We start from the raw sequence: 41,902 nt of genomic DNA, 5'->3' as shown, positions 1-41,902 counted from the left end.
AGACCCTGAAGAACAACGGCGTCGAAAACCGCATGCACCCAGACTGGTACATCCCCGGCGCTAAAGTCACAAACGTCGCAGAGTAGTAGAGCCTTACCGGTCAGCAGGAACAGCACCCTCATGTCTACGGACGAGGCCGATAACGGGAGAGTCTTCTTCTCCGCGACCAAGCGCGTGATGACCGAAGAGGACGAGCTTCGCCTCCTCAGCATCGGCGTGGACATCGGTTCGGCGACCTCGCACCTAGTGTTTTCGCGCATCGTGCTGGAGCGCTTCGACAGCCGCTATGTCGTGGTCTCGCGCGAGATCGTGCACCAGTCGCGCATCCTGCTGACCCCTTACACCGCCGAGGGCCTGATCGACGCCGACGCGCTGCGCGAATTCTTCGCCGACGAATTCGCCTGGGCGGGGCTGACGCCCAACGACGTGGACACCGGCGCCCTGGTCTTGACCGGGGTGGCGGTGCGCCGTCGCAACGCCCGCAATATCGGCGAGTTGTTCGCCGGCCAGGCGGGCAAGCTGGTGGCGGTGAGTGCAGGCGATAACCTCGAGACCATCATGGCCGCCCACGGTTCCGGCGCGGTCTCCCGCTCCATCCGCGATGCGACCACGGTGATCAATGTCGACATCGGCGGCGGCACCTCCAAGATCGCCGTGTGCGTCAAGGGCGAGGTGATCGACCTCACCGCCGTGGACATCGGCGCCCGGCTCGTGTGCCTGGACGGCGAGGGGCGCGTGGTCAGGCTGGAAGAGGCCGGCCGCAAGCTGGCCGTCGACCTGGGTGTCGAGCTCGCCATCGGCCAGGCCCCCGGACCGGGCGTGCTTGACCGGCTGGCCGACCACATGGCCGACCGGCTGATGGACGCCATCCAAGGGACGCATGTCGAGGGCGCGGCCACCGACCTGCACCGCCTGGCGCCCCTGTCGGGCCCACACTCGTTCAGCGTGATCAGCTTCTCCGGCGGGGTGTCGGAATATCTCTACGGCCGCCAGCAGGGCCAGTTCGGCGATCTCGGGCCCCGGCTCGGCGCGGCGATCCGCAAGCGCGTGGACACCCTTGGGCTGGAGCCCCAGGTCCCGGCGGAAACCATCCGGGCCACGGTGATCGGCGCCTCGCAGTACACCGTCCAGGTCAGCGGCAGCACCATCTACGTCTCCTCCGACGACGCCCTGCCCCAGCGCAACCTCCCGGTGGTGGCGGCGAACCTGCCGTTGGCCGAGGAGGTGCTTTCCCCCCGCGCCATCGCCACCGCGCTCAAGACCGAGTTCGACCGGCTGGACCTGTCCACGGTCGACGGGCCGGTAGCGGTCTTCATCCGCTGGCAGGGCTCGGCCACCTTCCACCGGCTCGACGCCCTATGCCGTGGACTGCTGGAGGGTTTGCAGGCCAACCTGTCTCAGGGCCATCCCCTGGTGCTGGTCGGCGACCAGGATCTCGGCGGCCTGATCGGGATGCACTTTCGCGAAGAGCTGAAGCTTTCCAACGCCATCCTGTCCATCGACGGGCTCGACCTGAAGGCCTTCGACTATGTCGACATCGGCTCCATCCTCGCCGGTTCGGGCGCGGTGCCGGTGGTCATCAAGTCCCTGATCTTCCCGGCCAGCGAAGGCGTGGGTCGGACCTGGACGCCCCAACGCGCCGATGCGGAGGCTCTCGTCTCCAGCGAATAACCGGCCGACGACAACAAGAAAACCAAGGGATGGAACATGGCGACCGATGTCGTAGACATCACCAAGCTCGTCAACGAACAGAAGCTGGGCTGGCTCTGCGTCCAGGTCATCGGTCTGACCTTCCTGGTCATGCTGTCCGACGGCTACGATCTTTCGGCCACGACCTACGCTGCCGACGGGGTCATGCACGCGCTGAAGATCAAGCATGCCGCCATGGGCGTCGTCTTCAGCATGGGCCTGTTCGGCATGTTGTTCGGCGCCCCCGCGTTTGGCTTCCTGGGCGACCGGTTCGGACGCAAGCGCGCCATCATCGCCGCCAGCCTGATCTATGGCGTCTTCAGCCTCGCCTGCTCCCACATCACCGCCTTATGGCAGTTGGAGGCGTTTCGCTTCATGGTCGGCGTGGGGCTGGGCGGCCTGCTGCCCAACGTGACGGCGCTGAACCAGGAATTCTCGCCCCGGCGGCTACGGGCCACCTTCACTGTCCTCACCTTTCTGGGTCTCACATTCGGCGGTCTGGCGCCGGCGCTGATCAGCACGGTCGTGCCCCCGCAGCAGTGGCGGATGTTGTTCGTCATCGGTGGCGCGGCGCCGATCCTGATCGCGCCGGCCCTGATCCTCTGGCTGCCGGAGTCGATCAAGTTCATGGCCCTGCGCGGCGGACACGAGGCGAAGATTCGCCGTCTGGTCACGCGGTTGAAGCCGGGGCTGGAGCCGCCGATCGGCGCCACCTTCATAGTCGAAGAAACAAATGCGCGACGCGGGTCCGCCGCCGACCTGTTCAAGGGCGGCCGCCAAGTCGTGACGCCGCTGCTATGGGTCGCCTTCGCCGCCGCCCTGATGGTCAACTTCTTCCTGAACAGCTGGATGCCGACCTTGATGCGCGAAGCCGGCCTGTCCGCCGGACGCGCGGCGCTGGTGGCGTCGATGTACTATTTCGGTGGGATCGCGGGCGGCCTATCGATCGGGCGCGTGCTGGACAGGTTCGGCCGCATTGGACTGGTGGCCTTCTTCGCCCTGGCCATCCCGGTGGTGGCGGCGATCGGCACGCCGCACCTGTCGCAACCTGTGCTGATGGCGCTGGTCTTCCTGTCCGGCTACGCGGTCCTGGGGTCCCAGCTTGGGCTGAGCGCGTCGGCCGGGATGATCTATCCGACCGCCATCCGATCCAACGGCGCGGGCTGGGCACATGGGGTAGGACGTCTAGGCGCCATCGCCGGCCCCATGGTCGCCGCCCAACTGCTGGCGGCCCATCTCTCACTGCGCGAGCTGCTGCTGGTTCCAGCCGCACCGTTGAGCGTGGGCGCCCTGGCGACCCTTGGCATCGCCCTGTTCCACCGCGATCCCAAGGAGGATGGCCAGCCAGCCGAGAAGCCGACGACGGAGGCGATCGGCCCCGTCATGCTGAGCGCAAGCTAGAGAAGGCCACGTTCCCCTGGATTCGCCATTTCATAAATGTTCGAGCCGCACAACAACGGCCGAAGCGTGGTGGGAATTCATCTCGAGAGGCCATCCCCAGCGGCAACTTCCACTCTAGCATGCGCAGGACCCTTGCACTTCTATCCTTCGTCGGCCTGATGAATGCACAAGCCGCCGCTCAAGCGCATTCGACCGATCAGGAATCTGGAAGCGCCAAGGAGAAAGGCGTCACAATCGGGAAGGTCGCGCCTGCAGTCGCTCAAAACAGGGTGTCCCAAGTCATCGTGACGGCGTCCCGATCCGATCTGCTCGGTATCGCGCTCACCGCCAGTCAAGGGAGCGTCACGCAAGAGGAGCTCAAGCTGCGGCCGGCCTATCGCGTGGGTCAGTTGTTGGAGACCGTCCCCGGCCTCGTCGTGACCATCCACTCCGGCGAAGGAAAGGCCAACCAGTATCTGGCGCGCGGCTTCAACCTGGATCACGGCACCGATATCGCCAACTTCTTTGACGACATGCCGATAAACCGGCCGACCAACGCGCATGGTCAGGGCTATTCCGACCTGAACTTCATCATCCCGGAACTTATCGATACCCTGGATTACACTAAGGGAACCTATTATCCGTCCGTAGGCGATTTCGGCGCGGTGGCGTCGGCCCATATGCATCTGGCCGACATTATTCCCAATCAAATCTCTCTTGCCGGGGGAACCCTCAACGACGACGAGATCTATCTAGGCGGAACAAAAATATTCAATCCCGACGACCGCTTGCTGGCCGCATTTGACCTCAGCCATGTAGACGGGCCGTTCACCCACTCCGATAATTTTCAGAAATACGCCGGCGCCCTGCGCTATAGCCACGGCGTTCCCTCGAATGGCTATGATCTGACCCTGCTCTACTATCATGGCGCCGGGAATTTCACGACCGACCAGCCCGCCCGCGCCGTACAGGAGGGCCTGATCGACCGGTTCGGGACGCTTGATCCCAGCGACGGAACCCACAACGAGCGCTTGAGCCTCTCAGGCCACTACGCAACCGAAGGCGACGATTGGCGCTTTACCAGCAACGCCTACTTCGTTCATAGTAAACAGACGCTCTGGAACGACTTCACCCATTTCCTGGACGACCCGATCAACGGCGACCAGGAACAACAGGACGAAAATCGCGACACCGCCGGCGGCGCGACCGCCCTGAGCTTCGATCACAGGTTCGGCTCGCTTTCGACACGAACCACGATCGGTATCCAGGCCCGCTACGACGACATCTACATCGACCGGCGCCACACCAAAGGGCGAATGGTCCTGGATTATTGCGAGGAAGAACAGCCGTCAGGGCCGGCCGTCGCCTATTCGATCGGCGACACGGCGTGCAGCGAGGACAGGGTGCAGCTCGCCGATATCGGTCTCTACCTGGAAAACAGCACCCGTTTCACCAACTGGCTTCGCGCCGATATCGGCGTGCGGGAGGAGTACTACCGCGGCTACGACCATAGCCTGCTTCCCGGTTTCGACGGCACATCCAACTTTGACGGCGCGCGCAGCCAAACCCTGCTGCAGCCGAAGGGAAACTTCGTCTTCGGGCCCTGGGCGAGCACGGAGTTCTACGTCAGCGCCGGACGAGGTTTCCATTCCGACGACGTGCGCGGCGTCACCCAGACCGTGCCGATCCAGGGCGTTCCGGCCGCGGCCGGGGCCACGCCCTTACTGGTGCGGGCGGACAGCGAGGAGGTCGGCCTCCGCAGCGATCTCGTTCCCAAGGTCAAGGTGCAGATCGCCCTGTTCAACGTCAACCTGCAGTCCGAGCTGATCTACGACCAAGACGAAGGGCAGGACCAGGCCAGCGCACCCAGCGAACGCGAGGGCGTGGAGCTATCGGCGCAGTACCACCCTTTCGCCTTCCTGGAATTGAACGCCGACCTCACCGCCAGCCACGCCCGGTTCGTCGGCGCAAACCTGCCCGCCTTCGGGCTCAACGGAAACCATATCCCCAACAGCCCCGGCTTCATCGGCTCGGTCGGGGCGATCCTCGACAATCTCGGCCCCTATTATGGTGGCCTGGAGATACGCGCGCTCGGCTCATATCCGCTGACCGCGGACAACACGGCGAAGGACGCCGGCTATACGGAGACCAATGTCACGTTGGGCTACAAGATAAACCAGGGCTTTAAGGCCGAAGTTCAGATTTTCAACCTATTCGACGTCCAGGCCAACTCGGCCGCCTACTATTATACATCGCGACTACCGGGCGAACCCGTCGAGGGGATGGCGGATTACCAGGATCATCCCCTGGAGCCGATCTCGGCCCGCTTCAAGATCACCGCTACATTCTAGGCCGACGCCCTGGAAGTCGCGGTGACGCGGCGCGGCGGCTCGGCGATGCGTCAGGAGAACAGCAGCGACTTGATCACCACCGGGGCCACGCCGGACGGCTGCAGCACCTCGCCGATGTCCACATAGTCGAGGTGCTGCAGGTTCACGCCGTCGATCGCGACGAGCTGACGATCGAAGCCTGGCTGGCGTGAAATCAGACGCCCCAGCGAACCGCCGACGTCGCCGTCGATAATCAGAAACAGCGGTGGATCGGACGCCTGAGCCGGCGCGGCGAAGATGGCCACCGCCCGGGCCACCGCCTCCAGCCTGAGATATTCGGGCGGCGCATGCCAGCTAAAGGCCAGGGCCAGCCGGGCGTGTGGGGTCTGGTCCATGCGCGCCGCACCCCGGACGAAGGCCTCGGCTATGCCCGCGACATCGATCTCGCCCGACAGGTCCAGTTCGGCGCGCACGACCGGCAGGTTGCGGGCCGGCAGGGCGGAGGGGTCGGGCAGATGGATGGTCTTGCCGCTGACTTGGACGGTGAATTGCGACGCCCCGATCACGGTGGCGCGGATGCGTTCGGACGGCTCGACCAGCGGGATCGACAGGCCCCGCATGCGCTCGACCACCGCCTGGGCCAGGTCGGCGGCGATGTCGCCATGGCCCTGGACCTCGTGGCCGAAGATGTACTCGGCCACCCCGCCCGAGACGGTGACGAAATCGGGCTCAAAGGTGCGGTCGAGCGGTTCAGTGAGTTGCAGCGCCTGGCCCAGCGCATCCATCGGCGCGCCCGTGATCCGGTCGATCACCACCTGGGCCAGGCGCTTCGCCAGGCTTCGGCGGACCTCGGCGGAGTCGAATCCGCCGGGCGTGGCGTCAATGCCTAGGTCGGCGGCGCCCAGCCGCGCGGCGTCGTCGATACGGGTCCAGGCTCCCGCTGCGTCCTGGGCCACCAGCCGTCCCCCGACCGCGAACGCCGACACGCTCAGCACCTCACCCTTGTCGATCAGGGCCAGCTTGGTGGTGCCGCCGCCGATGTCGACGTGCAGTCCTCGCCGTCCGCGGCGCCGCGAGAAGCCGACCGCGCCCGAGCCGTGGGCGGCCAGGATGCACTCCAGCCTGTGGCCGGCGGTGGCGCAGACGAACTTGCCGGCCTCCGCGGCGAACAGTTCGTCGATGGCGCGGGCATTGCTACGCTTGATCGCCTCGCCCGTCAGGATCACCGCGCCACCGTCGACGTCTTCCGGCCGCAAGCCGGCCTCGGCGTAGGCGCCTACCAGGAACGCTTGAAGTGCGCCGGCGTCGATGGTCCCGTCGGGCAGGAAGGGCGTCAGCAGGATCGGCGAGCGCCAAAGCACCGCCCGCTCGATCACCACGAAGCGACTGGACAGCGCCTCGGCCAGGCGCTGCAGCACGACGCGCGCGAACATCAGGTGCGAGGTCGAGCTGCCGATGTCGATGCCGACGGTGGTCAGCTCGACGGTGTCCTGCTCGCGGATGGCGCGGGCGATCTGGGCCCGGTCGTCGTCCGATATCTCCTCGTGTTCGTGATCGAACTCGGCGTCGTGCATGCAGTCTTACCCTTACGGCGCGCCGGTCATTAGACCGACGGGCCGGTGGTGGTGGGCTGCTGGATGACCCCGGTCAGCCGGTCCTGCGGCAGGGCCAGGATCGCGGGCTCGTCGAACACCTCGCCCATCTCGGAGGGGACGCCGGTCTCCTTGATCGCCTCCAGCCACTTGCGATGCACGCGGGGGTCCTGTTCCTCGTATTCGATCTGGCGACCGCCCTGGGAGACCGACTGGGCGAACAAGCCCTCGGCGCTCTTGCGCCTGAGCGAGATGAACGGATAGCGGCGACTGCCCAGGCTGCAGGCCAGGTAGCGCGCCGGCTGGGGCGAGGTGTTGAAGTGTTGGTGGAACATCCAGAACGGCGGCGTGTACATGAAACCGTGCTTCCACGGGATCTGCTTGAACTCGCTGTCGCCCTCGAACCAGAGCAGGGTGTAGCCCTCCCCGTCCACGGCGTGGACGTGGGTGCCGGCGGCGTGGCGGTGGGCCTTCTTGTAGCGGCCCTTGGGGATGGCCGAGACGTGGGCGTGCATGGTGCCGTCGGCCAGGACGAACATGACGTTGGACGAGCCCTTGCCCCGCGCCTCCAGCTCGTAGAGCTTGAAGCTGGTCAGGTCGTGGACGAAGTTGGTCTCCCACAAGTTCTGCACCACCGCCTTTTCGCTCGACGCGAACGAGATGTGCTCGCCCTCGCCCTCGAAATAGCCGGCCGCGCCAACCCGCTCGGGGAAGTCGAACGGGTTGTCGAACACGAAGTTCAGGTTGTGGTAGAGGTTGATGGTGATCGGCGCGTCGTTGGTGCACGACAGCCGCACCGGCTCAGCGCCCTGGGCGTTGAAGATCTGGTACTTGCAGTTCAGCGGGATGGCGAACAGCGCCTTGGGTCCCCACTCGAAGGTGCTGGTGGTCCCGTCGGCGTGCCAGACCATGGTCGAGCCATAGCCCGCCAGTACAAAGCAGAACACCTCGTACAGGTGACGGATCGGGCGGGTCTTGCCGCCGGGCGGGACCTCCAGCACGTAGTTGGCCATGAAGTCGCCCATGCCATGGGTGTGGGCGAAGCAGCCCCGCGCGCCGTAGCGCTCCCAGGGACCGGTCTCCAGGCTCAGCAGGTCGTGGCCGAAGTCCAGGTGGATGGGGATGCCCTCGCCTTCCGCCCAATCGCGATAGGGATCGAGCAGCACCCGGGCCTTGACGGGGTCTTGCACAGTCATATCGAGGACTCCTTGCCGTTCTGGACCTTGGCCAGGAGGGCCGCCGCCCCCCACAGCAGGGCGAACACGGCCACGATGGCGGCGCCCATGATTTCCGTATGATCGCTAAGTTGGCCGACAAGGCGCCAGAACCGGCCGCCCAGTTCGACGCGCGAGCGCAGCAAGTCCAGCAGCTCGATCAGGCCGACGCCGAACGCCAGCAGCACCGAGAGCGCTGTAACCGTGCGGTTGTAGTAGAGCTTGCGCTTCGGCTTCACGAGCGCCCAGGCGTAGGCCTTGAGCATCATCACCGAGTCGATGCTGTCGAGCAGCGACATGCCGGCCGCGAACAGGGCCGGAAACACCATGATCGAGCTGATCGGCGTCGATCCCGACGCATGGGCGGCTGACAGGCCCAGCAGACCCACCTCGCTGGCGGTGTCGAAGCCCAGGCCGAACAGCAGGCCCACCGGCGCCATCCGCCAGCTGCTCGACACGAAGCCGAGCACCGGCTGGATCAGCCGTCCGAGCAGACCTCGCGGCTGCAGGTCGTCGTGGTGGTGGCCCGATGTGCGCCGGCGGCCTCCGCCGAACAGGGCGCCCAGGTTGGCGGTGGCCACGGTGAACAGGAAGCTGGCCGAGACCAGCGCCCCGGCCACAGCCCCGAAGGTCTGCAGCGCGCCCAGGTGCGCCTGCACCGTGGTCGAGGCCAGGGCGATACAGATGCAGGCCGCGACGACCACGGTGGAATGCCCGATGGAGAAGAAGAAGCCCACGCCTACCGGCCGCCGTCCCTCCTGCACGAACTTGCGGGTGACGTTGTCGATGGCGGCGATGTGGTCGGCGTCCAGGGCGTGACGGAGTCCGAAGGTGTAGGCCAGCATGGCCAGGCCCAGCATGGCCGGGCGACCGTGGAAGGCGCTCCACGCCCAGCCCCAGGCCGCCAGGTTGGCCAGGGCCAGCGCCGCCAGCAGCCAGGTCGCGCGCCGGTTGGCGGCGGCGTCGCGACCCAGGTCGATGTCGATGTGCAGGCCCGTCATGCCAGCCGCCAGAAATGGCCGATGGCCAGGAAGGAAAGGGCCCCAGCCAGGATCATCAGCAGCGGGTTGATCTTGCTGAACACGAGAACGCCCGTCACCGCCAGCGCCACCGCCCAGGCGACCCAGCCGCCCTCCAGTGCGCGCATCAGGTTGTAGGAGGAGGCGAGCAGCATGCCCGCCGCGATCGGCGCCAGGCCGCGCTCCACGTGGACCTGCCAGGGCGCGCCGCGCTGGCGCTCCCAGATGTGCGCCACGCCATAGACCAGCAGCGAGGACGGCAGGAAGATCGCCACCGCCGCCGTCACCGCCCCTAGCCAGCCGTAGGCCTTCCAACCGACGAGGCTGACGATCAGGGTGGTGGGTCCCGGCGCCATGCGGGTCAGCACATAGTCGCTCAGGAACTCGGAATTGGAGACCCAGTGATGTACGTCGACGCTCTGGTGGCGCACATCGGTGAGCACCGCCTGGCCACCGCCGAACGCCAGCAGCGACAGCGGCGTGAACACCAGCATGAGCTGAACGAGGGGATGGTTACGCATCGCGGCGCCCCTGCCAGAACTGGTAGCCGACGCTGATGGGGCCGAGCACCAGCACCACAGGGATGATCGACACCCGCAACAGGCCCGCCGTCACGAAGGTGGCCGCCATCACCAGACACGGCGCCAGCTTGCGCAGGCTGCGCCGTCCGGCCCGTAACGCCATGGACAACGACAGCCCGATGGCCGCCGCCGCAGCGCCCGCAAAGCCCAGATGCGCCAGGTGTCCGTGGGCGAAGCTGTTGAAGAAGCCCGCCAGGCAGGCGATCATCGCCGCCGCCGGCAAGATGATGCCCAAGGCCGCGATCAACGCCCCCAGGCTCCCACCCAGCCGGTAGCCGACCCAGATGGCCAGGTTGACCACGTTCACACCCGGCAGGGCCTGGGACATGGCCATGCCCGTCAGGAAGTCGTCGGCGGTCATCCAGCCGCGCCTGTCCACGATCTCGCGCATCATCCAGCCGGCGATGCCGCCTCCGAACGCAGTCGTACCGATGCGCGTGAAGGCGGCGAACAGCTGCACCAGGCCGACCTTGGCCGTCGACTCCGGATCCGCCTGGGCAGTTGGAGAGGATACCGGGGGCGAACTCACGACGCCTTCGGCAGGTCCGCCAGTTCGGCCTGATAGGCCTCCGCCATGCGCGGCTCCAGCCCGTGCTTGGCTAGCGCCTCGGTGAACAGCTGGCGCACGATCGGCGCCTCGTCGGCATAGTCGATCTGGTCGCCGCCCAGTCGACGGCTGATCCAGGCCTTAGGCACGCCCTGGGCGTTACGGATCGAGACCACCTCGTGCTTGAACGCCAGGTAGCGGGCCGGGGTCACGCCGGTGTTGAAGTGCTGGTGGAACCAGAGGTTCGGCGGCACCACCATGGAGCCCACCTCCCAATCGTAGCGCTTGGGCTCCTCGCCCTCGGGCCACATCAGCGAATAGCCCTCGCCACTCATGATGATGACGTGGGCTCCGGGACCGTGGGCGTGGCCCTTCTTGTAGGTGCCGATCGGGAACTGCGAGATGTGGCTGTTCATCGATCCCTTGGCCATGTTGAAGCGGATATGGCCGCCGCCGGCCCCGCGCTCCTTGGCGCTGATCAGCGGCAGGTTGATGGCGTCGGCCACGAAGTTGGTCTCCAGCAACAGGCCCTTCTGCTCGCCCTTGTTGGCGAAGTATTCCGGGTCGCCGGAGAACCGCTCCTTGAAGTCGTAGGGGGTGTTGAAGACGAAATTCAAGTCCTCGTACAGGTTGATCACCGCCGGCCCATTGGTCACCGCCACGAAGCGCGCGACCTCCTTGCCCGATCCATTGAAGTGCTGATGGTTGGCGTTCAGCGGGATGGCGAACAGCGAGCCCTTGCCCCACTCGAAGCTGAGCTTCTGGCCGGCTTCGTTCCACACCGTGGTCGAGCCGCGCCCGTCGAGCACATAGATCATCTCCTCGAACAGCTGGCGGTGCGGGGCGAGCTGGCCGCCGGCCGGGATTTCGCAGACATAGCAGTCGTTGGAGGTGCGCGAAGCCTCGTGGTTGATGTAGATGCCGCGCCCGCCGCGGCGCGCCCAGGGCTTCAGCTCCACCCGGTTCAGGTTGCGCACATAGTGGGCGCTGATGATGTCCAGCCCCTCGTCGCGCACCCAGCGCAGGTAGGGCGTCTCCTTTTCGGTGGCGAACTTCTTCGCCATGTCCTCGGATACGATTGCTTCCTTAGCCATAACGCTCGCCTTCAACTGGGGTGGGGATGGGAGTGTGAATGGGGGTGGTGATGCCCGTGCGCATGGGCCTTGGCGTGCGCGGCTTCCGCCGAGGATTCCGGTCCGCCGTTGAACACCAGCGACTTCACCGTGACCGGCACCGTATTGGACGGCAGTCGCACCTTGCCGATGTCGATGTAGTCGAAGTCCCACAGCGCCACGCCGTCGATGACCAGGACCTCGTTGGCCAGGCCGATGTCCTCGCGCAGCACCGAGCCGAAGGTGCGACCCAGATCAGCGTCGAGCACGAGGTACAGCGGTCGCCCGCTGGCCAGGGTCTTCGGCAAAGCGCGCGCTACACCTGACAGAAAGGCGCGGATACGCCGGTAAACCGGGTCGCCCCGCCAATGGAAGGCTAGGGCCACGTCCTGTTCGCCCTCGATCAGGTCGAAGCTCTCGAAGCGCCTGGCGACGGCCTGCGCCACGATCTCGGAATCGATCTCGCCGTCCAGCACCACGTCCGGACGCAGCACCTGGAGGTTATGGCGCGGCAGCAAGGCGCCTCGATCCGAGACGAAGATGGTGTTGCCGCTGAGCTGGACGGAGTATTCCGAGGCGCCGATGGCGGTTGCGCGGATACCTTCCTGCGCCTCCAGCAACGGCCACGCCAGGGCGCCGGCGTCCAGCCGCCACCGGATCGCCTCGCCCAGCCGCCGCCCCATGTCGCCGAAGTCGCGCGTCTCGCGGCGGTAGACATATTCCGCCACCCCGCCCGAGAACATCAGCCCCTCGTAACGGCCGCCCTCGGGCAATAGTGCGGTGAGGAACAGGTCGGAGGCTGCATTCTCGGCCCAGGGCGCGCGCAGGGCGGCGACCAGGGTGTCGGCCATGCTGTCGGCCAGCCGGTCCATGTCGTCGGGCGAGATCACATCGCCGAGCGCCCAGGAAAAGCCGGAGCGACGGGCCAGCCGCGCGCCGCCGGGATCGAGCCGGACCAGACGCCCGGTCTCGTCGACCGCCAGCAGCCGGCCGCCGATGTGCAGGGCGGCGGTGGCCAGCACCTTGCCGCCTTCGGTCAAGGCCAGCTTGGTGGTGCCCCCGCCGATGTCGACATTCAGGATCGGCAGGCCCTGGTCCGCCGAGGCGCGCGCCGCCCCCGAGCCGTAAGCCGCAAGCGTCGCTTCCATGTGGTGGCCGGCGGTGGCGCAGACGAAGTCGCCGGCGTGGTCGGCCAGGATCTTGGAGATGGCCTCCGCATTCTCCCGCCGCAGCGCCTCGCCAGTGAGGATCACCGCCCCGGTGTCCACCTGTTCCGGGGTCAGCCCAGCCCCGGCGAAGGCATCGTCGATGATCGCGCCCAGCGCCGCCTCATTGATCCGCAGATCGCTCTCGAACGGCGTCAGCGTCACCGGCGACATGTAGACCGCTTCGCGCGAGACCACGACGTAGCGGCTGGACAGATCTTCGCCGGGCCGGCGCATATGGATGCGCGAGAAGATCACCTGGGCGCCGGACGAGCCGATATCCACACCGACGCTGAGCAGTGTCACATGGTCGGCGATCCAGATCGGATTGTCCTCCAGCGCCTGGTCGGGGAACTGGTCGTGATCGTGGTCCGCCTCGCCGCCCAGGTGGCTGTGATCCAGCTCCAGGCCGTAGGCGTGGTCGGTGATCTGGTGGACGGAGGGGCGTGGCGGGGCGTCATCCATCAGAAACACCGTCCCTCGGCCGCTCGTCCGCGGCCGGACTCCCATCGCCGGGACATGGACGCGCGCATCCTAGAGCCGATCCCCCATGACCTTCTTCCAGTGGCCGATGAAGGCCATCTGCTCCTTCAGCGCCTGCACCGTCTGCTCGGGCGACTCCGAGGTCAGGTTGGCGCCGTTGCGCTGCGCCCAATCGACCACGCCCGGGCTCTTGAGCGCCTTGTCGAGTGCGGTGGAGAGCACGTTCTTGATGTGGGTCGGCAGACCCGGGGGGGCGGCGACAGGGCGGAGCTGGCTGATCTGGACCAGGTCGGGCTGGCCGAGCGCGGTAGCGTCCGCGACGCCCGGGATGGAGCTCTTGGTCTCGAACGAGGCGATGATGCGGATCACCTTGGCCTTGGCCAGGCTGTTCATGGCGGTGAGTGAACAGACCGCCGCGTCTCCGTCGCCGCGGGCGGCCGCCACCAGGTACTCGCTGGTGCCCTTATAGCCGGCGATGATTTCCGAGCGGATACCCAGCATCTCCGTGGATATCAGGGTGCCGGCCCGGCCCGTGGAACCCGGCCCGGTGGAGGTGAACTTGACCGGCCGCTTTTTCGACAGGGCGACGAGGTCGGCCACTGATTTGATCGGGGAATCCGCGCCGACGGCGATGCCGTAGGGGTCGCGGCCCATGTTGCCGAGCCAGGTCATCTTGTTCAGGTCGTAGCCGGCCGTCCCCTGCAGCATCTGCAGCACGATGGCGCCGGGGATGCTGACCACGCTGATGTTGTAGCCGTCCGGGCGGGCGTGGAAGAGCTGGCTGGTGGCCTTGCCGCCGCCAGCGCCGTCTATGTTGAGCGGGATGATGTTGCTCTTGTGCGGCAGAAACTGCTGCATCGGCTCCAACAGGATGCGGACATAGGAGTCGAAACCGCCACCGGGCGCGAAAGGAATGATGAAGTTGATGTCGCGCTGGGGGAACAACGTGGCCCCTCCGGCCGAACACCCCAACAGCATGGCCGTCCCGCCGTATCCGGCCGCGGTCAGTAGGTCTCTGCGTGTAGGTGCGTTCATGTCCAATTCCTCCACCGGCGCCTGAAGGCGCGCTTCTGATTCGTTCGGGCGGCGCGGATACCCGTGGCTAGAGCGCGCCCCCGAAAATCAAACCGGGATAAAGTTGCAGTCTCAACAGCACAGCGAACAACAACCAGATGACCAGGGTGGCTCCGGCGGCGATGGCGGCGCTCAGCAGCGGCTCACGCCGATTGGCCAGCATCAGGGCGATGAAGATCATCAGCGGCGCGGCCAGCAGGATGCCGATGGACAGAAAGCCGACCACCAGCAGCACGACCATGCCGATCCCCGACTTCAGACCGAAACGCGGTTCCAGTGTGTCCGCATCGCCCTGGAGTTTGAGGCCTGAAGGGTTGAGCGCCCGCATTAGACCCTGACCGAAGGCGCCGCCGGTGCGCGAGATCAGGTCCAGCGAGGCCAGCCCCAGGGTCGCCCACCCCACCAGCACCGGCATGGCGCGCGCAATTGGGGGAAGTCTATAGGTCAGCACCAGGAAGCCGACCGCGAACAGCCAAGCGAACAGGGCGGGCAGGTAGTGGACCCAGCGGGTGGCGAACAGGGTTTTCATGACGGCCGGCGCTCCGGATAGGCGACCGTCCGCGGGAACAGCCGTTTGAGGGTCGAGCGCAGCGGGGTGAGCAGCAGGGCGCCGGCGATGCAGGCGACCAGGATCAGGCAGATGTAGCGGGTGAAGAACACGGCCAGCGACCCATCGGACATCGACATGGTCTGATGAAAGTTCCGCTCCAGCCCCGCGCCCAGCACCAGCGAGATGACGATGGGCAGACGCGGATAGTCGAGCCGCGACATGGCGTAGCCCAGAATGGCGAACACGCCCGACAGGATCACGTTCTCGATCGTCTGGTCGACCGCCCAGGACCCGATGAAGGCCACCGTCATCACCACCGGGGCCAGCTTCTTGGCCGGCAGCAGGGTGACCATGGACAAGGGCCGCACGAACAGCAGGCCGAGACCGCCGGCCAGCACGCAGGACGCCGTGAGCGCCCAGACCAGGCCATAGATTTCCTTCTGGTTGTTGATCAGCATCAGCGGTCCCGGCTGCATGCCGTGCAGGACCAGGATGCCGAGGAACACCGCCATCTCCGCGCCGCCGGGGATGCCGAAGGCGATGGTGGGGATCAGAGCGCTGCTGTCCTTGGCGTTGATGGCCGCTTCGGGCGCGATCACGCCCTGGATGTTGCCCTTGCCGAAGCTGTCGGGGTCCTTGGAGACCTGGACGGTCAGCGAATAGGACAGGAAGGAAGCGACCACGCCGCCGACTCCAGGGACCGCGCCCACCACCGTGCCGATCAGCGACCCGCGCAGGACGGTGGGCCAGTGCTTGAAGGTCTCCAGCAGGCCGTCGGTCAGGCGGGTGATGCGCACGCCAGACGCCGAGCCGGAGATCACCCCGCCCTTCATCCACAGCTTGATCATCTCGGCGCCGGCGAACAGGCCGATCAGGGCGGGCACGAGGTGGACGCCGTCCCACAGGTACTGAACGCCGAAGGTGTAGCGCACGGTCCCGGTCACCTGGTCGAAGCCGACGAAGGCGATCATCAAGCCGACGCCGCCAGCCACCAGGCCGCGCAGCATCTTGCCCCGCGAGGCGGTGGCGACCATCACCAAGCCAAGAATTGACAAAAGAAAGAATTCTGGCGGCCCGAAGCTCAGCACCAGCCGCTTGGACAGGGGCAGGACCGCCAGCAGCGACACCGTCCCGATCAGGCCGCCGATAGCGTTGGAGCTGGCGGCGGCTCCAATGGCCAGACCGGCCTTGCCTTGTTGGGCCAGAGGATAGCCGTCCAGGCAGGTCGCCGCGTTCGGCGCGGAGCCTGGAGTATTCAGCAGGATGGCCGAGATCGACCCGCCCATCGGCACTGCGCCCATCACTCCACCCGACAGGGCCAGGGCGGTGATCGGATCCAGCCCGTAGGTGAGCGGCATAAGGAGGGCGAGCGCCGTGGTGCCCCCCAGCCCGGGCACGGCGCCAAACACCAGGCCCATGATCATGCCAAGGGACAGGAACAGCAGCTGCTTGAAGTGGAGAAGGCTTTGGAAACCGTCCAACCAGGCGTTCAGCACGGCGTGGCTTCCTCGCGTCGGCCATGTCCGGCCTTACGGGCCGTCCGATCCCCTGGGGACGCGTCGCCGCCAGCGTATTCCACAACGCGGCGGCCCAAAACGCGGCTTGCGATTGTCCCGGCCTGCTTAGTCGAGGGCATCGGACCTCACGATTGCGGTTCGCTTTTGGGCGATACGCGAACAAAAAAGCTCGTAAACGAACTTTATCATTGGGCGTGTATCCTCTGTCAAGGCGACGCAGCCGGGCCGACCGGAGGAAGGCGGCCGTAGGGACAGACGTGCGGTTGCGGTTTTCGGCGGATGGCCCTTTACATTGGCGACGCGATGCCCGCCCTTCCGCCTAAAGAGGTGAACGATGTCGAAGCTTAACCTTTCGGTGGCCATCGGGGACTACGACAGGATGCGGCCCCTCGTGGATGGGTCGGTGCAGATAGATGCCGTCAATGCCCAAATAATGCTGCTTGAACCGGAGGAAATATTCTTCCGTGCATTCAGGCATGGTGAATTTGACATTTGCGAATTGTCGATGAGCAGCTATTGCGTCAAGACCGCAGCAGATGCTTGTCCTTACATCGCCGTGCCGGTGTTTCCATCACGAGCCTTCAGGCACACCTCGATCTACGTCCGCACCGATCGTATCCGGCGCCCGGAGGACCTCCACGGCAAACGGATCGGACTACCGGAGTACCAGCTGACCGCGAATGTCTGGGCCCGCCTGATCCTTGAAGAGGATTATGGCCTCAAGGCCTCGGACGTGACCTGGGTGCGCGGCGGCTACGATCAGCCGGACAGGATCGAGAAGATCGCGCTCGACCTGCCTTCGGACGTCCGCCTGGAGAACGCTCCAGCGGGTGCGACGATCTCCGACATGCTGGCCGATGGCGAGATAGACGCCCTCATCGGCCCCCGGGCGCCGTCCTGCTTCTATAGAAAAGCCCCGCACGTGGGCTATCTCTTCCCCGATCCACAGAAAGCCGCGGCCGACTGGTACGCGCGCACGCGGATTTTCCCCATCATGCATGTGCTGGGCGTCCGAAAAGACGTGGCTGAAGCGCATCCATGGCTTCCGGCCGCCGTCGTCAAAGCCTTCGAGCTCTCGAAGACACAGGCGTTGGAGAAGCTCAGCGACACATCCGCGACTAAGGTGACGCTACCGTTTGTAGAAGAGCGGCTCGCTGAGGCAAGACAACTGATGGGCGAGGACTTCTGGCCCTATGGCTTAGAGCCGAACCGCCAGACCCTCGAACGCTTTTTAACGCGACACCATAGCGAAGGCTTATCCTCCAGGCTTTTAAGACCCGAGGAATTGTTCCACCCCTCCTCAACTGAAAGCCATAAGATTTAGATCAACACTGCGCGATTGCTGGTTGATCAGCATCGTCCATGCAATGCCATCAACACGCAAGCTGGCGCGTCCACGGAACGTAGATGGACTTCGCGCCTTCGCCTTATGGAGCAGAAGCTAAGGAGCCAGCATGAGCCCGCGGAAGCCCGACGAAAATGGCTCGCCTCCGGCGCCCGCCCAGGGTCCCGATCGAACCAAACCTGACGCGCCACGCCGGATTAAGAAGCCTGAAGATGAGACCGCCGTCGCCAATGCAAGCGGAGAAGCCGAGGGGGCCGAGCGCACATCCGACGGGCAAAGCGACTTTTGAAAGACCCCCTCCCCCGTTTGGTTCGCTGCTCGGCGGATCTGCGTCAGACCCTGGCCGTTGAGCGGACGCCTCTTTCGGAGCAAACAGAGCCACGCCCCCCGTGCGCTGAGACCCACGCTGTGATGTATGGGCCGTACGACCGGTATGAGGAGCGAGCGCATGACCACGGCGGAGAACGCGATCCGCGCCCGGCGGCGGTTGACCAACAAGATCATCGCCAGCCATCAGGCCGCGCGCTTGCGCCCCTTCCTCCATCCGGAGGTGAAGCTGATTGCAGGTGACGGCGCGCTGATCGCTGGCGCGGACCAGGTGATCGACGCCTTCGCCGCCCAGTTCCGCGAGCCCGGCTTCATCAGCTATGTGCGCACCTGCGACACCGTCGCCGTCGATCAGGAGGGTCGACGGGCTGCGGAAAACGGCCGATGGGTCGGGGCCTGGAAAGCGTCCCAATCGACGCTGTCGGGACTCTATCTGGCGGTGTGGCGCAAGTCCGTGGGCCAGTGGACCATCGAGTCCGAGCTTTACGTCACCCTCTCGAGCGTCGCGCCGCTTTCAGACCACCGGACGCCTCAGGGTGCGGAACGTGATCGAGAACCGTAACGCGTCGACCTCGGGCAGACTGTGCTCCCATTCCGTGCGGGACGGCCCGCGCAGCAGGTAGGCCGAGCGCGGCTCGACCGCAACCGAGACGCGCTCCCACCCGCTCCCCCTGCGCCGCCGAAAGCGCAGCACGCCCCGCGCACCGAGCGACAGCGCCACGACATCCTCGAACTGGGGCCGGTCGCGATGCCAGCCGATCCCTGCCCCCGCGGCGTACCGGTTGATCAGGACCTGCCCAAGCGCGTCCGGCGCCAGGCCCGCGAAGCTGGCGGCTATGCGCCGGGCCGGCTCCAGGAAGGCAGGGATCTGGTCGGCCTCCAGCAGCTTGCCGCGGTCGAAGTCGTAGCGCCAGCCAAACGACACCACCTCCCTTCGGCCGACAAACCCCCTGAACCTGAACGGCTCGAAGTTGAGATCGGCGAGCTTGTCGACCAGCTCATCAGCCTCTGCCTGGGACAGCACCTCGGGCTGGTGCACGAAGCCCAAGGGCAGGCGAGGATCGGCTTCGAACAGACTCGGCTGAGGCAACTGCATCCTTCGAATTTAGGGGCGCGGCTGTCCCGACGCCATGCAGCAACGCCGCCGGCTTCCGCGGTCGCGGCGAGGACGCTCACGCCCGACAGCAGGCGTCCATCGCAGGACATGTCCGCAATCCACAATCATTGGCCAGCGGCAACACGACGCCACCCCATTGCTGATATCACGTCATAAGTTTCCTGACATAACGACGTTTTCCTCATGGAGGATCTGGGCGCACATTCCGCTGGCGCCAAGGAGGAAGCCTTCATGAGACCCCAAACAAAAGCCGGCGTTCGCCAGGCCCTTTTCGGATCGGCGCTGGCCGCCCTTGTGCTCGCCGTAGCACCCGTCTGGGCTCAACCCCGTCAAACTCACGCCAACTCAGCAAAGGCGATCCATATGACCATGCAGCACGACCTTGCGACCCGCGCGAAGGAGATCCACTGGCCCGCGGGCTTCGACCCGGAAAAGGCCGACCTCTTCTCGCACAATTCCCTTTTGATCCATGCGACCTGCGAAAAGATCTGGGGACATATCGTCGATGCCCAAGCATGGCCGCAATGGTATCCGAACTCCAAGAACGTCAAGCTCCTGAATGGGGCCAAAGTCCTTGGCGACGGTACGACATGGCGCTGGGAGACTTTCGGGCTGCCGTTGGAGAGCAAGGTCCACGAATATGCTCCCGACACCCGCCTGGGCTGGTATGGCTATGCGCCGGGCGCTCAACCGAGCTTCTACCACACTTGGTATCTGACTCCGCAAGGCTCGGATTGCTTGGTGATCATGGACGAAGTCGGCATCGGCAAGGATGCAGCTAACCTGCGCCAGACCGATGAGAGTTTGATGCACCGCGGCCATGATCTTTGGCTGGCGACGCTGAAGTGGGTCGCCGAGGGACAGTGACCCGCTTAAGATGGCGGACGGCCTCCAACCCAAAAAACGGCGGTCCGCCCTCCAGCAGGGAGGCGTGCGCAGCGTCGCGGCACGCCGAAGTGTGGGCATGGCTTCGTGACGATCAAGGTGGACGCGATCACGTGACGCCGGCGCATCGTCTCCGCTGGAGGTGAGGTGACGACCTCGTCGAGCCGCCATACGACGTCAGCCCTGTACTTCTCCGAAGCGACCGTTACGTTTCGCCGACTATATACGTTTTGGGGGAATGAACCGGTGACGTCGAAGCGCTTGCTCGCCTTGGTCCTGTTTGCATCGGCCGGGGCCGTTTCCGTGGCGCATGCCGCCACGCTCGCCCAGAAGCCCTCACAAGCCCCCACCTCGCCGTTCACCGGCTTAAAGTATCGCCTGGTGGGACCGTTCCGGGGCGGTCGCGTCACCGGGGTCGCGGGCGTGCCGGGCGATCCGTCCACCTACTATTTCGGCGCGGCGTCGGGCGGACTGTGGAAGACCACCGACGGCGGCGTGGTCTGGAAGCCGCTGTGGGACGACTTCCCCGAGGCCTCGCCCGCGGTGGGCGCAATCGCTGTGGCGCGGTCGGACCCCAAGACGATCTACGTCGGCACCGGCGAGATCAACATCCGCGGCAACGTCCTCACCGGCAATGGGCTCTACAAGTCCACCGACGCGGGCAAGACCTGGCGCTTCTCGGGCCTGCGCGACAGCCAGGTGATCGGGCGGATCATCGTCGACCCGACCAACCCCAATATCGTCTTCGTGGCCGCCCTGGGCCACACCTTCGGCGAGAACGAGGAGCGCGGCGTCTTCAAGTCCGTCGACGGCGGCGCGACCTGGAAGAAGGTGCTCTATGTCGACCGCAAGACCGGCGCCTCGGACGTGGCTTTCGACCCATCCAATCCCAAGGTGCTCTACGCCGGCATGTGGCAGGCCTACCGCAAGCCCTGGATCATGGAGAGCGGCGGTCCCGGCAGCGGCCTGTACAAGTCCGTCGACGGTGGCGAGACCTGGACCCGGCTGAGCGGCGGCGGCCTGCCCGAAGGCATCCTCGGCCGCATCAACGTGGCCCCGACCCCGGACCCCAAGCGCGTCTACGCCATGATCGAGGCCAAGCACGGCGGCCTGTATCGCAGCGACGACGGCGGCAAGACCTGGGCCCTGATCAACGACAAGAACGACTATCGCCAGCGCGCCTGGTACTTCAACACCGTGTTCGCCGACCCGAAGAAGGCCGACACCCTGTATGTGCTCAACACGGGACTCTATCGTTCCACCGACGCAGGCAAGACCTTCAAGACCCTGCATCCGCGCCACGGCGACAACCACGAACTGTGGATCGACCCCACCGACACCCGCCACATGGTCGAGGGCAACGACGGCGGGGCCAACGTATCACTGGACAACGGCGAGACCTGGTCGTCCGAGCTGAACCAGCCGACCGCCCAGTTCTACCACATCGCCGCCGACGACCGGTTCCCCTTCCACATCATGGGCGCCCAGCAGGACAACACCACCGTGGAGACCGCCACGGCCGGCCGCTCCGGAGTGGGCCTGGAGGACTGGTACGAGGTGGGCGGCGGCGAGAGCGGCTATGTCGTGCCCGATCCGACCGATCCCGAGATCGTCTACGCCGGCGGCTACGACGCGGAGATCACCCGCTTCGACCATCGCACGGCGACCTCGCGCCAGATCACGCCCTGGCCGCGCAACACCATGGGCTGGGCGCCGCAGGATCTGAAATACCGCTTCCAGTGGACCGCCCCGATCATGGTGTCGCGCCACGCACCGCACGCCCTGTACTTCGGCGCCCAGGTGCTGTTCCGCTCACTGGACCAGGGGGACAGCTGGACGGTGATCTCACCGGACCTGACGCGCAACGACAAGACCAAGCAGCAGTCCTCCGGCGGCCCGCTGACCAAGGACAACACCAGCGTCGAGACCTACGGGACCATCTTCTCGGTGGCCGAATCGCCGGTGCAGAAGGACCTGATCTGGACCGGCAGCGACGACGGCCTGATCCACATCACCCAGACCGGCGGCGGCGTCTGGGCGGACGTCACGCCCAAGGCCATGCCCGAATGGGCGACGGTCGATATGGTCGAGGCCGATCCCCATGCGCCCAGCACGGCCTACGTCGCCGCCGACCGCCACCGCCTGGACGACTTCAAGCCCTACGCCTTCCGCACCGAGGACTTCGGCAAGACCTGGACGCCGATCGCCAACGGCATCCCCGAGGGCGCCTATGTCCACGTCGTGCGCGCCGATCCCGCGCGCAAAGGCCTGCTGTACGCCGGCACCGAGCAAGGGGTGTTCGTCTCGTTCGATGACGGCGCGCGTTGGCGCCCGCTGCGGCTGAACCTGCCGGTGGTCCCGGTGCACGACCTGGTGGTGCACGGCGACAGCCTGGCGGTGGCCACCCACGGCCGCTCGTTCTGGATCATCGACGACCTGTCGCCCGTCCGGCAATGGTCCGAGGCGGCGGCTGGCGAAAAGGCCCACCTGTTCCGACCGGCGGCGGCCAACCATACCAGCTTCGGCGGCCGTGGCGGCGGCGAGGGCGACCCCAGTGCGCCCAACCCGCCGACCGGCGCCCAGGTCTTCTACACCCTCGCCGCCTCCGTCGGCTCCCCGCGTCCTGCCCCCGGCGCCGAATCGGACAAGGACAAGAAGGACGGCGACGAGAAGGCCGAGAACAAGAAGGACGGCGGCCACAAGGACGCCAAGCCCGATCCCTGGGCCTCGCGCCTGAAGATCGAGATCCTCGACGCCGGCGGCCATGTGGTCCGTACCTTCCCCACGCCCAAGCCGCCGGTGGCCGACGACGCCGATGAGGATGAAGACGAAGGTCCTCGCAGCCCGAAGGCGGTGAAGCTGTCGCACTTCGCCGGGTTGAATTCGTTCGCCTGGGACCTGCGCTACGAGAGCGCCGTCGCGATCCCGCACTCACCGCTCTGGGCGGGCAGCGTCGCCGGCCCGAAGGCCATGCCGGGCCGCTACCAGGTGCGCCTGACCGTGGACGGCGCCAGCCAGACCCAGCCGCTGGAGATCGTTGCGGACCCGCGCGAGACCATCACCCCGGAGCAGTACCGCAAGCAGTTCGAACTGCACTCAGCCATCGACGCCGAACTGACCACGGTGCACGAGGCGGTGCTCGACATCCGGGCCGTACGTGACCGCATCCACGAAGCCGTCAAGGCGTCGGCGGCCAAGCCTGACGCCAGCCAAGTCGCCGCCGCCGCCGATGCGCTGGACCGCAAGATGACCGGGATCGAGGAGGTGCTGATCCAGCCGCGCGCCCACGCATCGGAGGACGCGCTGAACTATCCGGTCCAGCTCAACAACATGCTAGCCGCGCTCGGCAATCTGGTCGGGAGCGGAGATGCAGAACCGACCAGTCAGGACCAGCAGATGTTCGCCGAGTTGAAGGCCAAATCCGACCAGCAACTCATGGCGTGGCGGACATTAAAGACGAACGACGTTCCGGCCTTCGACAGGCTGACCGGAAAATAGTCGTCGGTCGCGCCCTTGCAACTACCGCCATGGGCTGGGTGGGATCTTTCGGCGGGGCAGCCCCCTTCCCTCAATCGACACCCCTTACCGTAGGGGGCATTTCGCCTGACAGAGCCGCCTCCCCTTAGGCTGCGACCTCCTGCTGGCATGTTTCAGACAGGGCGGCGTTGATCGCCTCAAACAGGGCGGAGGCGGTGAACGGTTTGGCCAGATGCAGGTCCGCTCCGGCGGCTATGGCGCTCACGACGTGCTCGGGAAGCGCGTTGGCGGTGAGCATGATGATCGGCGTGCGTTCGGCGCCCCGATCGTCCTCAAGCCGGCGAATCTCCTCAATGGCGGTCAGCCCGTCCATGACCGGCATCTGCATGTCCATCAAGATCAGGTCGAACCGGCGCTTGCGGACCATCTCCAGCGCCTGCGCGCCATCCTCCACGGAGGTCAGTTCAGCCAGCCCGCCATCGAGCATGAGTTCGACCACTTTGCGATTGGTAGGATGGTCGTCCGCGAGCAGGATGTGCAGCGCCTCGCCAGATGGCGCGTCGGTCACATCCTCCACAACGGGCCCAATCTCGTCGGACGCGGCTTCCATCGGCAGCTCCAGCCAGAAGCGCGAACCGCGCCCGGGCGTGCTGTCGCAATCCAGAACGCCGCCCATCAAAGCCGCTAGCTCGCAACAGATGGATAAGCCCAATCCTGTCCCGCCGAAGCGGCGCGTTATGGAATTGTCGGCCTGCTGGAAGCGGCCCAGCACCTTGGGCTTGTCGGCCATGTCGAAGCCGACGCCGGTGTCGGTGACGCAAAACCGCGTCCGGCCCAGGGCGGTCCGGTCGACGGCCAGGGTGATCTCGCCCCGCTCGGTGAACTTGGCGGCGTTGCTGAGCAGATTGGTCACCACCTGACGGACCCGCACGGCGTCGCCGATCACCACCTCGTCCACCTCCGGCGCGACTCTAACGGTCAAGCGCACACCCTTTTCGTCACATTTGAGCTGCGACAAGGCCGCCGCCGCGCGCACCATCTTACTGATGTGGAACGGCGCTGCCTCAACGGCGATCTTGCCGGATTCGATGCGGGCCACATCCAGGATATCGGACAACAGTCGCTGCAGCGTGTCGCCGGAGGATCGGATAATCTCGGCCATCTCCCGCGCTTTCAGCGGCAAGTCGGCGCGAGCCAGCATCTCCGCCACCGCCACAACCCCGTTTAGCGGCGTGCGGATCTCATGGCTCATGTTAGCCAGAAAGGTCGATTTGGCTTCCGCAGCAGCTTGGGCGGCCCTCTCCGCGGCGATCAGCGCAAGCTCCTGGCGCTTTCGCTCGTCGATGTCGAGGAGCAAGCTAATGGTGCGCCGCCAGCGGCCACCGACATCCTTCTCGATCTCGGTGCAGATCCTCATCCACCGCTCCGCCCCGTCGGGCCGCAGGATACGGACTTCGATCGGCTCGCACGGAGCGCCGATCAGCCACCCGTGGACGGCGGCTGTGACCTGGGACGCGTCCTCGCGATGCACGAAGGGCCAGACCGTCTGCCGGGCTTCCGGATAGGTGAGCGAACGTCCGACCAAGTCTACGAAATGCGGGGAAACCCAGACGTTTTGGTCATGGTAATCGACCTCTACAACGACGGCCTCCGCCGCCCGTAACGCGACCTTCAACCGCTGAGCCAACGCTTCCGCATCCCCCTGGGCCTGCTGGCTACGGACCTCGCTCTCGAGCGCCGCGTCCCGCGCCCTTACCAACTCAGTCGTGTTCTGGGAAATTCCATGAACAATGTGCAGACCACCCTCAATCGCCTCGGCGCGGACATGGACGCGCGCATGAATCCAACCCTCACTATCGCTGCGTAGCCTGTGGCTGAACCCGCCGGAGGCGCCGTCCATGATCGCAGCCCCCATGACCGCGCGCATTACGGGGAGATCCTCCGGATGGCAGAGCGACAGGACGCCCGCTCCCGTCTTCATGGTGGTTTCGTCGCTCACCAGCGCCTCTAACCATTCCGCGCTCCACCTGAGCGCATCGGTCCGTGGATCATAAGACCAGGTGCCGACGCCCGCGGTCTCCGACAGTAGCGCGCGTTCCTCCAGCGCCTGTCGTGCGAGCGCCTCGCTCGCCCTGAGCGCTTCCTCGGCTTGCCTGCGCTCGATGGCTATCGCGGCGAGCTGCGCTGCGGCCGTAATCGATTGGATGTCCTGTGCGCTCGGCGTGCTCGGCTGGCCTTGATACATGGCGAATGTACCAAGCGTGCGGCCGGTTGAGCCGATGATCGGTTCCGACCAGCAAGAGCGTAGGCCCGCTTGCACAGCGATCGCGGTGAATGTGACCCACCGGGGATCGGTCAGAATGTCTTCAGCGATAGCGCGACGGCCCGTGTAAGCCGCCGTGCCGCAGGACCCAATGTCAGGACCGATCGCCAAGCCATCGACGGCGGCGTTGTAGAAGGCAGGAAGGCTTGGGGCGACCGCGAGTTGCAGATGCGTACCCGCGTCATTGAGCAGGAGAACGCTGCAAAGAAGTTCGGGATGCTCGGCCTCTATGCCGCGAACAAGCGCTTCAAGCGTCTCCAGCAAGCTCACACCGGTGGCCAGGAGCGTCAGGGTGGAGGTTAGCGTCGCGTCACTAAGCCATCCACGTTGATCCATGGTACGGGCTTGAGCGGGCATGATTGATGCTTCCGAGATGGGTCGCCCGGATCAATCACAGATAGCGTTGCGGAATGGTGACTGCCGCCGACTTTCTTTCACACCAACGGCCGCCGGCCCGTAGGTGGTGGCAGTCCTACGCGGAATTGTCGCTTTGAGCCGAAGGGTGGCCGATGGGAGCGAAAATGGCCCAACCGCTGTCGTTTAAGCGCTACCTCTCCGGCGCTCCGGAAGCACCAGCCCCGCCATGCCCCCTAGCTGGCGACCGCCGCCAGCAGGCGCTCCAGCGAAGCCTGGTGCGTTTCCGACCGGCCAGCTTGCTCGGCGATCGCACTTTTCACAGCCTGGAGTTGGGCTAGGTCCGCGGCAGCGTCCCAGGCGTCCGCCAGGGGGTTGTAATCCCGGGGCCTGACGCCCTGGCCCATCAGCACCGAGAACCAGCTCGCTTCCTTGAACAGCTCGTCGGTGCCCAGCACTATCCGGCCGGTTTGAACGAAGCTGTCGAGCTTGAACTGCAGACTGTCGGGTGGGGCGGCATCGCGGCAGGCGCGCCAGAACGGTTCCTCGCGGCCCTTGGTGGCGCGGTAGTGCAGCACCAGCATGTCGCGGGCGCTCTCCATGTCGGCGCGGTAGGTGCGGTTGAACTGTTCCGCGGTAACCTCCGGGCAGTCGCGGGTCGGGAATAGGGACAGCAGTTTGGCGATCCCGCTCTGGATGAAGTGGATGCTTGTGGATTCCAAGGGCTCCAGGAAGCCGCTGGACAGCCCTATGGACACTACGTTCTTATTCCACGCTCGAGACCTTATGCCTGTCCTGAAACGGATCGGGCGCGGCTCCGCCAAGGGCTCGCCGTCCAGGTTGGCGAGCAGCAGATCGGCCGCCTCGGCGTCGCCAAGGTATTCGCTGCAATAGACCAGCCCGTTGCCGGTGCGGTGCTGCAGGGGGATACGCCACTGCCAGCCAGCGCTGCGGGCGGTGGCGCGGGTATAGGGCGTCGGCGCGCCGACGCTGGCGGTGGGGACGGCGAGCGCTCGGTCGCAGGGCAGCCAGCGCGACCAGTCCTCGTAGCCGGTCTTCAGCGTCTGTCCGATCAGCACACCGCGGAAACCCGAGCAGTCGATGAACAGGTCGCCCTCGATGCGCTCACCCCGCTCAGTGGTCAGGGCGCGGACGAATCCGCTCTCCGAGTCCTGCTCGACGTCGCTGACCTTGCCCTCGACGCGGCGGGCGCCGTTTCCCTCCGCCTGCTGGCGCAGGAAGCGGCCATAAAGGCTGGCGTCGAAGTGGTAGGCGTAGCCTAGGGTCGAGGCGAGCGACTTCGGGTCGGTGGAGGGCCGTGCGAAACGGCCCTGGCGGGCGAGTTGCGCGGCGAGGGAGAAGGGCTCGAACTCGGTGATCTGGCTGGCCAACCAGGCGCGAATCCAGCGGTGGTAGAACATCGACTGGTCTCGCGGCCCGCCATAGCGGCCGAAAGGATGCAGATAGGTGGTCCCGTCCCCCGTCCAGCCCGGGAACTCGATCCCCAGCTTGAAGGTGGCTTGGGTGGCGCGCACGAAGGCGGCTTCGTCCAGGCCCACCAGCTGGTTGAACCAGTGGATCGTGGGGATGGTGGCCTCGCCCACGCCCACCGTAGCGATCTCGTCGGACTCCACCACTGTCAGGTCGAACAAGGGCGGGCTGTTGACCTTGGCCAGGGCGGCCGCGGTCATCCAGCCGGCCGTGCCTCCGCCCAGGATGACGATCTTGCGGATACGCCGGTCGCTCATGCGGCCCCCTCAAACGCTTGCGGCGGCCGTACGCGCCGGCCGCCGCAGACTAGACCAAGCTGGAACCCGCCGTCCTAGAACTTGTAGGTCACGGCGAACTGGGCGTTGGTGCCGACGATCCCGCGGCCGTAGAAGTAGCCGGTCGTGATGTTCTGGGTGAAGCCCGCGCGCGGGTTGCCCTCGGTCAGGCCCAGCTCGTTGGTCAGGTTATCGACGCTGACATTCATCTGCAGCCTGGGCGTCAGGTTGTAGATGCCGCCGATCGACAGGATGCCGTAGCTGGGCAGCGCAAGGGCGTTGCCGTTGTCGGCGAAGATACTATCGATATACTTGTAGCGTACGTAGACCGCGCCTAGGTTGTTGGGCAGATCGTAGGTCGGCTGGATAGTGAACAGCCAATTCGGGGTGATCGCGGCCGTCTTGCCGTTGTAGAAGGCCGCCGCTTGCTGCGCTACGTTCTGGCCACCGCTGGTGATCACCCCCAGGTTCACGTTGCTGAAGGTCGAGGTCTGGTAGGTCGCCTGGGTCTGGATCGACAGGCCGTGCAGCGGCTCGTAGGTCGGACGGTAGGTCACGTCCAGATCCATGCCGTTGGCGATCAGGTCAGCGAAGAAGCCCAGGTTCAGGTTCGCGTTGGCCGGGTCAACCCCGCCGCCAAAGCTGGTGTTGTCGAACTCGGTGCGAAAGCCGCGCACGGTGCCGAAGAAGCCGAGCTCGGAGAAGGTGACGCCCCCCTCGTACAGCTTCAGCCCGGTCGCCTTCGTGTTGACGCCCTGGGTCTGGTAGGAGTCGGCGTAACGGGCATAGACCGACAGGCGCGACGTGATGGTGTAGTTGGCGCCCACGGTGAAGTTGACCGGGTTCTCCGACCCCGAGGTCTTCGTATAGGTGCCGTCGAAGGCGTTGGGGTTGTTCGGGATGATACCGGGGGTGCCGGCGGGCACCGCCGCCACCGTGCTGCCGCCGGTGCGGGCGATCTCGTGCTCGTGCTCGTAGCGCAGGCCGATGTCGATGTGCAGTTTTTGAGCGAAGGTGAACTCGTCGTTGAAGTAGAACGACTCGGAGTCCTGGTCCCAGTTGTTGATGCCCTGACCCCAATCACCGTAGCTGGTAATGCCGTTGTTGGTCAGCGTGCCGAGCACCCCACCCGCGGCGTTCAGCGCCACAATGTCGTAGATGTTGGAGTCGTTGCGGACGTCGTTGGTGACCGGGGACACCGCCGACTGATCGTTCTCGCCATGCTGCGAGTAGATCTGGCCGCCAAAGGTCAGGCTGTTCCTCCAGTTCCCGCCGCGGGCGTCCCACTTCAAGCCGAAGTCGCTGCCCCAGTCGCGCAGCTTGATGAACTGGCGGTTCAGCACGGTCTGCTGGAGCAGGCCATTGCCGTTCAGGGCGTTGAGGGCGGCGACGTTGCTGGCCGGAATCAGCTGGCCGGTGGTCAGGTTCTTGATGCCGAACTGACTCGTGCCCGGGAAGGCGGTCAGCCCCATCTGCAGCAGGCTCTGGATCGGAGAGACCGCGGCGCCGCCGCCGACCCCCGCGGCCGGGTTCAGGTAGTTGACCGCTGAGGTCAAACCGCTGTTGCCGGTGCCACTGCCGGCGAACACGCCGTTGAAGTCCCAGTTGGTCTGGGTGTAGCGCACCCGGGCGAAGGCGCGCAGGTCGTCGTTGATCGGCTTGTCGATGTCGATCCGGTACTGGTCGCCCTGGGCGTGGATGCCGTCCGTTTCACGGAAGTTGCGGGTACATTCGTTAGCGGCGCACGAGTCGGGGATGACAATGTTGCCGAAGCCCTTGCCGATGATGCTGCCGGACTGAGTGCTGAGGCCCGGCACGCCCGAGATTGTATTACCGTTGAAGGCGTAGGGCTGGTCTGCGTAGTAGGGATCGTGCTCGTCCCACCGCTTGTAGGTGAACTTGACGAACCCGCCGTCATTGAACTTTTTCTCGAACTGCGCCTTCAGGTGGTAGGTGTCGTAGCGGAACGGCGAGCTGCGCACGCCGGGCGTGGAGTCGTAGAAGCCGCTCAGCGCAAAAGCCACGCCGTCGCCCAGCTGCTTGATCGGGGCGGAGAACCAGACGTCGCTCCTGCCCTCGCCATAGGTCGAACCCGTCGCCTTGATCAGGCCGCCCGCCTCGTCGAAGTTCAACGCCCGTGAGATGAAGTTGATCGAGGCGCCCGCCGCGTTGGGCGTCAGGATGCCGGAGGTGCCGCCCTCCAGGCCTTCCACGCGGTCGATCGACAGGTCGTACTGGAACACCTCGTCGTCGTTCAGCCCACCGTAGATGGCCGGCATGCCGTCCTCGATCAGGCGGACGAACTGCTGGCTACCGCCGGGCAGGCCGCGTACCGAATAGTTGTTCGATACGGGACCGGCGGTGGCCTGAACATAGATGCCGGGGATGGTCTCCAGCACGTCGTCAGTGCCGCGCGGCGCCTTGAGCTGGAGCTGCTGCTGGTTGACCTGGGTGACGGCGACCGAGGTGTCCAGCAGGGTGCGCTTGGAGGTCGATCCAGTCACCACCACGGTGCTCACAGTGTTCTCGGGCGGAGCGTTGGCGGCGGCTGGCGCCTGGCTATTGGCAGACCCCACAGGCGGAACCGGGTTCTGGGTCGGGGCCTGGGTTTGTGTCTGCGCCTGCACGGAAGACGCGAGTAGCCCTGTGACGCAAAGGGCGAGAACTGGCGCGGACGCCGTCCCCAGCAGGTGAATTTTCACGATTAGATGTCCCTACGGTCCGGCCGCCCCGTTTGAGGACGACTCTTATCGTTGAGGCCCTGTTAGCGCTGTCGGACTCCGACGGCAATCCGAGTCGCCACGGCCATGGCGCACTGTTGCTGCGTTGTCACATTTTATAAAGCTTAACTTTTTCAAATTCTTATTGCTCAGCTTGGCGCGCATCGGCGGTGGCCCCTGGCTTCAGCGCCAGGAAGACGGTGCTCCAGAGCTGGGCGGCGTTGGACTCGTCGGCGTCGGCGGCCTCCGCGCCAAAAGCCTGGACCTGGTAGCGACCTGACCCATAGGTCCATGACCAGAGCTCAGACGTGCGCGTCTCGCCCACCGCATCGACGGCGCTCCAGATTTGCTCTCGGGCTTGGGAAAGTTGTTCGTGGAGCGGGGCGGACAGGTCGGCGCGTGCGAGCTGGCGGTCAAGGCCGGCGATCAGGACCGCCTCCTGCCACGCCCAGACCACCGCGCCGTGATAGGCCGCCTTTGAAAATTGCCGCCGGACCGGCTCGCCGGCGAAGGCGGCGTCGGCCACCACGGCGCCCACGCCGGTCATCAGTCCAGCGGGAAAGGGGCGCATGACATTGGCCATGAGGCGCGACAGCTCGTTCGCATTCGGCTGTCCGAACAGCAGTTCGAAACCCACGTCGGAATTGAGCACGGGGATGGGCTGGCCTTCGGCGTCCAGCGACAGGGCCTCGAAGCTCAGGCCGTCGGCGGGTAGACTGGCGAGCGCTAGCGCCGGATCGACGCCTGATTCAGCCGCGAACCGCCGCACCGCCGCCCGCGCCGCTTCGCCCGAGATATGGGTGCGAAATAGGGGCGGCGCCTTGATTCGCCACAGCTCCGCGAGGCGGCCGGCGTCCTGCAGTTCCGCGCCCTGGGCGTAGGGTCGGAGCGCGCCGCCATGCTCCAGGCCGGCGATGGCCGACAGTGCGGCCGGCGCGAACACAGCGTTCACATCATAGGGAATGCGTCCTCCTGCCAAGCCGGACTCGCTGTCACGCCACTGGCCCACCGGCACGTTCGGCTTCAAGTGCAACAGGCGGCCGGCTGAAGGCGCGGCGGCGAAGGACCGGGTGGTCTCCAATATATGGCGTAGGTTGCGGATCAACAGGTCGCCATAGCGCGCGCCGTCCGCGCTGCGGCCCGCCAGGAACGCCTCCAGCCGCGCCTCGCCGAACGCCTCCACATAGGCCGACAGCACCGGCGCCAGCATGTAGTCGGCGTCAATCATCTTGTAGTCGTAGACCGGCGTGGCCACGGGCCCACGCCCGGCCTTGAGATTGTCCAGGACGGCGAACTCGCCGATGTCTTCTTCGTGCGCCACTTCGCCTAAGGGCGACAGCCGTTCCAGCACAGCGCCAAGCCCCGCCTCCGCCGCCTCAGGCCTAAGCACGGGCAGCAGCAGGCGCACCGACATCAGGGTGTCACGGCCGAAATAGGTGTCGAATCGCCAGGAGCCCGCCAGCAGCTTCTCGCGATAGCTCAGGAAAGCCAGAGAGTGGCGCGCACGCAGATCGGCGCCGGCGGTGGGGGTCAGGATGGCGTCCTCGCCCAGCGGTGTGAGGGGGGCCTCACCGGTGAGGCACAGGACCCGCAACCGGATCGGCCGGCCGGCGACGGCGCGCACGGCCACGCCCGGCCCGGGCTCAAGTACGCCGTCCAGCACAGCCACCGACAGCAGATAGCCTGGCGCGCCGTCGATGCGATCGCGGGCCCAGGTAAAGGTCTGATCCTGGCGCGACAGCGGCGCGTCCAGCTCGGCGGGCGCCGTATGAAGCGACTCATAATCACGCAGCGTCCGTACGCTGCCCATGACCACGCGGGTGAGCTGCAGCTTCGGCCCGTCCGTCTCCACCTCCACGGAAATGCCGCGCAGGAGGCGTCCATGAGCGTCGTGCCGCGTCTCCGGTCGCTCTGGACCGGCGATGCGCCAGTGCATGGGCCTGTCCGTTCGCGCGAACCAGGCCCCGACCCCGCTGTCGCCCGCCGGGAAGGCCGCGAGCAGCCGCGGGTCGAGGCCGTCGCGCAGCACCAGATGGGCGGCGACCGCGCCATCCTGCCGGAACAGGTTGAGGTTGCGCCCCTCGTGCACATGAAAATTCAGGGGCTGAGCCGAAGCGGACGCCGCTCCAACAAGCATGGCCGTACAACAGCAGAGTATATGGACCGGCAAGGTCGAGACCATCGATTTTATCCGCCTTAGGATCGTTTCAGCGCCCCGACATCGAGTTCAGCTAGTTTGAGGCTCGTCGTCGCGCCTGCGCCGTGCTTCCGCTTGACCCATTGTGGGCATATCTCCGCCTTGATCAACGCCGGCCCACCGGGTGGCCGAACTTTTGAAGCAGAGGCGCCCACGTCCGGCTAGAGCGCCATCGCGACCCCGGTCGACGCCCGATCCGGCCGAGTGCTGCCGGCGCGGCGCCCACCGGCAGGCGCCGCGCTTCATGGCCTCAGGCCGGTGCTCTCTAGGGATACTCAACCAGGACGACGGCTCGATCACCCGCCTCGACATCCAGCGCCGAACCGCGATCGCGACCATCGGTGCATGCTAGGAAAGCCGCCCGAGTCCTTTCAGCGTCGTTCCGACCGCCTCCTCAAGCGTCGTCGTGGGAACGGCGCCCAAGAAACGACGCAGCTTGCCGTCGAGCAGGCGCAGAGGACGCCGCCAGAGATAAGTCATCTCTCCCATCTCACGGAACGTCTCGTTGAAGGGGGCGAGCGCGTGCACCACCGGCCACGGGAAGGGATAGATCGGAGCCTGCGGTCGACCCGCCGCCCCGCGGATCGCCTCGGCGAACTCGCGATTGTCGTCGAACCAGCAGCCGGCGAAGTGGAAAACGTCGAAGTCCGCCAGCGCGTCGCGACGCTCCAGCAGGCGCACCATTGTCTCGGCGAGATCGGGTACATAGGCCCAGGCATGGCCGACCCCGGCCCGCGCGGGGTTGAAAATCCTTTTCACCGGCCCCGGCGTGGGAACCATCCCTTGCGCTAGCCAGCTGTTGCCGGTGCGCGGGCCAAAGAAGTCGCCCGCCCGCACGATCAATGTCTTCACGCCCGCGCTCGCCGCCGCCTCCAGGCGACGCTCCATGGCGACCCGGATCGCGCCTTTGCGGGTGGTCGGGTTTTGCGCGGCGGCCTCGTCCACCGCCTCGCCCGCGTCGAAGCCGAAGTTGTAGACTGTACCAGGCAAGAGCACCCGCGCGCCGTTGACGGCGGCCGCGGCGATCGTGCTTTCCAGCATGGGCAGCGCCAGCCCCTTCCAGTTGCGGTAGCCGGGCGGGTTGGCGCCATGAACGATCACGCCCATTCCCTCGGCCGCGCGCGCTACCGAGGCCGCATCCATTGCGTCCCCCAACACCCAGTCCAGGGCAGGATTGCTCGCCCTCGCCCGCTCGGGATCGCGATGAAGCGCCCGCACGCGCCATCCACAGGCTTGCAGCGTACGGGCGACCTCGCCCCCGATACCGCCCGTGGCGCCGATCACCAGCGCCGTCCGATCCTGCTCCGCCATCTTCGGCTCCTCATCTTATAGGGCGAGGATGCGGCCGCCCGATCTAATCGGAAATTGCGTAGTGTCGTAGGTCTGCTATACAAAATTGCATGGGGTCGAGCGGACCGGATTGGGAACTCTGGCGCACCTTCGACGCGGTGATGCGCGAAGGCAGCCTGTCCGCCGCCGCCCGGGCGCTGGGCCTGAGCCAGCCGACCACGGGCCGCCACATCGCCGAGCTAGAGGCGGCGCTGGGCGCCGACGCCCTGTTCACGCGCTCAGCGCGCGGGCTCCAGCCGACCGTGACCGCGCAAGCCTTGGCGCCCCACGCGCAGGCCATGGCGGCCGCGGCGGCCGCCCTGACGCGCACGGCCTCCGCCCCCACGGATGCGGCCGCCGGCGTGGTCCGGATCAGCGCCAGCGAGGTGATCGGGGCCGAGGTGCTGCCATCGATTCTCGCCGCCCTACGCTGGAGCCAGCCGTCGCTGGTTTTCGAGCTGCTGCTCACCAACGCCTCATCAGACCTGCTCCGGCGGGACGCCGACCTGGCGGTGCGCATGACCCCGCCGCAACAGAAGGCGCTGCTGGCCAAGCCGGTCGGGCGCATCGGCCTGGGCCTCTACGCACACCGAAACTACCTGGCGCGATCTGGTCCGCTTGCGAAGCTCGAAGACCTTGCAAACCATGCGGTGATCGGCTTCGACAGGGACGCTGCGGCCCTACGTTCGTTCCATGCAGAGCTGGCTCTCCTTCCCGACTTCACGCTGCGAACCGACAATCAGCTCGCGCAACTCGCGGCGGTGCGAGCCGGTTTTGGCGTCGGCGTGGTGCAGGACCCGATCGCACAGCGCGACCCGACACTTGTACCTGTGCTGCGCGAGGCGTTCGTCGCTCACCTCGACGTCTGGATCGTCATGCACGAAGATCTGCGGACCACCCGGCGCATACGGATCGCTTTCGACGCCCTCGTGGAGGGCATGTCGGCACACGTGCGCGCAGGCGAAGCGTAAGCCGGCTCCACGCCTATTGCGGAAGTTAGTGTCGATCCGGAACGAGACGCTCAAAAGCTGGCCAACGTCGGCTTTAGGCGGCGAGCCAGTGGGGAAAATCGACCTGAGCCGACTTTTGAGTAATCAATCCGAGGCTGCGCACTGACCTGCGTCGGAGACTGCTCGCACCCTCCTGGCCTATTCCGCGCTCCGAATCTCGCCTTTGAATCCGGGCGCGAAACGGCTGGCGGGGCGGGCGCGATCCTGTAGCCTGGCTGGATGCTCGCTCCGATCCTCGCCGCCGCGATCCTTGTCCAGGCCTCGGCGCCCGCCGCGCCCGCGTCACCGCATGCGCCCGAGGTGTTCGATGTCACCGTCTCGACCACCAAGGGGCCGTTTGTAATCGAGATCCATCGCGCCTGGTCGCCCAACGGCGCAGACCGGTTCTACGAACTGGCCAACGCCCACTACTACGACGACTCCCGCTTCTTTCGCACCGTGGCGGGCAAGTGGGTCCAGTTCGGGATTGCCGGAGACCCGGCCATGGCCAAGACCTGGCGTGGCCGGACCATCCCTGACGATGCGCTCGTCCAGCACAACCTGCCAGGCTATATCGGCTTTTCCAACACGGGGCCCGGCACCCGCTCGACCCAAGTCTATATCAACCTTCGCGACAACTCCGCCCAGAACGACGGTGAGGCGGCCTTCGCTCCATTCGGCAAGGTGGTGCAGGGCATGGACGTGGTCGAAAGCCTCTATTCGGGTTATGGCGAGACCTCCGGCAGCGGTATGCGCGCCGGTCACCAGGACGCCATGTTCGAGGGTGGCGACGCCTATCTGGACGCCAAATTCCCCAAGCTCGACAAGCTGATCAGCCTGAAGGTGACCGCGCCGCGCCGTAGCGGCGCCGGCCGGCCCTAGTCCGGTCGGCGACGTTCAGATGGCATTGTCAGCGCAAATGCGAAACCGGCCAGCATTCCGGGGAGGAAGTTGGTCCGACGCCATGTTGGCGGCGTCTAACTCGACTTTGCTCCCGCATCCCCTCTGATCAACAGTTCGAGGGCGCACGCAAGGCTTAGCAGATCCTGGTCGCCACCTGATCGGCCCATCAAGGTGAGCCCGACGGGCAGTTGACCAGGCTCGTCGCAAGGAAGGGTGATGGCGCAACGGTCGAGCATATTGGCGATCGACGGGTTGCGGAGGACCTTCAGGTTCAGCCGGTCATAATCTAGATCTTGCTCGAGTTCGTCAAAACGCGGGGCGACGGTCGAAGTTGTGGGGCACAGCACAGCGTCGAAGCGATCGAGCGCCGGTGCGACCTTGGCCATCAGCTCGGCGCGCGCGGCGACGATGCGGCTGTGCTCGCTGGCGGGGCGGCCCGCCGCGAGCGCGATTCGGCGCGCCACGCGGGGATCGACTTCGTGCTCTCGTCCCCTCAGCCTCGGTCCGAGATGGCGGCTAAGCTCCAGCGAGGACAGGCCGCCCTGTGCGTTCAGCTCGGCGACCTGGGACAGGGCGGGAACCTCGACCTCTTCGATCTCCACGCCGGCGACCCGCAACCGGTCCAGCGCGGCACCGTAGGCCGTCGCGACGACCTCATCCAGGCTGTCCAGGACATAGCCTTGCAAGGCGGCCACGCGCGCGCGGCCAGGTACGATGGCGTGATCACGCCTCCAACCCTGGCCGGACATCAAGCCGTCCAGCGCCGCGCAGCAATCCGCCGTCCGGCCGAGTACGCCGACGCAGTCCAAGGTGCTGGACAGCGGGAAAACCCCCGCGCGTGGAACACGACCTGCCGTCGGCTTCCAACCGACCAGGCCGCAGAAGGCGGCGGGGATACGGCAGGAGCCGCCGGTGTCGGTGCCGACCGCCGCCGCCGCCATGCCGGTGGCGACCGAGATTGCGGCGCCGGCCGACGAACCTCCCGGAATGCGGCGCACCTCGGTGGAGCGTGGGTTGGCGGGCGTGCCGTAGTGCGGGTTTAGACCGAGCCCCGAGAAGGCCAGTTCGGTCATGCCGGTCCGCCCGATGACCACCAATCCTGCTACGCGCAGCCGCGCTGCGACCGGCGCATCGACGAGAGCTGCGGGTTCGGACGCAAGCAGGCGCGAGCCCGCCCGAGTTACCTGGCCCGCCTGGTCGATGTTGTCTTTCAAGGAGATCGGGATGCCGGCGTAGGGAGACGGGGGCCGCCCCGACCGGCGTAGTGCGTCCTGTCGGTCCGCTTCCGCAAGCGCAGCGACTGAGACCCCGTGCGGGAAGGCGAGCGCGCCCTCGCCCGCGGGATCGGTGATGGCGTCAAGACAGGCCTCTGTCAGCGCTCGGCTGGTCGTGCGCCCTTCGGCCAGATTCTGCACAAGTCGGCTGAGCGGGGCGGGTGGAAGCATGCCCGCTTGATAGCATGACCCTGGACAGAGAACGCCGCCTCCAAACCAGTCTGCCGACAATTCAGCGCCCATTAAGGACGCCGACTCAGCGCCCGAAACGATACGTTCGTTTGCCGGCGATTGGGACAATGCAGCCATCAAGCTGAATGGGCTCGGGTGAAGCCGTCGGCGCTCCAGTCCTCGCTTCCCACACCATGGTGGACGAAGAAGAAGCCGTCGGGGTCGCAGTGGTCCTTGATCGCTTTGAGCCGTCGATAGTTCTTGCCCCAGAACGCCTGACGCCAGTCCGCGCGGAAGAAGTCGGTCTCCGAGATGTAGGAGCCCCCCTCCGGCGCGACTCTCTTCAGCTCCGTGGAAGCTGCTGCGACGTTGCGGGCGTTGCGATGCGCCTCCGCCATATCCGGCTTCGGGCCCGGCAGGCTGGGGAATGGCGGCGGCCCGCCCGTGGCCACGATCGCCAGGCAAAAGGCGTCGGCCACCGCCGGATTCGTCGGGCAGCGCCGGGCTGCGGCCCTTATCTCCGCCGACGCGCCGGCTAGGCCCTTGTTGAAGTGCAGCCGCACGATCATCGACTGGCTCGCGGCCACCAGCGCGTCGACCAGACGCGGGCGCTCTCGAGGCTGGAGCAGCGAGGCTGGCAGCCACTGGGAATCGTAGCCGTGCAGGAACATCGAGACCTGCTCTTGATCGCCACGCCACCAACCATGACCGGGCGCAGCGTCCCTCCGTGAGTCCAGGATCATGGCCGGATTGCTCTTCAGGTCCCACCAGGCCTGCGCGCGCGAGACGCCGAAATAGGCGTCCTCAATGAAGGTGAAGTCCTGCGGCGAGGCGCGCAGCTCGTCGAAGAAGGGCGCCCAGATCGCCTTGGCCTGCCCGGCGTCTAGGCCTTGGCACACCATCGACACCTCCACCTCGTCTTTGTAGAGGTTGAAGGCTTCGCCCCAGTGCGGGTTGCACAGCGCCTCCGCATAATGGGCGACGAACCGGGCCACCAGCCGCCGGTAGGCCTGGGGCGTCGACGCCTTGATCTTGGCGCCGACGAAGCCGAAGTGCTCTGGCAACGCGTGGGTTTTGAGCGTGAGCCGCGTCACCACCCCGAAGCTGCCGCCCCCGCCGCCTTGCAGCGCCCAGAATAGGTCCGCGTCCTGGCTGGCGTTGACCGTGCGCAACCGGCCGTCGGCGGTGACGATCTCCGCCTGCAGCAGGCTCGCCGCCGCCAAACCGTAGCGTTTGGAGAAGCTGCCGAAACCGCCGCCCTGAATTAGCCCCGCTACGCCCACGCTGGTGCAGCCGCCTCCCTGGACGTAGCGCCCGGCCCGGGTCGTGACCTGCGTATAGGCGTCGATCCACATGCAGCCGGCGTCCAACGTCACCGCGGGCGCCGGCGGGACCGCGCAGCCGGCGGGCACGAACGCGTCGTGCAACTCGATCCGGTTCATCGCGCGCGTCCAGATCAGCAGCGATTCCGGCGCGTTGGAGCCGCCGAGATAGCTGTGCCCCCCGCCCTTGACGACCAAGCGAAGGTTGTTGCGCCGGGCGAAGTTGACAGCCTCGACCACGTCGCCGGAACTGCGGACGGCCACCGCGTAGGCGCTGGCCGTCGGCGTCCAAGCATCGAGCCAGCCTGACACCTGGGTCCCGCCGGGATCATCGCCGAGGGCGAGGGGATTATGCACAATCTTGAGGCTGGCGAGGCACTGCGGCGTGGCGGGCTCGGCCGCGCAGGTCGCCCAGACGGTCCTCGGCCGCACCAGACGCCCACCGACGGCCTGCCTCAGCACCGCCCAGCTCTCTTCGCTTGGCCATGCGGGGTCAGAGGGGCGGATGCGCCGCGCCAGGGCGGAGGCGGCGGTCGCCCGGGCGAGCGGATCGGTCAGCGCTGTGGCGAACGGTAGAGCGGCGACGCCCTTGAGCAGGTGTCGTCTGAGCATTCAAGTCTCCCCGTGGGTGCAAGTTGCGGGTACCGTGGCTGCGACGCTCAAGATCAGGACGGGCATGGCCATCAGGTTCGCTGAAGAGAGGCATGGCCTTACCGCGGCGCAATCGCGGCGGGACGAGCGGCCGGCCGCGAGGGGCGGCGGGATCGCCTCAGGGTCGGACGGCGCGCCAGCAGGGACGAGCAGCGCGCCGCTGCAAGTTCCCCGGCGTATTTATGGGGGCGTGGTCCTCTTCATCCTCACGCTGCTGACGGTGAACGTGTTCACAGCACTGCACGACGCCAGAGGTTCGCTGGAAACCTGGAAGCCCTTCGTCTCTGAATACACCGCCGCCGTGATCATCCTCGCCACCATGCCGGCCGTAGCCCTGGCGGCGGTGCGCACGCCGGTCGGGCGCGGCCGGTGGCTGCGGTTGGCTCTCGTCCACCTTCTGGGCTCGATCGTCTTCTGCGCGGTGGTGGTCTGCGGCTTCGTCGTGTTGCGGAAGCTCATCTTCGCTATGCTTGGCCGCCACTACGTGTTCGGCGGGTTCGGGGAACTCGTCTACGAGTATCGCAAGCTCGTCCTGGCCTATTGCGGCATGGTCGTCGTCTTCCGGCTGTCCGCCCGGACCTACGGCGGAGGTCCTGCCGCGCCGGCGGCGGTACAGACCGAGGCCTCAAAACCCGAGGCGGAGGCGACGTTCGATATTCGCGACGGCGCCAAGCTCATTCGTACGCCGTTGGGCGATATTCTGGCCACGCGCTCGGCCGGCAACTACGTGGAGTTCCATCTCGCCGACGGCCGCCGCCCGCTAATGCGCGTCACCCTGTCGAGCGTAGAGGCGGCGCTTCAACCCCACGGGTTCGTGCGCACGCACCGCTCCTGGCTGGTGAATCCGTCACGCTTGCGAGCTCTCGAGCCGGAAGGCTCTGGCGACTGGCGCATCCTCCTGGACGGCGGAGCAGACGCGCCTCTGTCGCGCCGCTATCCAGAAGCGTTGAAGCTACTACGCCGCGCTTAGGGTCGATCGGATCAGGAAGCGCTGCTCTCGACCGTTATCAAGCGAGAACATGCCGCCGCGCCCCGGAACCGCGTCGATGATGAGCTCGGCCCCGGCCCACGCCGCAGCTTGCGCGCCACCGATATAGACTGGCGCGCCATCTATATCGCCCAGCCTTACGTCGTGGTCGCCGAGCAGAAATTCACCGGCGGGGTAACACATGGGCGAGGAGCCGTCGCAGCAGCCGCCCGACTGGTGGAACATCACTGGCCCATGGTCAGCGACGATCTCAGCGAGCAGCTTCCGCGCAGCCGGTGTTGCGGACACCCCTTCGGGCCGATAGGTCATCATGGCCTCCAGATCTGGGCGACCCCTTTCGAGGCCGCCCCGTTCCGTAGAAGAACTTAGAAAAAACCCAACTTGTTCGGGCTGTAGCTGACCAGCAGGTTCTTTGTCTGCTGGTAATGATCGAGCATCATCTTGTGGTTTTCGCGGCCAATGCCCGACTGCTTGTAGCCACCGAAGGCGGCGTGGGCAGGATAGGCGTGATAGCAGTTGGTCCATACCCGCCCGGCCTTGATACCGCGTCCCATGCGATAGGCCCGATTGGAGTCGCGGGTCCAAACCCCGGCGCCTAGGCCATAGAGCGTGTCGTTGGCGATCTCCAGGGCTTCCTCGTCGGTCTTGAAGGTGGTGACCGACACCACAGGCCCGAAGATCTCCTCCTGGAAAACCCGCATCTTGTTGTGGCCGCGCAGGACGGTCGGCTCGACGTAATAGCCGCCGGCGAGATCGCCGCTCAGTTCCGCCCGCCTGCCCCCGGTCAGCACCTCGGCGCCCTCCTGGCGGCCGATATCGAGGTAGCTGAGGATCTTCTCCAGCTGTTCGGAGGACGCCTGCGCGCCGATCATGGTCGAAGGATCAAGCGGATCGCCCTGCTTGATGGCCTTCACCCGCGCCAGGGCCTTTTCGATGAAGGCGTCATAGATGTCTTCGTGCACCAGGGCGCGGCTGGGACAGGTGCAGACTTCGCCCTGGTTCAGCGCGAACATGGCGAAGCCTTCGAGCGCCTTGTCGAGGAAGGCGTCGTCTTCGCTCATCACGTCCTTGAAAAAGATGTTGGGCGACTTGCCCCCAAGCTCGAGCGTCACCGGGATCAGGTTTTGGCTGGCGTACTGCATGATCAGCCGGCCAGTGGTCGTCTCGCCGGTGAAGGCGATCTTGGCGATACGGCTGGAGGAGGCCAGGGGTTTGCCGGCTTCGAGGCCGAACCCGTTGACGATGTTCAGGACGCCTGCGGGCAGCAGATCGCCGATCAGGTCCGCCAGAACAAGGATCGAGGCTGGCGTCTGCTCGGCCGGCTTGAGCACCACGCAATTGCCCGCCGCCAACGCCGGAGCCAGCTTCCACGTCGCCATCAGGAGCGGGAAGTTCCAGGGAATGATCTGCCCGACCACCCCCAGCGGCTCATGGAAGTGATAGGCGACGGTGTCGTGGTCGATCTCCGAGA

Annotated in this window: 30 protein-coding genes; 10 read left to right on the top strand and 20 right to left on the bottom strand. The window is 66.1% G+C overall.

Annotated features, from left to right (window positions below):
• The first annotated feature begins 120 nt into the window (after window positions 1-120).
• From GSQ87_RS04355 to GSQ87_RS04345, 3 genes are all read left to right on the top strand, one after another.
• A complete protein-coding gene (locus tag GSQ87_RS04355; protein WP_158913566.1) occupies window positions 121-1,671 on the top strand; it encodes an ethanolamine ammonia-lyase reactivating factor EutA in 1,551 nt (516 codons plus the stop codon).
• A 36-nt stretch (window positions 1,672-1,707) separates the two neighbouring features.
• Window positions 1,708-3,090, top strand: a complete 1,383-nt coding sequence (locus tag GSQ87_RS04350; protein ID WP_158913563.1) for an MFS transporter — start codon at window positions 1,708-1,710, stop codon at window positions 3,088-3,090.
• Window positions 3,091-3,359: 269 nt separating this feature from the next.
• Entirely contained in the window at window positions 3,360-5,420 is a 2,061-nt protein-coding gene (locus GSQ87_RS04345) for a TonB-dependent receptor (protein ID WP_216838989.1), read from the top strand.
• A gap of 50 nt (window positions 5,421-5,470) precedes the next feature.
• Here GSQ87_RS04345 and GSQ87_RS04340 read toward each other — a convergent pair whose 3' ends face one another.
• From GSQ87_RS04340 to GSQ87_RS04295, 10 genes are all read right to left on the bottom strand, one after another.
• Complete coding sequence (locus GSQ87_RS04340) at window positions 5,471-6,973, bottom strand: ethanolamine ammonia-lyase reactivating factor EutA (RefSeq protein WP_216838987.1); 1,503 nt, start codon at window positions 6,971-6,973, stop codon at window positions 5,471-5,473.
• Window positions 6,974-7,002: 29 nt separating this feature from the next.
• On the bottom strand, window positions 7,003-8,187 hold the full coding sequence (locus tag GSQ87_RS04335) for a hypothetical protein (RefSeq protein WP_216838985.1): 1,185 nt from the start codon (window positions 8,185-8,187) through the stop codon (window positions 7,003-7,005).
• On the bottom strand, window positions 8,184-9,206 hold the full coding sequence (locus GSQ87_RS04330; protein ID WP_158913559.1) for a HoxN/HupN/NixA family nickel/cobalt transporter: 1,023 nt from the start codon (window positions 9,204-9,206) through the stop codon (window positions 8,184-8,186). The genes GSQ87_RS04335 and GSQ87_RS04330 overlap by 4 nt, the downstream gene beginning before the upstream one ends.
• A complete protein-coding gene (locus GSQ87_RS04325; RefSeq protein ID WP_158913557.1) occupies window positions 9,203-9,745 on the bottom strand; it encodes a chromate transporter in 543 nt (180 codons plus the stop codon). Before GSQ87_RS04325 ends, GSQ87_RS04330 begins: the two co-directional genes overlap by 4 nt.
• Entirely contained in the window at window positions 9,738-10,334 is a 597-nt protein-coding gene (locus GSQ87_RS04320) for a chromate transporter (RefSeq protein ID WP_216838983.1), read from the bottom strand. Before GSQ87_RS04320 ends, GSQ87_RS04325 begins: the two co-directional genes overlap by 8 nt.
• The gene (locus GSQ87_RS04315; RefSeq protein ID WP_158913555.1) at window positions 10,331-11,446 is read right to left on the bottom strand and encodes a cupin domain-containing protein; all 1,116 of its coding nucleotides are present in this window, start codon (window positions 11,444-11,446) and stop codon (window positions 10,331-10,333) included. Before GSQ87_RS04315 ends, GSQ87_RS04320 begins: the two co-directional genes overlap by 4 nt.
• An 11-nt stretch (window positions 11,447-11,457) precedes the next feature.
• On the bottom strand, window positions 11,458-13,134 hold the full coding sequence (locus GSQ87_RS04310) for an ethanolamine ammonia-lyase reactivating factor EutA (RefSeq protein WP_158913554.1): 1,677 nt from the start codon (window positions 13,132-13,134) through the stop codon (window positions 11,458-11,460).
• A gap of 69 nt (window positions 13,135-13,203) precedes the next feature.
• Window positions 13,204-14,187 carry a tripartite tricarboxylate transporter substrate binding protein gene (locus GSQ87_RS04305; RefSeq protein WP_158913552.1) on the bottom strand — a complete coding sequence of 328 codons (984 nt, stop codon included), beginning with the start codon at window positions 14,185-14,187 and terminating at the stop codon, window positions 13,204-13,206.
• A gap of 67 nt (window positions 14,188-14,254) precedes the next feature.
• Entirely contained in the window at window positions 14,255-14,755 is a 501-nt protein-coding gene (locus GSQ87_RS04300) for a tripartite tricarboxylate transporter TctB family protein (RefSeq protein ID WP_158913550.1), read from the bottom strand.
• On the bottom strand, window positions 14,752-16,272 hold the full coding sequence (locus GSQ87_RS04295; RefSeq protein ID WP_158913548.1) for a tripartite tricarboxylate transporter permease: 1,521 nt from the start codon (window positions 16,270-16,272) through the stop codon (window positions 14,752-14,754). The genes GSQ87_RS04300 and GSQ87_RS04295 overlap by 4 nt, the downstream gene beginning before the upstream one ends.
• A gap of 355 nt (window positions 16,273-16,627) precedes the next feature.
• Here GSQ87_RS04295 and GSQ87_RS04290 point away from each other — a divergent pair, with 355 nt between their 5' ends.
• Window positions 16,628-17,617: an ABC transporter substrate-binding protein gene (locus GSQ87_RS04290; RefSeq protein WP_158913546.1), complete on the top strand. Its 990-nt coding sequence runs from the start codon at window positions 16,628-16,630 to the stop codon at window positions 17,615-17,617.
• Window positions 17,618-18,086: 469 nt separating this feature from the next.
• Window positions 18,087-18,527 (top strand): nuclear transport factor 2 family protein, encoded by a 441-nt coding sequence (locus GSQ87_RS04285; RefSeq protein WP_158913544.1) that lies wholly within the window; start codon window positions 18,087-18,089, stop codon window positions 18,525-18,527.
• On the opposite strand, the gene GSQ87_RS04280 is transcribed toward GSQ87_RS04285, so the two are convergent.
• The gene (locus GSQ87_RS04280) at window positions 18,480-19,055 is read right to left on the bottom strand and encodes an alpha-ketoglutarate-dependent dioxygenase AlkB (protein WP_254062740.1); all 576 of its coding nucleotides are present in this window, start codon (window positions 19,053-19,055) and stop codon (window positions 18,480-18,482) included. The genes GSQ87_RS04285 and GSQ87_RS04280 overlap by 48 nt on opposite strands.
• 210 nt (window positions 19,056-19,265) lie before the next feature.
• Between GSQ87_RS04280 and GSQ87_RS04275 the strand changes: the two genes are divergently transcribed.
• Complete coding sequence (locus GSQ87_RS04275) at window positions 19,266-19,949, top strand: SRPBCC family protein (protein WP_158913538.1); 684 nt, start codon at window positions 19,266-19,268, stop codon at window positions 19,947-19,949.
• A gap of 264 nt (window positions 19,950-20,213) precedes the next feature.
• A complete protein-coding gene (locus GSQ87_RS04270) occupies window positions 20,214-23,465 on the top strand; it encodes a glycosyl hydrolase (protein ID WP_158913535.1) in 3,252 nt (1,083 codons plus the stop codon).
• Window positions 23,466-23,589: 124 nt separating this feature from the next.
• Here GSQ87_RS04270 and GSQ87_RS04265 read toward each other — a convergent pair whose 3' ends face one another.
• The 5 genes from GSQ87_RS04265 to GSQ87_RS04245 form a co-directional block, all read right to left on the bottom strand.
• Window positions 23,590-26,124 carry an ATP-binding protein gene (locus GSQ87_RS04265; protein ID WP_158913533.1) on the bottom strand — a complete coding sequence of 845 codons (2,535 nt, stop codon included), beginning with the start codon at window positions 26,122-26,124 and terminating at the stop codon, window positions 23,590-23,592.
• A 233-nt stretch (window positions 26,125-26,357) separates the two neighbouring features.
• Window positions 26,358-27,869, bottom strand: coding sequence for a tryptophan halogenase family protein (locus GSQ87_RS04260; RefSeq protein WP_158913531.1), 1,512 nt, complete (start codon window positions 27,867-27,869; stop codon window positions 26,358-26,360).
• Window positions 27,870-27,943: 74 nt separating this feature from the next.
• Window positions 27,944-30,406, bottom strand: coding sequence for a TonB-dependent receptor (locus GSQ87_RS04255; protein ID WP_216838981.1), 2,463 nt, complete (start codon window positions 30,404-30,406; stop codon window positions 27,944-27,946).
• 343 nt (window positions 30,407-30,749) lie between these two features.
• Complete coding sequence (locus tag GSQ87_RS04250) at window positions 30,750-32,789, bottom strand: hypothetical protein (RefSeq protein WP_158913527.1); 2,040 nt, start codon at window positions 32,787-32,789, stop codon at window positions 30,750-30,752.
• Between the two features lie 363 nt (window positions 32,790-33,152).
• Entirely contained in the window at window positions 33,153-34,115 is a 963-nt protein-coding gene (locus GSQ87_RS04245; protein WP_158913526.1) for an NAD-dependent epimerase/dehydratase family protein, read from the bottom strand.
• Window positions 34,116-34,204: 89 nt separating this feature from the next.
• On the opposite strand from GSQ87_RS04245, the gene GSQ87_RS04240 reads away from it, so the two are divergent.
• Window positions 34,205-35,104, top strand: a complete 900-nt coding sequence (locus tag GSQ87_RS04240) for a LysR family transcriptional regulator (RefSeq protein WP_158913525.1) — start codon at window positions 34,205-34,207, stop codon at window positions 35,102-35,104.
• A gap of 258 nt (window positions 35,105-35,362) precedes the next feature.
• Window positions 35,363-36,004 (top strand): peptidylprolyl isomerase, encoded by a 642-nt coding sequence (locus GSQ87_RS04235; protein ID WP_158913524.1) that lies wholly within the window; start codon window positions 35,363-35,365, stop codon window positions 36,002-36,004.
• A 95-nt stretch (window positions 36,005-36,099) separates the two neighbouring features.
• On the opposite strand, the gene GSQ87_RS04230 is transcribed toward GSQ87_RS04235, so the two are convergent.
• Together GSQ87_RS04230 and GSQ87_RS04225 are read right to left on the bottom strand one after the other, a co-directional pair.
• Entirely contained in the window at window positions 36,100-37,470 is a 1,371-nt protein-coding gene (locus GSQ87_RS04230) for an amidase (RefSeq protein WP_158913523.1), read from the bottom strand.
• Between the two features lie 137 nt (window positions 37,471-37,607).
• Complete coding sequence (locus tag GSQ87_RS04225; protein WP_158913521.1) at window positions 37,608-39,404, bottom strand: FAD-binding protein; 1,797 nt, start codon at window positions 39,402-39,404, stop codon at window positions 37,608-37,610.
• A 64-nt stretch (window positions 39,405-39,468) separates the two neighbouring features.
• Between GSQ87_RS04225 and GSQ87_RS04220 the strand changes: the two genes are divergently transcribed.
• Window positions 39,469-40,413: a LytTR family DNA-binding domain-containing protein gene (locus GSQ87_RS04220; protein ID WP_158913519.1), complete on the top strand. Its 945-nt coding sequence runs from the start codon at window positions 39,469-39,471 to the stop codon at window positions 40,411-40,413.
• On the opposite strand, the gene GSQ87_RS04215 is transcribed toward GSQ87_RS04220, so the two are convergent.
• Together GSQ87_RS04215 and adh are read right to left on the bottom strand one after the other, a co-directional pair.
• Window positions 40,399-40,740, bottom strand: a complete 342-nt coding sequence (locus GSQ87_RS04215) for a DUF779 domain-containing protein (protein WP_158913517.1) — start codon at window positions 40,738-40,740, stop codon at window positions 40,399-40,401. The genes GSQ87_RS04220 and GSQ87_RS04215 overlap by 15 nt on opposite strands.
• Window positions 40,741-40,796: 56 nt before the next feature.
• A partial coding sequence (gene adh, locus GSQ87_RS04210) for an aldehyde dehydrogenase (RefSeq protein WP_158913515.1) occupies window positions 40,797-41,902 on the bottom strand: 1,106 nt, incomplete at its 5' end.

The sequence above is a fragment of the Caulobacter sp. S45 genome, from assembly GCF_009765965.1.
GTDB lineage: Bacteria > Pseudomonadota > Alphaproteobacteria > Caulobacterales > Caulobacteraceae > CAHJWH01.
The sequence above is the reverse complement of the archived record's forward strand: the minus strand, read 5'-3'. Positions and strand labels throughout refer to the sequence as shown.

What these genes read in the sequence shown, in the direction of transcription:
- GSQ87_RS04330 (WP_158913559.1), bottom strand. Translation starts at nt 9,206, where the DNA reads ATGACGGGCCTGCACATCGACATCGACCTGGGTCGCGACGCCGCCGCC.
- GSQ87_RS04285 (WP_158913544.1), top strand. Translation starts at nt 18,087, where the DNA reads ATGACCACGGCGGAGAACGCGATCCGCGCCCGGCGGCGGTTGACCAAC.
- GSQ87_RS04325 (WP_158913557.1), bottom strand. Translation starts at nt 9,745, where the DNA reads ATGCGTAACCATCCCCTCGTTCAGCTCATGCTGGTGTTCACGCCGCTG.
- GSQ87_RS04290 (WP_158913546.1), top strand. Translation starts at nt 16,628, where the DNA reads ATGTCGAAGCTTAACCTTTCGGTGGCCATCGGGGACTACGACAGGATG.
- GSQ87_RS04355 (WP_158913566.1), top strand. Translation starts at nt 121, where the DNA reads ATGTCTACGGACGAGGCCGATAACGGGAGAGTCTTCTTCTCCGCGACC.
- GSQ87_RS04305 (WP_158913552.1), bottom strand. Translation starts at nt 14,187, where the DNA reads ATGAACGCACCTACACGCAGAGACCTACTGACCGCGGCCGGATACGGC.
- GSQ87_RS04275 (WP_158913538.1), top strand. Translation starts at nt 19,266, where the DNA reads ATGGAGGATCTGGGCGCACATTCCGCTGGCGCCAAGGAGGAAGCCTTC.
- GSQ87_RS04310 (WP_158913554.1), bottom strand. Translation starts at nt 13,134, where the DNA reads ATGGATGACGCCCCGCCACGCCCCTCCGTCCACCAGATCACCGACCAC.
- GSQ87_RS04245 (WP_158913526.1), bottom strand. Translation starts at nt 34,115, where the DNA reads ATGGCGGAGCAGGATCGGACGGCGCTGGTGATCGGCGCCACGGGCGGT.
- GSQ87_RS04230 (WP_158913523.1), bottom strand. Translation starts at nt 37,470, where the DNA reads ATGCTTCCACCCGCCCCGCTCAGCCGACTTGTGCAGAATCTGGCCGAA.
- GSQ87_RS04250 (WP_158913527.1), bottom strand. Translation starts at nt 32,789, where the DNA reads ATGGTCTCGACCTTGCCGGTCCATATACTCTGCTGTTGTACGGCCATG.
- GSQ87_RS04220 (WP_158913519.1), top strand. Translation starts at nt 39,469, where the DNA reads ATGGCCATCAGGTTCGCTGAAGAGAGGCATGGCCTTACCGCGGCGCAA.
- GSQ87_RS04265 (WP_158913533.1), bottom strand. Translation starts at nt 26,124, where the DNA reads ATGCCCGCTCAAGCCCGTACCATGGATCAACGTGGATGGCTTAGTGAC.
- GSQ87_RS04225 (WP_158913521.1), bottom strand. Translation starts at nt 39,404, where the DNA reads ATGCTCAGACGACACCTGCTCAAGGGCGTCGCCGCTCTACCGTTCGCC.
- GSQ87_RS04215 (WP_158913517.1), bottom strand. Translation starts at nt 40,740, where the DNA reads ATGACCTATCGGCCCGAAGGGGTGTCCGCAACACCGGCTGCGCGGAAG.
- GSQ87_RS04340 (WP_216838987.1), bottom strand. Translation starts at nt 6,973, where the DNA reads ATGCACGACGCCGAGTTCGATCACGAACACGAGGAGATATCGGACGAC.
- GSQ87_RS04350 (WP_158913563.1), top strand. Translation starts at nt 1,708, where the DNA reads ATGGCGACCGATGTCGTAGACATCACCAAGCTCGTCAACGAACAGAAG.
- GSQ87_RS04240 (WP_158913525.1), top strand. Translation starts at nt 34,205, where the DNA reads ATGGGGTCGAGCGGACCGGATTGGGAACTCTGGCGCACCTTCGACGCG.
- GSQ87_RS04335 (WP_216838985.1), bottom strand. Translation starts at nt 8,187, where the DNA reads ATGACTGTGCAAGACCCCGTCAAGGCCCGGGTGCTGCTCGATCCCTAT.
- GSQ87_RS04300 (WP_158913550.1), bottom strand. Translation starts at nt 14,755, where the DNA reads ATGAAAACCCTGTTCGCCACCCGCTGGGTCCACTACCTGCCCGCCCTG.
- GSQ87_RS04315 (WP_158913555.1), bottom strand. Translation starts at nt 11,446, where the DNA reads ATGGCTAAGGAAGCAATCGTATCCGAGGACATGGCGAAGAAGTTCGCC.
- GSQ87_RS04260 (WP_158913531.1), bottom strand. Translation starts at nt 27,869, where the DNA reads ATGAGCGACCGGCGTATCCGCAAGATCGTCATCCTGGGCGGAGGCACG.
- GSQ87_RS04235 (WP_158913524.1), top strand. Translation starts at nt 35,363, where the DNA reads ATGCTCGCTCCGATCCTCGCCGCCGCGATCCTTGTCCAGGCCTCGGCG.